Origin of the sequence: Azospirillum sp. 11R-A (assembly GCF_049472615.1) — a bacterium.
Lineage (GTDB): Bacteria > Pseudomonadota > Alphaproteobacteria > Azospirillales > Azospirillaceae > Azospirillum > Azospirillum palustre.
The window spans coordinates 224653-281101 of sequence record NZ_JBCEBL010000002.1 but is presented as its reverse complement, the minus strand read 5'-3'; the positions used below and the strand labels follow the sequence as shown (position 1 = coordinate 281101).

The 56449-nt window shown below is 68.4% G+C and carries 49 protein-coding genes (1 of these 49 cut by a window edge); 21 read left to right on the top strand and 28 right to left on the bottom strand.

From position 1 onward, the window contains the following. Nucleotides 1-77: 77 nt before the first annotated feature. Both ahpF and ahpC read right to left on the bottom strand, forming a co-directional pair. Nucleotides 78-1673 carry an alkyl hydroperoxide reductase subunit F gene (ahpF, locus tag VH569_RS04925; RefSeq protein ID WP_423314384.1) on the bottom strand — a complete coding sequence of 532 codons (1596 nt, stop codon included), beginning with the start codon at nucleotides 1671-1673 and terminating at the stop codon, nucleotides 78-80. 414 nt (nucleotides 1674-2087) lie between these two features. Beyond that, on the bottom strand, nucleotides 2088-2651 hold the full coding sequence (ahpC, locus tag VH569_RS04920) for an alkyl hydroperoxide reductase subunit C (protein ID WP_042697589.1): 564 nt from the start codon (nucleotides 2649-2651) through the stop codon (nucleotides 2088-2090). Between the two features lie 251 nt (nucleotides 2652-2902). On the opposite strand from ahpC, the gene VH569_RS04915 reads away from it, so the two are divergent. Next, nucleotides 2903-3814: a hydrogen peroxide-inducible genes activator gene (locus tag VH569_RS04915; RefSeq protein WP_423314383.1), complete on the top strand. Its 912-nt coding sequence runs from the start codon at nucleotides 2903-2905 to the stop codon at nucleotides 3812-3814. Nucleotides 3815-3914: 100 nt separating this feature from the next. Beyond that, on the top strand, nucleotides 3915-4829 hold the full coding sequence (locus VH569_RS04910; RefSeq protein WP_423314382.1) for a prephenate/arogenate dehydrogenase family protein: 915 nt from the start codon (nucleotides 3915-3917) through the stop codon (nucleotides 4827-4829). A gap of 53 nt (nucleotides 4830-4882) precedes the next feature. Here the strand turns inward: VH569_RS04910 and VH569_RS04905 are convergent, their stop codons facing one another. The 3 genes from VH569_RS04905 to aceA all read right to left on the bottom strand — a co-directional run bounded on the left by VH569_RS04905 (nucleotide 4883) and on the right by aceA (nucleotide 9250). Beyond that, the gene (locus VH569_RS04905) at nucleotides 4883-6553 is read right to left on the bottom strand and encodes a methyl-accepting chemotaxis protein (RefSeq protein WP_423314381.1); all 1671 of its coding nucleotides are present in this window, start codon (nucleotides 6551-6553) and stop codon (nucleotides 4883-4885) included. Nucleotides 6554-6832: 279 nt separating this feature from the next. After that, on the bottom strand, nucleotides 6833-7396 hold the full coding sequence (locus VH569_RS04900; RefSeq protein WP_109048549.1) for a DJ-1/PfpI family protein: 564 nt from the start codon (nucleotides 7394-7396) through the stop codon (nucleotides 6833-6835). 576 nt (nucleotides 7397-7972) lie between these two features. Then, nucleotides 7973-9250: an isocitrate lyase gene (gene aceA, locus VH569_RS04895; protein WP_423314380.1), complete on the bottom strand. Its 1278-nt coding sequence runs from the start codon at nucleotides 9248-9250 to the stop codon at nucleotides 7973-7975. Nucleotides 9251-9566: 316 nt separating this feature from the next. Here aceA and VH569_RS04890 point away from each other — a divergent pair, with 316 nt between their 5' ends. The 3 genes from VH569_RS04890 (at nucleotide 9567) to VH569_RS04880 (ending at nucleotide 14037) form a co-directional block, all read left to right on the top strand. Then, entirely contained in the window at nucleotides 9567-11009 is a 1443-nt protein-coding gene (locus VH569_RS04890; RefSeq protein WP_098736258.1) for a helix-turn-helix domain-containing protein, read from the top strand. A 237-nt stretch (nucleotides 11010-11246) separates the two neighbouring features. Beyond that, nucleotides 11247-12020 carry a ferredoxin--NADP reductase gene (locus tag VH569_RS04885; RefSeq protein WP_423314379.1) on the top strand — a complete coding sequence of 258 codons (774 nt, stop codon included), beginning with the start codon at nucleotides 11247-11249 and terminating at the stop codon, nucleotides 12018-12020. Nucleotides 12021-12255: 235 nt separating this feature from the next. Then, complete coding sequence (locus tag VH569_RS04880) at nucleotides 12256-14037, top strand: glycosyl hydrolase family 17 protein (protein WP_423314378.1); 1782 nt, start codon at nucleotides 12256-12258, stop codon at nucleotides 14035-14037. A 6-nt stretch (nucleotides 14038-14043) separates the two neighbouring features. On the opposite strand, the gene VH569_RS04875 is transcribed toward VH569_RS04880, so the two are convergent. After that, the gene (locus VH569_RS04875; protein WP_423314377.1) at nucleotides 14044-14553 is read right to left on the bottom strand and encodes a hypothetical protein; all 510 of its coding nucleotides are present in this window, start codon (nucleotides 14551-14553) and stop codon (nucleotides 14044-14046) included. 269 nt (nucleotides 14554-14822) lie between these two features. On the opposite strand from VH569_RS04875, the gene VH569_RS04870 reads away from it, so the two are divergent. The 3 genes from VH569_RS04870 (at nucleotide 14823) to VH569_RS04860 (ending at nucleotide 16955) form a co-directional block, all read left to right on the top strand. After that, entirely contained in the window at nucleotides 14823-15467 is a 645-nt protein-coding gene (locus VH569_RS04870) for a DUF47 domain-containing protein (RefSeq protein WP_109048552.1), read from the top strand. 13 nt (nucleotides 15468-15480) lie between these two features. Then, on the top strand, nucleotides 15481-16494 hold the full coding sequence (locus VH569_RS04865) for an inorganic phosphate transporter (RefSeq protein WP_423314376.1): 1014 nt from the start codon (nucleotides 15481-15483) through the stop codon (nucleotides 16492-16494). A gap of 155 nt (nucleotides 16495-16649) precedes the next feature. Next, the gene (locus VH569_RS04860; protein ID WP_423314375.1) at nucleotides 16650-16955 is read left to right on the top strand and encodes a hypothetical protein; all 306 of its coding nucleotides are present in this window, start codon (nucleotides 16650-16652) and stop codon (nucleotides 16953-16955) included. 34 nt (nucleotides 16956-16989) lie between these two features. Here the strand turns inward: VH569_RS04860 and VH569_RS04855 are convergent, their stop codons facing one another. Further along, entirely contained in the window at nucleotides 16990-19782 is a 2793-nt protein-coding gene (locus VH569_RS04855) for a response regulator (RefSeq protein WP_423314374.1), read from the bottom strand. A gap of 223 nt (nucleotides 19783-20005) precedes the next feature. Between VH569_RS04855 and VH569_RS04850 the strand changes: the two genes are divergently transcribed. The 3 genes from VH569_RS04850 (at nucleotide 20006) to VH569_RS04840 (ending at nucleotide 21203) form a co-directional block, all read left to right on the top strand. Then, nucleotides 20006-20431, top strand: a complete 426-nt coding sequence (locus VH569_RS04850; RefSeq protein WP_423314373.1) for a putative toxin-antitoxin system toxin component, PIN family — start codon at nucleotides 20006-20008, stop codon at nucleotides 20429-20431. After that, entirely contained in the window at nucleotides 20428-20673 is a 246-nt protein-coding gene (locus VH569_RS04845; RefSeq protein WP_423314372.1) for a toxin-antitoxin system HicB family antitoxin, read from the top strand. Before VH569_RS04850 ends, VH569_RS04845 begins: the two co-directional genes overlap by 4 nt. A gap of 104 nt (nucleotides 20674-20777) precedes the next feature. Beyond that, a complete protein-coding gene (locus VH569_RS04840) occupies nucleotides 20778-21203 on the top strand; it encodes a TerB family tellurite resistance protein (protein ID WP_423314371.1) in 426 nt (141 codons plus the stop codon). A 61-nt stretch (nucleotides 21204-21264) separates the two neighbouring features. Here VH569_RS04840 and lysA read toward each other — a convergent pair whose 3' ends face one another. From lysA to argH, 3 genes are read right to left on the bottom strand one after another with little or no spacing between them, the layout of a single operon-like run. After that, the gene (lysA, locus tag VH569_RS04835; protein ID WP_423314510.1) at nucleotides 21265-22524 is read right to left on the bottom strand and encodes a diaminopimelate decarboxylase; all 1260 of its coding nucleotides are present in this window, start codon (nucleotides 22522-22524) and stop codon (nucleotides 21265-21267) included. Nucleotides 22525-22556: 32 nt separating this feature from the next. Continuing rightward, entirely contained in the window at nucleotides 22557-22763 is a 207-nt protein-coding gene (locus tag VH569_RS04830) for a hypothetical protein (RefSeq protein WP_423314370.1), read from the bottom strand. Beyond that, nucleotides 22760-24208, bottom strand: a complete 1449-nt coding sequence (gene argH / locus VH569_RS04825) for an argininosuccinate lyase (RefSeq protein WP_423314369.1) — start codon at nucleotides 24206-24208, stop codon at nucleotides 22760-22762. Before argH ends, VH569_RS04830 begins: the two co-directional genes overlap by 4 nt. Nucleotides 24209-24297: 89 nt before the next feature. Between argH and VH569_RS04820 the strand changes: the two genes are divergently transcribed. After that, complete coding sequence (locus VH569_RS04820) at nucleotides 24298-24939, top strand: TlpA family protein disulfide reductase (RefSeq protein WP_423314368.1); 642 nt, start codon at nucleotides 24298-24300, stop codon at nucleotides 24937-24939. 60 nt (nucleotides 24940-24999) lie between these two features. Next, entirely contained in the window at nucleotides 25000-25770 is a 771-nt protein-coding gene (locus tag VH569_RS04815; RefSeq protein WP_423314367.1) for a cyclic nucleotide-binding domain-containing protein, read from the top strand. Nucleotides 25771-25787: 17 nt separating this feature from the next. On the opposite strand, the gene VH569_RS04810 is transcribed toward VH569_RS04815, so the two are convergent. The 3 genes from VH569_RS04810 to hyi form a co-directional block, all read right to left on the bottom strand. After that, on the bottom strand, nucleotides 25788-27077 hold the full coding sequence (locus VH569_RS04810; protein ID WP_423314366.1) for a glycerate kinase type-2 family protein: 1290 nt from the start codon (nucleotides 27075-27077) through the stop codon (nucleotides 25788-25790). Between the two features lie 118 nt (nucleotides 27078-27195). Beyond that, nucleotides 27196-28080: a 2-hydroxy-3-oxopropionate reductase gene (gene glxR, locus VH569_RS04805; RefSeq protein WP_423314365.1), complete on the bottom strand. Its 885-nt coding sequence runs from the start codon at nucleotides 28078-28080 to the stop codon at nucleotides 27196-27198. Between the two features lie 36 nt (nucleotides 28081-28116). After that, complete coding sequence (gene hyi / locus VH569_RS04800) at nucleotides 28117-28911, bottom strand: hydroxypyruvate isomerase (protein ID WP_423314364.1); 795 nt, start codon at nucleotides 28909-28911, stop codon at nucleotides 28117-28119. 296 nt (nucleotides 28912-29207) lie between these two features. On the opposite strand from hyi, the gene VH569_RS04795 reads away from it, so the two are divergent. Continuing rightward, nucleotides 29208-31253: an FAD-dependent oxidoreductase gene (locus VH569_RS04795; protein ID WP_423314509.1), complete on the top strand. Its 2046-nt coding sequence runs from the start codon at nucleotides 29208-29210 to the stop codon at nucleotides 31251-31253. Between the two features lie 27 nt (nucleotides 31254-31280). Here VH569_RS04795 and ogt read toward each other — a convergent pair whose 3' ends face one another. Continuing rightward, nucleotides 31281-31817 carry a methylated-DNA--[protein]-cysteine S-methyltransferase gene (gene ogt / locus VH569_RS04790; RefSeq protein ID WP_423314363.1) on the bottom strand — a complete coding sequence of 179 codons (537 nt, stop codon included), beginning with the start codon at nucleotides 31815-31817 and terminating at the stop codon, nucleotides 31281-31283. A 344-nt stretch (nucleotides 31818-32161) separates the two neighbouring features. On the opposite strand from ogt, the gene VH569_RS04785 reads away from it, so the two are divergent. The 5 genes from VH569_RS04785 to hydA all read left to right on the top strand — a co-directional run bounded on the left by VH569_RS04785 (nucleotide 32162) and on the right by hydA (nucleotide 38454). Further along, nucleotides 32162-33472, top strand: a complete 1311-nt coding sequence (locus VH569_RS04785) for an NAD(P)-dependent oxidoreductase (protein WP_423314362.1) — start codon at nucleotides 32162-32164, stop codon at nucleotides 33470-33472. Between the two features lie 17 nt (nucleotides 33473-33489). Beyond that, nucleotides 33490-34773, top strand: coding sequence for an NAD-dependent dihydropyrimidine dehydrogenase subunit PreA (preA, locus tag VH569_RS04780; protein ID WP_423314361.1), 1284 nt, complete (start codon nucleotides 33490-33492; stop codon nucleotides 34771-34773). Between the two features lie 41 nt (nucleotides 34774-34814). After that, complete coding sequence (locus tag VH569_RS04775) at nucleotides 34815-36083, top strand: Zn-dependent hydrolase (RefSeq protein WP_423314360.1); 1269 nt, start codon at nucleotides 34815-34817, stop codon at nucleotides 36081-36083. 182 nt (nucleotides 36084-36265) lie between these two features. Beyond that, nucleotides 36266-36997: a TetR/AcrR family transcriptional regulator gene (locus tag VH569_RS04770; RefSeq protein WP_423314359.1), complete on the top strand. Its 732-nt coding sequence runs from the start codon at nucleotides 36266-36268 to the stop codon at nucleotides 36995-36997. A 14-nt stretch (nucleotides 36998-37011) separates the two neighbouring features. Beyond that, complete coding sequence (gene hydA, locus VH569_RS04765; protein WP_423314358.1) at nucleotides 37012-38454, top strand: dihydropyrimidinase; 1443 nt, start codon at nucleotides 37012-37014, stop codon at nucleotides 38452-38454. 170 nt (nucleotides 38455-38624) lie between these two features. Here hydA and VH569_RS04760 read toward each other — a convergent pair whose 3' ends face one another. The 8 genes from VH569_RS04760 to bdcA all read right to left on the bottom strand — a co-directional run bounded on the left by VH569_RS04760 (nucleotide 38625) and on the right by bdcA (nucleotide 48910). Next, entirely contained in the window at nucleotides 38625-41198 is a 2574-nt protein-coding gene (locus VH569_RS04760; RefSeq protein ID WP_423314357.1) for a DUF4347 domain-containing protein, read from the bottom strand. Nucleotides 41199-41587: 389 nt separating this feature from the next. Then, nucleotides 41588-42871 (bottom strand): TRAP transporter large permease, encoded by a 1284-nt coding sequence (locus tag VH569_RS04755; RefSeq protein WP_098735921.1) that lies wholly within the window; start codon nucleotides 42869-42871, stop codon nucleotides 41588-41590. Beyond that, nucleotides 42862-43401, bottom strand: coding sequence for a TRAP transporter small permease (locus VH569_RS04750; protein ID WP_098735922.1), 540 nt, complete (start codon nucleotides 43399-43401; stop codon nucleotides 42862-42864). The genes VH569_RS04755 and VH569_RS04750 overlap by 10 nt, the downstream gene beginning before the upstream one ends. Nucleotides 43402-43499: 98 nt before the next feature. Next, the gene (locus tag VH569_RS04745) at nucleotides 43500-44504 is read right to left on the bottom strand and encodes a TRAP transporter substrate-binding protein (protein ID WP_098735923.1); all 1005 of its coding nucleotides are present in this window, start codon (nucleotides 44502-44504) and stop codon (nucleotides 43500-43502) included. Between the two features lie 632 nt (nucleotides 44505-45136). Further along, a complete protein-coding gene (locus VH569_RS04740; protein WP_376966156.1) occupies nucleotides 45137-45775 on the bottom strand; it encodes a TerC family protein in 639 nt (212 codons plus the stop codon). Nucleotides 45776-46042: 267 nt separating this feature from the next. Beyond that, nucleotides 46043-47098, bottom strand: a complete 1056-nt coding sequence (locus tag VH569_RS04735; RefSeq protein ID WP_423314356.1) for a Gfo/Idh/MocA family protein — start codon at nucleotides 47096-47098, stop codon at nucleotides 46043-46045. Continuing rightward, entirely contained in the window at nucleotides 47095-47946 is an 852-nt protein-coding gene (locus VH569_RS04730; protein WP_423314355.1) for a GntR family transcriptional regulator, read from the bottom strand. The genes VH569_RS04735 and VH569_RS04730 overlap by 4 nt, the downstream gene beginning before the upstream one ends. Nucleotides 47947-48196: 250 nt before the next feature. Further along, nucleotides 48197-48910, bottom strand: a complete 714-nt coding sequence (bdcA, locus tag VH569_RS04725) for an SDR family oxidoreductase (protein WP_423314354.1) — start codon at nucleotides 48908-48910, stop codon at nucleotides 48197-48199. A 73-nt stretch (nucleotides 48911-48983) separates the two neighbouring features. On the opposite strand from bdcA, the gene VH569_RS04720 reads away from it, so the two are divergent. Continuing rightward, nucleotides 48984-49586, top strand: coding sequence for a TetR/AcrR family transcriptional regulator (locus VH569_RS04720; protein ID WP_423314353.1), 603 nt, complete (start codon nucleotides 48984-48986; stop codon nucleotides 49584-49586). 34 nt (nucleotides 49587-49620) lie between these two features. Here VH569_RS04720 and VH569_RS04715 read toward each other — a convergent pair whose 3' ends face one another. From VH569_RS04715 to uxaC, 4 genes are all read right to left on the bottom strand, one after another. After that, entirely contained in the window at nucleotides 49621-50541 is a 921-nt protein-coding gene (locus VH569_RS04715) for a sugar kinase (RefSeq protein WP_423314352.1), read from the bottom strand. A 52-nt stretch (nucleotides 50542-50593) separates the two neighbouring features. Continuing rightward, on the bottom strand, nucleotides 50594-51586 hold the full coding sequence (locus tag VH569_RS04710) for a DMT family transporter (RefSeq protein WP_423314351.1): 993 nt from the start codon (nucleotides 51584-51586) through the stop codon (nucleotides 50594-50596). A gap of 42 nt (nucleotides 51587-51628) precedes the next feature. Continuing rightward, a complete protein-coding gene (locus tag VH569_RS04705; RefSeq protein ID WP_423314350.1) occupies nucleotides 51629-53152 on the bottom strand; it encodes a UxaA family hydrolase in 1524 nt (507 codons plus the stop codon). An 80-nt stretch (nucleotides 53153-53232) separates the two neighbouring features. After that, complete coding sequence (uxaC, locus tag VH569_RS04700; protein WP_423314349.1) at nucleotides 53233-54633, bottom strand: glucuronate isomerase; 1401 nt, start codon at nucleotides 54631-54633, stop codon at nucleotides 53233-53235. A gap of 304 nt (nucleotides 54634-54937) precedes the next feature. Here uxaC and VH569_RS04695 point away from each other — a divergent pair, with 304 nt between their 5' ends. Next, nucleotides 54938-55720 (top strand): GntR family transcriptional regulator, encoded by a 783-nt coding sequence (locus tag VH569_RS04695; RefSeq protein ID WP_376967159.1) that lies wholly within the window; start codon nucleotides 54938-54940, stop codon nucleotides 55718-55720. An 83-nt stretch (nucleotides 55721-55803) separates the two neighbouring features. On the opposite strand, the gene VH569_RS04690 is transcribed toward VH569_RS04695, so the two are convergent. Together VH569_RS04690 and kduD are read right to left on the bottom strand one after the other, a co-directional pair. Beyond that, nucleotides 55804-56187, bottom strand: a complete 384-nt coding sequence (locus VH569_RS04690; RefSeq protein WP_423314348.1) for a cupin domain-containing protein — start codon at nucleotides 56185-56187, stop codon at nucleotides 55804-55806. A gap of 69 nt (nucleotides 56188-56256) precedes the next feature. Continuing rightward, nucleotides 56257-56449 carry the 3' end of a 2-dehydro-3-deoxy-D-gluconate 5-dehydrogenase KduD gene (gene kduD / locus VH569_RS04685; RefSeq protein WP_423314347.1) on the bottom strand. It continues 566 nt past the right edge of the window, so 193 of the gene's 759 nt are visible here — the last part of the coding sequence; its start codon lies beyond the right edge, outside the window; it ends in the stop codon at nucleotides 56257-56259.

Sequence of the window (56449 nt, the reverse complement as noted above, 5' to 3'; positions counted from 1 at the left end):
CAGGGTCTTCCCCTATCGAACGGCAAAAAAGCCGGCGGCCCCTTGCGGGACCGCCGGCTTTTGTCATCCCGGACCGGTCACTCCGCCGCGATGGTTTCGCGGGCGGGTTCCTCGGCCGGCACGGTGCGGATCAGGTGGTCGAAGGCGGCCAGCCCAGCCTTGGCACCCTCGCCCATGGCGATGACGATCTGCTTGAACGGCACCGTCGTCGCGTCGCCGGCGGCGAAGACGCCGGGCAGCGAGGTCTGGCCGCGGTTGTCCACCTCGATCTCGCCGCGCGGGGTCAGGGCCAGCGTGCCCTTCAGCCACTCGGTGTTCGGCACCAGACCGATCTGCACGAAGATGCCTTCCAGATCGACCCGCTTCAGCTCGCCGCCGGTGCGCTCCTTGTAAGACAGGCCGACCACCCTGTTGCCGTCGCCATGCACCTCGGTGGTCTGGGCCGACAGCAGGACGGTGACGTTGGGCAGGCTGTGCAGCTTGCGCTGCAACACCGCGTCGGCGCGCAGCTGGCTGTCGAACTCGATCAGCGTGACGTGCGAAACGATGCCGGCGAGGTCGATGGCCGCCTCGACACCGGAGTTGCCGCCGCCGATCACCGCCACGCGCTTGCCCTTGAACAGCGGACCGTCGCAGTGCGGGCAGTAGGCGACGCCCTTGTTGCGGTATTCCGCCTCGCCCGGGACATTCATCGAGCGCCAGCGGGCGCCGGTCGACAGCACCACGGTGCGGGACTTCAGCGAGGCGCCGCTCGCCAGCTTCACCTCGATCAGGCCGCCTTCCTGGGTGGCCGGGACCAGGGCGGTGGCGGTCTGCAGGTTCATCACGTCGACCTCATAGTCCTTGACGTGCTGTTCCAGCGCCGCGGCCAGCTTCGGCCCCTCGGTGTGGGAGACCGAGATGAAGTTCTCGATCGCCATGGTGTCGAGCACCTGACCGCCGAACCGCTCGGCTGCCACGCCGGTGCGGATGCCCTTGCGGGCGGCGTAGATGGCGGCAGCGGCGCCGGCGGGGCCGCCGCCGATCACCAGCACCTCGAACGGGGCCTTGGCCTTGATCTTCTCGGCGGCGCGGGCGACGGCGCCGGTGTCGAGCTTGGCGACGATCTGCGCCACGTCCATCCGGCCCTGGGCGAAGGGCTCGCCGTTCAGGAAGACGGTGGGGACGGCCATCACCTGACGCTGCTCGACCTCCTGCTGGAACAGGGCGCCGTCGATGGCGACATGCTTGATCCGCGGGTTCAGCGCGCTCATCAGGTTCAGGGCCTGGACCACGTCCGGGCAGTTCTGGCAGGACAGCGAGAAATAGGTCTCGAAGCGGAAATCGCCGTCGAGGGTGCGGATCTGCTCCAGCAGTTCCTCGGATTCCTTCGACGGGTGGCCGCCGACCTGGAGCAGGGCCAGCACCAGCGAGTTGAATTCGTGCCCCATCGGCAGGCCGGCGAAGGCGACGCCGATGTCGCTGCCGTCGCGCTTGATGGCGAAGGAGGGCCGGCGGGCGTCGGCGCCGCTGCGGTCCAGCGTGATCTTGCCGGACAGCGAGGCGATGTCCTCCAGCAGGCCCAGCATCTCCTGCGACTTCGCACCGTCGTCCAGCGACGCCACCAGGGTGATCGGGTGGGTGATGCGCTCCAGATAGGCCTTCAACTGCGTCTTCAGATTGGCGTCCAGCATGGCTTTCGTTCCCAACGTCTCATGTCCGGGGCGGATCGCCTGCGCATAGTCGCGGCGGTCCGGGCGGAGGAAATTGTGGCCCGAGCAGGAAGAGCCGGTCGGGCGGGCGGTCTGGTTTTGAAACAGTGAAGAGTTTGAAACGTCATCGTCCTCCCCGCGCAGGCGGGGATCCAGATTTTGAAAGGTCTGCGACAAAACGCGCCTGGATGCCCGCCTTCGCGGGGATGGGGAAACCGATGACGGAACCCGAACCGGGAGGCTTTTGAAAGCCGACCCGTAAAAACCTGCCTTGTGGCCGGCTGCGGCGGCAAGGGTACTGATGTTCGAACCCGCTGCCCAATTCTGGCCGGGAGCGGGGGTGGGGACCGGCCGGAGCCGGCCCCCGATCCGTGGTTTCCCTTTTAAGGGGAAGCCTTAGATCTTGCCGACGAGGTCGAGCGACGGGGCGAGGGTCTTCTCGCCTTCCTGCCACTTGGCCGGGCAGACTTCGCCCGGGTGGGCGGCGACGTACTGCACGGCCTTGATCTTGCGCAGCAGTTCCTTGGCGTCGCGGCCGACGCCGCCGGCGGTGATCTCGACGATCTGGATCTTGCCGTCCGGATCGACGACGAAGGTGCCGCGGTCGGCCAGACCGACTTCCTCGATCAGGACCTCGAAGTTGCGGCTGATCGCCAGCGTCGGGTCGCCGATCATGGTGTAGCCGATCTTGCCGATGGCCGGCGAGGTGTCGTGCCAGGCCTTGTGGCAGAAGTGGGTGTCGGTCGAGACGCTATAGACCTCGACGCCCAGCTTCTGGAATTCGGCGTAGTTGTCAGCCAGATCTTCGAGCTCCGTCGGGCAGACGAAGGTGAAGTCGGCCGGGTAGAAGAACACGACCGACCACTTGCCCTTCAGGTCGGCGTCGGTAACGTCGATGAACTTGCCGTTCTTGTACGCGGTCGCCTTGAAGGGCTTAATCTCGCTGTTGATCAAGGACATTTGTGTTCTCCGATGAATGCGATGATTGGTTGTCGCCCCAATCCCTGGCCGCTATCCCCGGCCGGTGGCCGTGACATGCCCGACTTAGTGCGGCGCACCGGGTCGAACAAGGGGGCCTGCCGTGTGGCCAGGAGAGCGGGGCGATGTTCCCTGTGTCCCGTTGACCCGTGGAGGAATACGGGAAATCTGTGATCAAGAGAAGTAGAAAATACCAATTGAATTGATCGATAAATCCGATTACATAACCGGGCATGAAACCGCTCCCCACCCTGCGCCAGCTCCGCTACCTCGTCGCCGTCGTCGACCGCTGCCATTTCGGGCAGGCGGCCGAGGCCTGCCTCGTCAGCCAGTCGACGTTGAGCGCCGGCTTGCAGGAGCTGGAGGATCTGCTGGGCGCCACGCTGGTGGAGCGCACGCGCCGCTCCGTGCTGCCGACGCCGCTCGGCCGCGAGATCGCCGAGCGGGCGCGCCAGCTTCTGAAGGGGGCGGAGGAACTGGTGGACATCACCCGCTCCGCCGCCGACCCGATGTCGGGGGCGCTCCATCTGGGGGTGATCCCGACCATCGGCCCCTTCCTGATCCCCCGCGTGATGCCGGCCCTGCGCGAGAGCTTCCCGCGGCTGCGGCTCTATCTGCGCGAGGACCAGACGGCGCGGCTGCTGGAACAGCTGAACGCCGGCAAGCTGGACGCGGCGCTGCTGGCCTTGCCCTACCCGATGGGCGATCTGGAGACGGAGGACATCGCCGAGGACCGCTTCTCCTTCGTCTGCCCCACCGGCCACCGGCTGGGCGGCGGGGATCCGGCGCAGCCGGTGACGGTCCCGTCGGAGGATCTGCTGCTGCTGGAGGATGGGCATTGCCTGCGCGACCATGCCATGGCGGCCTGCGCGCTGGACGCCACGCCGCACAACACCGCCTTCCAGGGAACCAGCCTGCACACGCTGGTGCAGATGGTGGCGAACGGGCTGGGGGTGACGCTGCTGCCGCAGATGGCGGTCGATTCGGGCATCCTGCGCGGGCTGGATCTGGCGGTGCGCCCGCTGGCCGGCGACCGGCCGGGGCGGCGGATCGCACTGGCCTGGCGCCGCACGTCGGGACGGAAGGAAACCTTCCAGCGGCTGGCCGAAGCGCTCAGGGCGGAGATGACGGCGAAGGACGGCTGACGGAGAGGCGGCGAAAGATTCGCTTGGTCCCGCGGGTGCGAGGTGGTTTAAACGGGACGGTTTTTCGCCCGTTCACTCCGCTTTCGGGACACCCAGCGTCATGTCCACCGCCACCACCGCTTCCGCTTCCGCCCCTGGCCCCCTGTTCGACCGCGTCGCCATCGTCGGCATCGGTCTGATCGGCTCCTCCCTGGCGCGGGCGCTGGCGGAGTATGGGATCGCGCGGCAGGTGGTCTGCACCGACCGCAGCGATGCGGCGTGCGCCAAGGCGCTGGAGCTGGGCATCGTGGCGGAGGCCTCCACCGATCCGGCGGCGGCACTGGCCGGCGCCGATCTGGTGGTGCTGTCGACCCCGGTCGGCAGCTATGCCGCGGTGGCCGAGGCCATCGGGCCGCTTTTGCAGCGCGGGACCATCGTCACCGACGTCGGTTCGGTCAAGCAGGCGACCCTGCGCGACGTCGGGCCGCATCTGCCCGACGGCGTCCATCTGATCCCCGGCCATCCGGTGGCGGGCACCGAGCATTCGGGGCCGGAGGCCGGTTTCGCCACGCTGTTCCAGGGCCGCTGGTGCATCCTGACCCCGCCGTCCGGCGCCGACCGCCATGCGCTGGAGCAGGTGACGGAGCTGTGGCGCCGCGTCGGCTCCACCGTCGAGATCATGGAGGCCAGCCACCACGACCGCGTGCTGGCCATCACCTCGCACCTGCCGCACCTGATCGCCTACACCATCGTCGGCACCGCGTCGGACCTGGAGGAGGACACCAAGTCCGAGGTCATCAAATTCTCGGCCGGCGGTTTCCGCGATTTCACCCGCATCGCCGCCAGCGATCCCGTCATGTGGCGCGACGTGTTCCTGAACAACCGCGAGGCGGTGCTGGAAATCCTCCAGCGCTTCACCGAGGACCTGACGGCCTTGCAGCGCGCCATCCGCTGGGGCGAGGGGGAGCAGTTGCAGGACCACTTCACCAAGACCCGCGCCGTGCGCCGGGGCATCATCGACGCCAAGCAGGCATAAACGCCCTCTCCCCGGAGGGGAGAGGGAAATCCCCGCAGTTTTCAGTCTTCCGATTAAGACGCCCGCAACGCTCCCAGGAAGCCGTCGACCTCCTGGCGCATCCGCCCGGCGTCGTCCTGCACCGTGTCCACCGAGCGCACCATCACGCCGCTGGCCCGTTCGGCGGACGCGGCGGCGGAGGTGACGGCGGCGATGTTGTCGGAGACGGTGCGGGTGCCGTCGGCGGCGTCCTGGATGTTGGCGGCGATCTCGCCCACCGCGGCGGTCTGCTGTTCGACCGCGGCCGCGACCTCGCTGGAGATCTCGTTCAACCGGGCGATGGTGCGGGTCACGGCACCGATGGTGTCGACCGCGGTGCCCGACGCGCTCTGGATTTCAGCGATGCGCGCCTGGATCTCGGCGGTCGCCTTGGCCGTCTGGCCGGCGAGCTGCTTCACCTCGCTCGCCACGACGGCGAAGCCCTTGCCGGCCTCACCGGCGCGGGCGGCCTCGATGGTGGCGTTCAGTGCCAAAAGGTTGGTCTGGCCGGCGATGCCGGAAATCATGTCCACCACCTTGCCGATCTCCTCCGCCGCCTCGGCGAGGCTGCCCATCACCGTGGTGCTGCGCTCGGCGTCGCGGGTGGCGTCGGCGGCGATGCCGGCGGAATCGGCAACCAGACGGGCGATGCCGGCGAAGCTGGCCGACAGTTCGGCGGTGGCGGCGGCGACGCTGTCGACATTGGCCGAGGCGCGGCCGGCGGCCGACGACACCGCGTCGGAATGGCGCGCCGTCTCGGCGGCGCCCTCGGCCATCGCGGAGGACGCGGTGGCCATCTCGGCGGTGGAGGCCGACAGCGCCTCGACCAGCCGCTTCACCGTCGCCTCGAAGCCGTCGGCGAGCGTGCGCAGCTCGCGCCGGCGCTCCTCGGCGGCGGCGGTCTTCAGCCGCTCCTGCTCCTGCTGGAGGCGTTCGGTGTCGAGCATGGTGTCACGGAAGACGCGCGCGGCGGTCGCCATGCGGCCGATCTCGTCGCGGCGGCCTTCTTCGAAGGTGGCGGTGAAGTCGCGGGCGGCCAGCCGCTCCAGCGAACCGGCGACATCGAGGATCGGGCGGGAAATGCCGCGCACCAGCACGGCGCCGAAGCCCAGCGCCAGCAGGGTGCAGAGAGTGACGCCGCCCAGCACCATGCCGTGGGCGCTGCTGTAGACCGCCGCCCCCTGGTCGGCGACGGCGCCGGCATCGGCCATCGTGCTGTCCACCAGCGCGTCGAGCGCCTCCTGCACGCGGGCGAAGGCGACGGCGCTGGGACGCTTGAAGACGCTGACGGCGGACTGGGCGTTGCCGTCGCGGGCCTGGGCGCGCACGCGGTCGGCTGCGGCGGCATAGGCGGTCCAGGCCTCGTCGAAGGCGGCCAGCCTTGCGGCGCCGTCGCCGCCGGTGAAGCGGGTACCGGCTGCCTGACGGCGCGCCGCAACCTCGGTCACCGCGTCGGTCCAGCCCTTTTCCGCCTGGTTCACCTGCATCTCGTTGGTGGCGAGCGCATAGGCGGCTTCGGCGATGCGGTGGCTCTGGGCGGCGGAGGTCAGTTGACCGGCCAGCTGGGTCGCCGGCAGCGAACGGCTGCGCATGGTTTCGGCAGCATTGTTTAGGATTTCAAGCCGGCTGAGCGTGAAAATCCCAAAGGCACCGGCCATCACCACAGTGCCCAGCACCGCGACGATGATCTTGGCACGAATGGTCAACTGTCCGAATGCTCGAATTTTAGCCATTTTGCCCGCATCCCCGCCAAACCCTCGGCAAGAACCCTGTCCACCCGAAGGTATTATTCGACCCTCAACCTTACTAATCCGAATGTTTAAAATTATCAACGCGGAAGGTGAGTGAATTCGTCGGAAATCCGGGGTGTCGGGCAATGGTCACAGGGCGTGACTTGAATGGGGAGTTAAAGGGAGCCTGAAAACGAAACGGCCGCCGCACCCCGATGGTGCGGCGGCCGTTTCGGGACCGTCTGAGGATGGAGATCAGGCGGCCTTGCGAACGGAACCCAGCTCGGTGAACAGCTTCACCACGGCTTCGACGAACTCGTTCAGCTGGTCCTGGCCCAGCGCCGAGACCGTGATGTCGTCGACGACCAGAGCCTCGTCGCTGATCTTGCCGCCGGCGGCGGTCAGGTCGGCGCGGTAGGCTTCCGGGGCGGCCAGCAGGCGGCCGCGCAGCTTGCCAGGGATCGCCAGCAGCTGGATGCCCTGGTCGATGGCGGCGATCGGCTTGCCGGCATCCAGGAAGTGGCCGACGATGCGGCGGGTGTGGGCCGACTGCTGCAGCTTCGCCACGCTGCGCTCACCGCCCGGCAGCAGCAGCATGTCGAAGTCGGCGCCGAGCGCCTCGCTCAGATGCTTGTCCACCGGGAAGTAATGGCCCCAGGACTTGCCGTGCCAGCCGTTGACCAGACCCGTCTCGGTCGAGATGGTGCGCAGCGTGGCGCCGGTCTTGATAAGAGCGCGTTGCGGCTCGGTCATCTCCGCTTCTTCGAAGCCGTTGGAGACGAGGATGGCGATGGACTTTCCTGCGAGCGATTGATCCATACTGTCTTGTCCTTTCATCGTTTCACCAATAGAACGCCGGAGCATCTCCGATGGCATGTCGGCCAGGGGAGAACCCGCCGGGGGCAGAAGGCGGTCGGGAAACGGTCATCGCCGCGCATGGGGATGCGCGGCGGCCAGTTCCGCCCGCCGGGACCCCGAGGTCGGGTGCCGGCGTGTGGGACCTTTACGTCCCGGATCGGTTTGTTTTCAGCATGCGGACTTAATTGGTCCCGATGAGGCCCCAAGTCAACAAGGGATTCCGCGGCGCACCCAAGGATGCGGCGTGCCGGATTCCGTCGGAACCGGTGGATTCGGCTGGATTTACCAGCCCAGTTCAAGACTTTCGGGCCAACCGGGCCATACCACCGGTTGATGCGGTGCAGGGCTGCCATACCATGGGGGCGTGGCTTCGCCGAAGGATTATTCCGAATGAACCGCGTATCGGCGGAGACGAGGCCAAAAAAAAGCGGCCGGGGGGAAGGCCCCCGGCCGTCGGCAAGTCAAAGCATCAGCCGTTCGAAAAGATCCAGCTCGCACACTGGATCACGGACCATTCCCAATGATCGGAACCTGCGATCAATGGAACTGGTCAGCCTCGGTGGAGTCCTTGTACGCGGTGGTCGAGGAGGTGCCGCCGGAGATTGCCGTGGCGACCGCGTCGAAGTAGCCGGTGCCGACTTCGCGCTGGTGCTTGGTGGCGGTGTAGCCGTCCTTCTCGGCCGCGAACTCGGCCTGCTGCAGTTCGGAGTAGGCGGCCATGCCGCGCTCGGCATAGCCCTTGGCCAGGGTGAAGGCCGAGTAGTTCAGGCTGTGGAAGCCGGCCAGCGTGACGAACTGGAACTTGTAGCCCATGGCGCCCAGCTCGCGCTGGTACTTGGCGATGGTGGCGTCGTCCAGGTTGGCCTTCCAGTTGAAGGAGGGCGAGCAGTTGTAGGCGAGCATCTTGCCCGGGAACTGCTTGTGCACGGCCTCGGCGAAGCGGCGGGCTTCGTCCAGGTTCGGCTTGGAGGTCTCCCACCACATCAGGTCCGAGTACGGCGCGTAGGACAGGCCGCGGGCGATGCAGTGATCGACGCCCATGCCCTTCTTCAGGCGGAAGAAGCCCTCGCTGGTGCGGCCGCTGTCGAAGTCGATGAAGGGATGGTCACGCTCGTCGATGTCCGAGGTGATGAGCTGCGCCGACTCGGCGTCGGTGCGGCAGATCACCAGGGTCGAGGTGCCGCAGGTGTCGGCGGCCAGACGGGCGGCGTTCAGCGTGCGGATGTGCTGCTGCGTCGGGATCAGAACCTTGCCGCCGAGGTGGCCGCACTTCTTTTCCGACGCCAGCTGGTCTTCCCAGTGCACGCCGGCGGCGCCGGCCTTGATCATCGCCTTCATCAGTTCGAAGGCGTTCAGCGGGCCGCCGAAGCCGGCCTCGGCGTCGGCGATGATCGGCGCGAACCAGTAGGTGTCGCCCTTGCCCTCGGAGGTCTGGATCTCGTCGGCGCGCTTGAAGGTGTTGTTGATGCGCTCGACGACCGCCGGGACCGAGTTCACCGGATACAGGCTCTGGTCCGGGTACATCTGGCCGGCCGTGTTGGCGTCACCGGCGACCTGCCAGCCCGACAGGTAGATGGCCTTCAGGCCGGCCTTGACCGCCTGCATCGCCTGGTTGCCGGTCAGGGCGCCCAGGGTGTTGATGTAGGGCTCGGTGTTCAGCAGTTCCCACAGGCGGCGCGCACCCAGCTCGGCCAGCGTGTACTCGATCTTGACCGAGCCGCTCAGACGCTTGACGTCGTCCATGGTGTAGTCGCGGCGGATGCCCTCGTAACGGGCGGCGTGGATGGCGGTCTTGGTCTTTTCATCGAGCGACATGGGTCAGGTTCCTTTTGTCCGGTGCGCCCGGTCGATCGGGGCGGAACTGGGGTCTCGGGGCGGGCCTTTTGTCGGTCCCGGCATCCGGTTGCGGACAGTGGCGTTTCCTCCCGCCCTTGCTCTGCCGTCCGGTGTCTTCGGGGCCGCTTGCGCTTTACAGCGCGGCCGTGAACCAAGACTTAAACCCCGCCCGAGTGCGTTGCAATAAGCCCTTGTTTGTAAAAAGGTCCGTTTGTAAACTGCCATATTCACAATCCTGTAAATCCGTAAATCTTGTAAAGTTTGCGGTCCGTCGAGGGGGCTGGTTTTGGCGACCATGGAAAAGAAGGCGATGCTGGGTCCGAAGGTGCGCCGCCTGCGCCGCGACCAGGGCCTGACCCAGGCGCAGATGGCCGACCAGCTCGGCATCTCGCCCAGCTATCTGAACCTGATCGAGCACAACCAGCGCCCCGTCACGGTGCCGCTGCTGCTGAAGCTGGGCCAGCAGTTCGGCGTTGATCTCCAGGCCTTCGCCGAGGACGAGGAGAGCCGGCTGGTGGCCGGCCTGCGCGAGGTGTTCTCCGACCAGCTGTTCGACGGCTCCGACATCAAGAACCAGGATTTCCGCGAGCTGGCGGCGGTGGCGCCGACGCTGGGGCAGGCGGTGGTGGCGCTCTATCGCGGCTTCCGTGGCGCGCGCGACGATCTCCAGGCATTGGCGGAGCGGGTGGCCGACCGCGAGAAGCTGCATCTGGTGCAGGCCACCGGCTTCCCGCAGGACGAGGTGCGCGACCTGTTCCAGACCCACTCCAACCATTTCCCGGAGCTGGAGGCGGCGGCGGAAAGCCTGTGGCAGGACGGCAAGCTGGAACGCGGCGACCTCTATCGCGGGCTGGTCGACTGGCTGAACACCCAGCACAGCGTCCGCGTCCGCCTGCTGCCGTCGGAGGTGATGGGCTATGCGGTGCGCCGCTTCGACCGCCACAGCCGGCGCATCCTGCTGTCGGAGATGCTGGCGCCGTCGGGCCGCACCTTCCAGCTCGCCTGCCAGATCGCGCTGCTGCGCCACCGCGACCTGCTGAACGGCATCGTCGATGCCGCCAACCTGTCGGACGACGAGGCACGGCGGCTGACCCGGATCGGGCTGGCGAACTATTTCGCCGCGGCGGTGCTGATGCCCTACGCCCGCTTCCACGAGGCGGCGACCCAGCTGCGCTACGACATCGAAATCCTGCGGCGGCGTTTCGACGCGTCGTTCGAGCAGGTCTGCCACCGGCTGACCACCCTGCACCGGTCAGGGGCCAAGGGCGTGCCCTTCTTCTTCATGCGGGTGGACAGCGCCGGCAACGTGTCGAAACGCTTCTCCGGCGCCGGATTCCATTTCGCCCGCTTCGGCGGCGGCTGCCCGCGCTGGATCGTCTACGAGGCCTTCCGCACGCCGGGCAAGATCCACAGCCAGATGGCGGAGATGCCGGACGGCACCGCCTATTTCTCAATCGCCCGCACGGTGGTGAAGGCCGGCGGCGGCCACCGCAGCCCGCCGCAGCAATTCGCCGTGGCGCTGGGCTGCGACGTCCAGCATGCGGCTCAGGTCACCTATGCGGACGGGTTCGACCTGTCCAACACCGATGCGGCGACGCCGATCGGGGTGAATTGCCGGCTCTGCCCGCGGCTGGACTGTTCGCAGCGGGCGTTTCCGCCGCTGAATCATCGGCTTATCGTCGATGAAAATCTGCGCGGCCTGTCGCCCTACCTGTTCGCGCCGCCCAGCGCGGAATAAGGATTCGATTGACCGGGATCAATGTTGTACGGCGCAGACTGTGTTGTTTGCCGGAAAGCCCGTCATTTGACTGGTATAAATCCGTGGCCTTCGACCGGGTTTGTTGATAGGTTTCGGCCGTTGCGTCGCGGCAGCTCCGCTCGTGTCATCGCGCCGGCCACCTGAACGCAGCGTCCCGGACTTTGGTATTGAACATTGCCAACAGAGCTTGGCGCCGACAGGTTTTGGAACGCCCAAATGAGCAATCTGATCAAAGAGCGCGTGCTGACCGTTCACCACTGGACCGACACGCTGTTCAGCTTCACCACCACGCGCGATCCGTCCTTCCGCTTCCTGCCGGGGCAGTTCACCATGATCGGGCTGGAGGTCGAAGGCCGGCCCCTGCTGCGTGCCTACAGCCTCGTCAGCGCGCATTACGAGGAGACGCTGGAGTTCTTCAGCATCAAGGTGCAGGACGGCCCGCTGACCTCGCGGCTCCAGCATCTGAAGGAAGGCGACACGCTGCTGGTGAACCGCAAGGCGACCGGCACGCTGATCGCCGACAACCTGCTTCCCGGGCGGAACCTGTATCTGCTGAGCACCGGCACCGGACTGGCGCCGTTCCTCAGCATCATCAAGGACCCGGAGATGTACGAGAAGTTCGACCGGGTGATCCTGACCCACGGCACCCGCACCGTGGCGGAGCTGGCCTATGACGACCTGATCCACCACAGCCTGCCGGAGAACGAGTTCTTCGGCGAGCAGGTGAAGGAAAAGCTGCTCTATTACCCGACCGTGACGCGCGAGCCCTTCCGCAACCAGGGCCGCCTGACCACGCTGATGGAAACCGGCAAGATTTACGAGGACCTCGGCCTGCCGGAACTGGATGCCGAGAAGGACCGCGTGATGATCTGCGGCAGCCCGGCCATGCTGGCCGAGACCACCGCGATGATGGAAAAGCGCGGCTTCGTCATGGGCACCAACGGCGAGCCGGGCGGCTTCGTCATCGAAAAGGCGTTCGTCGAACGCTGAAGCGAGCGGTGAAATTGGGGGCGGGGATGCAATTTCCCACGGAATAAACGCCCCCGTCCGCCGGTTTACCAATCCGTGACGAAGGCACGTCACTCAATCCTTGACCGACTGGGCGCGCCTCCTTTGGGGGGCGCGCCCATTTTCTGTCCGTGTCCGTGAATAAAATCGCCGTCCGGCCTGTTGGTGCGACGGTCACCGTTCAAACCGTCAAGCCTTTGGTGTAGACATCCCGCCCATGCGCCTGATCCTCATCCTTGCCGCGATGATCGTCGCCGGCCTCGCGAATCTCGCCGTCTGGTCCCTGCCGAACCTGCCGGTGCCGCTCGACCCGCCACCCGGCGGCAAGCTGCGCAGCGTGTCCTTCGCGCCCTTCCGCGACGGGCAGAGCCCGCTGACCGGTGTGCTGCCCTCCACCGCCCAGATCGAGGAAGACCTGGTCGCGCTGGCGCCGCAGGTGGCCGGCATCCGCACCTACACCTCGCTGGAAGGCTTGCAGGTGGTGCCGGAACTGGCGCGCAAGCATGGCATGCAGGTCACCATGGGGGCATGGCTGTCCTCGCGGACCGACAAGAACGAGGCGGAGATCGCCTCGCTGATCGACCTCGCCAACCGCTATCCCGACATCATCACCCGCGTCATCGTCGGCAACGAGGTGCTGCTGCGCCGCGAACTGACGCCGGAGCAGGTCGCCGGCTACATCGACCGCGTCAAGGCGGCGGTGAAGCAGCCGGTGTCCTATGCCGACGTGTGGGAATGGTGGCTGAAATACCCGCAGATCGCGGACCATGTCGATTACCTGACCATCCACCTGCTGCCCTATTGGGAGGACGTGCCGGCCGGCGTCGAGGCGGCGACCGAGCGTATCCGCCAGAGCTACCGCACCATCGCCCACCGCTTTCCGGGCAAGCCGATCCTGGTCGGCGAGACCGGCTGGCCGACGCAAGGCCGCTCGCGCGGCGCCGCCGTGCCGGGGCTGGTCAACAAGGCGAAGTTCGTCAACGCCTTCGTCCGCATGGCCGAGCAGGAGGGCTTCGACTACAACGTGATCGAGGCCTTCGACCAGGAATGGAAGGCCAAGCTGGAGGGCACCGTCGGCGGCCATTGGGGCCTGTACAACGCCGACCGCACGCCGAAATTCTCGCTGGCCGGGCCGGTCGTCGGCAATGTCGCGTGGCCCTGGCTGTTCGCGGCGTCGAGCGGGCTGGCGCTGGTGCTGCTGGGCGGGTTGGCGCTGCTGCGCCGCCATGTGCCGGGCTCCGGCTGGGCGGTGCTGATCCTGCTGGCGCAGGCGCTGTCCACCCTCTATGTCCGCGCCGCCTTCCTGGCCGAGCATGGCAAGCATTACTGGCAGGACACCACGCTGGCCGTGGCGATGCTGGCGCTGACCGCGGCGCTGGTGCTGGCGGTGCTGCTGACCGCCCACCGCACGCTGGCGAGCGGCGGTCTGGCGAGCGAGCCGCTGGTCGGCCTGCGCCACGCCCGCCCGGCCCTGACCCGCACCGAGCGGGTCGGACGGTGGAGCGCCGTGGCGCTGGGCGTCGCGGCGCTGGTCTGGTCGCTGCTGATCGTCTATGACGGCCGCTACCGCGACTTCCCCAACCCCTATCTGCTGATCCCGGCTGTGGCGCTGCCGGCGCTGGGCCTGATCCGTGCCGCCCGCCGGCCGGTGGGGACGGAGACACGCGGCGCTCTCGGCATCGCCAGCCTGTTCCGTCCGGCAATTCCCGTCGCCGACGGCGCGCCGCGTGGCCTGTGCGGCGCCGTCCGCCGCCTGCCGATCGAGTCGGTGCTGGGCTTCGGGCTTCTGCTGGCGGCGCTGCTGACCGTGGTGGCCGAGGGCTTCGTGCCGCTCGAATCGCTGATCTACGGCCAGCTGCCCTTCATGGAGGCGCTGCACGAGGTCGACTGGACCAAGCCGAACTGGGAAGCGCTGGGTTGGGCAGCCCTGCAGGTCCTGCTGGCGCTGCCCTTCCTGGCCGGGGTGTGGAGCGCCCGGCGTCCGCTGCGGCGGATCTGATCCAGATCAGGTCTTGATCAGCCCGTCCTGCTTCGGCGTCTCCGGGGCGGGGGCCGGAGCGGCGGGCGGCGTCAGCTGCCAGTTGTCCAGGGCCCGTTTCAGCGCGTCGAGCCCGGCGCCGGCCGAGTTTTTCGCCTCGTCCGCCGCGCGGGTGATGGCGGCGCAGAGGTCGGCGCGGCGCTTGGGATCGTTGCGGCTTTCCTCCAGCGCGCGGCCGACATCGTCGGTCGTGCCGCCGCCCTTGGCGTCGGGCGGCACCGCCTTCGGGTCGATCCCCAGCAGCGGCAGCAGATATTCACGCCCCTTCTCGCGCGCCACCGCCGCGGCCTTGTCGCCGAAACGCTCCGCCGCCGCGACCCCGGTGTCCCAGGTGCTGAGCGCGGCCGAGACGGTCGGGCTGCACCGGCCGGCCGGGTCTGCGGGCGGAACCGTCTGGGCATGCAGCGGGGCGGCGCTCAGCAGCAGCACGGCGAGTGCCGGCACGGCAAGGCGGAAGGCGGGGGGTGGGCACGTCATGGGCGGAACCCTGCGGTCGGGGAAGGGGCTTCGGGTGAGATTTGGGAAGGCGGCCGGCGGCTTTCCATGGGGTCTGCTCAAGGGGGCCGGCCCAACTGGTTTGCCGGATTGGTTGGAGGGGTGAAAAGCGGCGATGTGCCGCAACCTGTGGCGATTTTGCTACCAAATGACTGTTTCATGACCTTTACATGACATGCCGCCGCTGCACCGCACCGCGAAGCGTGCTAAGAGCAGCGCCAAACCATTCAGTCTACGCGAGTCACCGTCCCATGCTGCTGCGCGCATTCCGTTCGCTGATGCCGAAGGAGGAACGCTTCGTCGACCAGTTCGTCGAGCAGGCCCGCCACATCGTGGCAGCATCCATCGCACTGGAAGCGGTGATGGATTCCGGACCGGACGACCGCGTGCAGAAGGTCGCCGCGCTGAAGCGGGTGGAGAAGGACGCCGACCGCATCGCCAAGGATGCCGGGCGCGACCTGCATCGCGCCTTCATCACCCCCTTCGACCGCTCGGACATCCTGTCGCTGATCAACGCGCTGGACGACGCCATCGACCTGATGGACGAGGTGCCGCGCCATGCCGGCCTCTATGGCATCGAGGCGTTCGACGAGCCGATGCGCCGCTTCGTCGCCCTGATCCGCCAGCAGGCTGACGTGCTGGTCGAGCTGATGCCGCTGCTGGGCTCCATCGCCCGCAACGCCGAGCGGATCGACCATCTCTGCGGCCGGCTGTCCGACATCGAGGACGAGGCCGACGACATCCTGCGCAGCGCCTTGCAGTCGCTGATCGCGGAGAAGCCGGACATGATCGCCTTCCTCGGCCGGCGCGAGCTGTACGAGATGCTGGAGGCGGTGACCGACCGGTGCGACGACGTCGGCGACCTGGTCGCGGGCATCACGCTCGATCAGGTCTGAGGCGGCCCCGATCATGGAGGCCCTGCAACTCGGCCTGCCGGCGATCGCCGTCATCGTTCTGGTGGCGCTCGCCTTCGACTTCATCAACGGCCTGCACGACGCGGCGAACTCCATCGCCACCGTGGTGTCGACCCGCGTGCTGTCGCCCAAGCTGGCCGTCCTTTGGGCGGCCTTCTTCAATTTCATCGCCTTCCTGTTCTTCGGCCTGCATGTCGCCACCACCATCGGCACCGGGCTGGTCGATCCGCTGGTGATGGACCCGGCGGTGATCCTGGCGGCGCTGGTCGGCGCCATCGGCTGGAACCTGATCACCTGGTATCTCGGGCTGCCGTCCTCCTCCTCGCATGCGCTGGTCGGCGGCATCGCCGGGGCGGGCATCGCCAAGGCCGGCTTCGGCGCCATCATCGGCAGCGGCTTCACCAAGACGGCGGTCGCCATCGTGCTGTCGCCCGGCATCGGCCTCTTGCTGGCGCTGTTCCTGATGCTGGTGCTGTCCTGGGCGCTGCGCCGGGCCGCCCCCTTCGCGGTCGACCGCCAGTTCCGGCACTGGCAGCTCGTCTCGGCGGCGCTGTACAGCCTGGGCCATGGCGGCAACGACGCGCAGAAGACGATGGGCATCATCGCCGTCCTGCTGTTCAGCCAGGGCATGCTGGGCGATACCTTCCACGTTCCCTTCTGGGTCATCATCGCCTGCCAACTGGCGATGGGGCTGGGCACCATGATGGGCGGCTGGCGCATCGTCCGCACCATGGGGTCGCGCATCACCGACCTGAAGCCCTACCAGGGCTTCTGCGCCGAGACGGCGGGCGCCATCACGCTGTTCGGCGCGACGTGGCTGGGCATCCCGGTTTCGACCACCCACACCATCACCGGCGCCATCGTCGGCGTCGGCTCCGCCCGCCGGACCTCGGCGGTGCGCTGGGGGCTGGCGGGCCGAATCGTCTGGGCCTGGGTGCTGACGATTCCCGCCTCCGGCATCGTCGCCTGGCTGTCCTACCTGCTGGTGGCCAGCGTCCTGCACCCGTAAGGGCCTCGATCCGGGGGGAGAACACCCTGTGAACGAGGGGGCGGACGAGGGGGCGGATACCGGTACGATCGGATAAGCCCTTCGTGACGCAGCCCGCCCTTGACCCGCAAGGGCGGGAACGGCAGGATCGGTCCGGTGGAGACAGGATACCGGTCATGCCGCATATCGAACGCACCGACCAAGGTGAGCAGTATGTGCTTCCCGGCACCGAACGCCGGACGGTCCCGGGCTTGCCCTATGCGGCGGAAGCCGACGGCCAGCTGACCCTGCATTTCTACGCCCCACCCGAGAAGACGGAACGCCGCCCCCGCCCGACCTCGGCGCGCGCGCTGTCCTCCACGCCCCTGCCGATGGCGCCGCTGCCTGCCAATCAGGCGGAGCCGGTCGTGACCGACGCCACGCCGCAAAGCCTGTTCGGCCGGCGTCTCGCCCATTTCCCAAGGGTGTTCGAGCAGCCCTGACCGGAGCAGCCCTGACCGGCTAGAGAGCGGGCCTTCAGGCGGCGCCGGTGCGGCTGCGCCCGGCAGCCAGCGTGCGGGCGATCTGACGCAACAGCAGGTCGCGCTCATAGGGCTTGCCGATGTGCCCGTTCATGCCGGCGTCACGGCAGTCGCGCCGCTCCTCGTCCGACGAACCGGCGGTCAGCGCCAGGATCGGCAGGTCGCCGCGCGGCGGCGGCATGGCGCGGATGATCCGGCTCGCCTCCAGCCCGTCCATCTCCGGCATCTGCACGTCCATCAGCACGAGGTCGTAGTCGCCGGCCTTCACCGCCTCCACCGCCGCGGCGCCGTCGGCCACCAGATCGATGCGGTAACCGCTGTCCTTGAACAGCGCCGCCAGCAGTTCGCGGTTGATCGACAGATCCTCGGCGATCAGCAGGCGCGGCGGTCCGGCGGGGCGGGGAGTGGGCGGGGCAGGGGGCTGAGCAGGGGGCGGGGCAGCGATTGCCTGGGCCGCCATCGCCTGGGCCTGGGGTGCCGCTCCCACCCGCCGGCCGGCGATGCGGGCAAGCTGCCGGCGCAGATCCTCGATGGAGAAGGGCTTGGCGATCATCGCCACGTTGGGGCCGAAGCCGGCAGGCGTACCGACGGCATGGGCGGCGAAGCCGGAGGCCAGCAGAACCGGCAGGCCCGGGCGCATGCGGGCGGTGTGCCGGGCCAGTTCCGTCCCGTCCATGCCCGGCGGCATGACGACGTCGCTGAGCAGCAGATCGAGCTTTTCCGGCCCGTCCAGCACCACCAGCGCTTCGTTGGCGTTGGTCGCCGCGATCACCCGATGGCCCCAGCCGCGCAGCAGACCGGCCACCATGTCGCGCACGGTCGGATCATCGTCCACCAGCAGGATCGACAACGGTCCGGACGGCGGCGGGGACAGCGCAGGCGCCAAGGGCTGGGCCAGGGGCTGTGCGGGGACGGTGAGGGATGGGGCGATGGACGGGCTGGCGGCAGAGCTGGCGGCAGAGTTGGTGGCGGGGGCCGGCCGGGCCGGCGGTGTCGCCGGCATGCCCAGCGCCTCCGCCGGCAACAGGCGGTTCGCCGGCAGCCGCACCGTCACCGTGGTGCCGACGCCCAGCGTGCTGCGCAGCGCCAGCGTGCCGCCATGCAGTTCGACCAGCCGCTTGGTCAGCGGCAGGCCCAGCCCGGCGCCCTCGACCCCGCGGTGGTCGGCACTCTCGACACGGGCGAAGGGCTCCAGCACGCGATCCAGATCCTCGGCCGGGATGCCCAGCCCGGTGTCGGTGATGCGGATCACCGGCGTGCCGTCCTCCAGCAGGGCGGACAGCGTCACCGATCCGCCCGACGGCGTGTATTTCACCCCGTTGGCGATCAGGTTCAGCAGGATCTGGCGGATGCGGCGGTCGTCTCCGCGTAAGGCGCCCACCGCCGGCGCCACCACCGCCGACAGCAGCACGCCGGCGCGCTCCGCCCGCGGGGTCAGCATGCGGACGGCGAAATCCGCCGCGGCCTCCAGGTCGCAGTGCCCCTCCTCGATGGTCAGCGCCCCGGCTTCCGCCCGCGCATGGTCGAGGATCTCGTTGATCAGCTCCAGCACATGCTGGCCGCTGTCGCGGACATTGGCGGCATATTGCCGGTAGGACGGCGTGCCGACCGGCCCCTCCGCCTCGCGGGCGATCAGGTCGGCGAAGCCGATGACGGCGTTCAGCGGTGTGCGCAGCTCGTGGCTCAGCCCGGCCAGGAACTCGCCCTTGGCCCGGTTGGCGGCCTCGGCGGCCTGCCGCGCGCTTTCCGCCATGTCGCGGGCATGGTTCAGCGCGGTGGCGAGCCGGGCGCTCTCGTCGCGTTCGGCGCTGGTCCGCTCCACCGCGTTCCGCGCCTCGGCTAGGGCCACCTGCGCCTTGCGCTCGCGGTCGAGATAGCGCATCCCCCAGGCCAGCATCCCGAGGACCGCCAGCAGGCCGACGAGGGTCTCCACCACTGTGTGCAGAGTGCGGGTGCGCCATACGGCCATCGCCTCTTCCCGGTCGATGCCGGCCAGCACCACCAGACCATAGTCGCGGACGGTCCGGTAGGCGGCGATGCGCAGCACCCCGTCCAGCGGCGACGCCGACAGCAACTGCCCCTCCGGCGCCTCGCGCAGCCGGGACTGGAACAGCGGCGCGGCGGCGGCCGTGCGGCCGGCCGAGGCTTCGGGTTCCGGGCGGCGGGCGACCACCTCGCCGTTCGGCCGGTAGACGGCGATCAGCGGATCGAATTCGAAGCCCGGAATGCTGTAGAAGTCGGTCAGGTGGTTGACCCGGATCGACACGGATGCCACCCCGACGAAGCGCCCCTCGTCGTCATGCAGCGGGCGGGAAACCGGAAAGACGAGCGGATAGGACCCGGTCCGGACCGGCTGCGCCGCGCCGATGTGCAGGCGCATCCCGCCGCGCAGGGCCTCCAGACCGCTCTGGTCGGCGAAATCGGCGATGCGGTTGGGAAAGCTGGCCGACTCGAGCACGGCCCGGCCGTCGGCGTCGTAAATCCAGATGGCGTCGGCGCCCTCGACCTGGGCGGCATATTCGCGCAGACGGGCCCAATGCTTCAGGTCGCGCAGCTTCTGCAGGCCGCGGGCCTCCGCCACCATGGCCGCCGTCTGGTCGAGCGCTACGTCGGCCGTGTGCACCGTGCGGCGGACATGGTCGTCGACCAGCCGGGCCATGTCCTGCACCAGGGCGAAGCGGCGCTGCTGGGTGTCCTGGTAATCGTAATAGACCCTGTGGGCCGCGTTGCCCGCCAATGCGGCCAGCACGACGACCACCACCAGCGCGCCCCGTAGGAAGCGTCCCACAAATCCCCCTTTTGTGTGCCGATGCGCGATGCGGCCCGCCCGAAACTTCACATCCAAACTATCACGAATCCGATGGGACGGCTGCGCTATTCGACCGGGAGAGGCTTGGGGTTTGCCCCGATGGCCGGACAGTTTCAGGGGGCTTGCGGGGCTGGGTTGGGAAGGGAATGGCGCTGAGGGAGAAAACTGGACATTGGGCTCTGATATCATATATGATATCACGATGCTGAGACTGGTCCTTGATACCGATGTGCTGTTTGCGGCCTTCCACAGTCCGGAAGGAGCGTCCCGTCATCTGCTGCTGGAGATTTTGGATGGTAAGGCCCATCTTCTCCTCTCGACCACGCTTATGATCGAGTATGAAGCTGTCCTGACCAGACCGGGCAATCTTGCAAAGTTCGGTATCGCTGTGCCTGACGTTCTTGGCGTGTTGGACGAGATCGCGGCGCTCTGCATTCCGGTCGCTTTCGATTATCGCTGGCGCCCTGGCGCGTCCGATCCGGACGATGACCTTGTGCTCGAAACGGCGATCAACGGTTCGGCAGACGCCATCGCCAGCTTCAATCTTGCCGACTTGGCGGCTGGAGCGTCATCCTTCGGTATCCCAGTCGAACGACCGAAGGATATTCTCAGGAGACTTCGAGCATGACCACCTTTCCGCTGCGGATCCCTGACGATCTGAAGAAGGAAGCCACTGCCCAAGCGGAGGCCGCAGGCGTCAGTCTGAACCAGTACATTGCCACTGCGCTCGCATCACGGGTCGGTGCCCAGGCGGAGGCGGAGCGCTACTTCGCTGCACGTGGCAACCGGGCGGCCCGTGGTCAGGCCAAGTCCATCCTGGCGCGTTCCGGCGTCGGGAACCAGCCGCGTGAGGATGACAGGCTGGACTGAAGTCCAGCCGCAGTCTTTGAAAAAATCGCGCCGCCACCCATCTTGCGCGGCTTGCCCCATGGGCCCAGATGGGCAGGCGTCTGAACCATTGGGGAGGTCGAGCGATGGGTCTGTTCGATATGTTCAAGGGCAACGCGCCGCTGGAGATGAACCCGCGCCGCGCGCTGGTGGTGTCGCTGGTCTACTGCATGAGGTCGGATGGCGAAATCGACCCGGAGGAGGTCGGCCATCTGGTCTCCGTCCTCGGCCGCCGCGCCTCGCGGGAGGAGCTGGACGGCTGCCTTAAATATGCCCGCAGCACCCCGCCGGACAGCTTCCTGGCCGAGGTCGTGCCGAAGCTGAACCAGCAGCAGCGGCTGTGCATCCTGCTGAACATGATCGACAGCGCCATGGCCGACGGCGAGGCGGAACAGGGCGAGCGCGACCTGATCATCCGCTTCCAGCAGGCCTTCGGCTTCGACGACGCGACCCTGCGCCCCTATTTCGAGGCGCTGACGGCGAAGAACGCCCGGTTCGTGCTGGACGCGTGACGGGGACCGCCCCCTCCTTAGCTTTTCCGGGAAGGGGGCGACGTCCTTTACAGCCAGCCCTTTACAGCCAGTCCGGCACCCGCTCGGCCGCCAGCATCTCCTCCACCGTCGGGCGGGGGCGGATGACGGAGAAGCGGTCGCCGTTGACCAGAACCTCCGGCACCAGCGGCCGGGTGTTGTAGGTCGAGGCCATCACCGCGCCATAGGCGCCGGCCGACAGGAAGGCGACGAGGTCGTCGTCGGCCAGCGGCGGCAGCGGGCGCTGCACGGCGAAGGTGTCGCCGCTCTCGCACACCGGGCCGACCACGTCGTAGGGCTCCGCAACGGCGCCGTCGGCCGGCTCCGCGACGGGCACGATGCCATGCCAGGCGTCGTACAGCGACGGGCGGATCAGGTCGTTCATCGCCGCGTCGACGATGGCGAAGCGGCGGTGCAGCCCCTGCTTCACATAGATGACGCGGCTGACCAGGATGCCGGCATTGCCGACCAGCGAGCGGCCGGGCTCCAGCGTGATCCGGCAGCCGAGATTGCCGGTGATCGAGCGCACCATCGCGGCATAGTCGGCCAGATCGGGCGGCGCCTCGTTCTTGTAGGTGATGCCGAGCCCGCCGCCGAGATCCAGGCGCTGGATGTCGTGGCCGTCCTCGCGCAGCTGGTGCAGCAGCGCCGCAACCCGCTCGTAGGCCGCCCGGAAGGGGGCGAGGTCGGTCAGCTGCGAGCCGATATGGACGGCGATGGCGACCGGCTTGATGCCCGGCAGGGCCGCCGCGCGGCGGTAGATCTCGCGCGCGTGGTCGTAGTCGATGCCGAACTTGTTCTCTTTCTTGCCGGTGGCGATCTTGGCGTGGGTCTTGGCGTCGACGTCCGGGTTGACGCGGAAGGCGATGGGAGCCTCCACGCCCATGGACGAGGCGATCTGGCTCAGCGCCTCCAGCTCCGGCACCGATTCGACGTTGATCTGGTGGATGCCGGCCTCAAGGGCGGCGCGCAGGTCGTCGCGGGTCTTGCCGACGCCGGAGAAGACGATGCGCTCGGGCGGGATGCCGCCGGCCAGCGCGCGCTTCATCTCGCCCACCGACACCACGTCGCCGCCGGCCCCCAGCTTCGCCAGGGTGCGGATGACGGCAAGGTTGGAGTTGGCCTTCAGCGCATAGCAGACGCCGGCATCCTGTCCGGCGAAGGCGCCGGCATAGGCGTTGTAGTGCGACTCCAGCGCTGCGGTGGAATAGAGGTAGAAGGGGGTGCCCACCTCCCGCGCCACATCCTCCAGCGAGACGGATTCGGCATGCAGCACGCCGTTGCGGTAGGCGAAGACGCTCATCGGAGAACCGTTGGGAGACGCGGTGCGGGCGGTCATGGGAACTGGACTCCGGAACCGGCCGGCTTACCGGGCTTCGGGTCCAGCGAAGGGTTGGGATAGGTGCGGGGGAAGGGATCGACCTGCCCTTCGGGAACCGGGCTGTCGACGGCCTTCGGCTTCTTGCCGCAGCCGGCCAGCGCCAGGGCGCCGGCCAAGACGAGAACGGTCAGGGTGACGGAGCGGGGAAGACGGCTGATCACAGGAAACGCTCCCGGGCGGCCTTCACCGCCTCCTGCACGCGGACGGGGGCCGGGCCGCCGAAGCTGGTGCGGCTGTTCAGCGACGCCTCGATGCTCAGCGCCGGATAGACGGCTTCGGTGATGCGCGGCTCGATGGTCTGGAGCTCTTCCAGCGTCAGGTCGGTCAGGCCGACGCGCCGGTCCTCCGCCGCCTTCACGGCGCGGCCGGTGACGTGGTGCGCCTCGCGGAACGGCATGTCCAGCTCCCGCACCAGCCAGTCGGCGAGGTCGGTGGCGTTCAGGAAGCCGCGGTCGGCCGCCTCGCGCATCGCCGGGACGTTGGGCTGCATGTCGCGCACCATGCCTTCCATGGCGGCGATGCAGAGCGCCAGCGTGTCGTCGGCCTCGAACACCGGCTCCTTGTCTTCCTGCATGTCCTTGGAATAGGCCAGCGGCAGGCCCTTCATGGAGATCAGCAGGCTGTTCAGCGAACCGATCACCCGGCCGGCCTTGGCGCGCACCAGCTCCGCCGCGTCGGGGTTCTTCTTCTGCGGCATGATCGACGAGCCGGTGGTGAAGGCGTCCGACAGCTTGATGAAGCGGAACTGGGCCGAGCACCAGATCACGATCTCTTCGGCGAAGCGCGACAGGTGCATGCCGCAGATCGACGCCGCCGACAGATATTCCAGCGCGAAGTCGCGGTCGGACACCGCATCCAGCGAGTTGGCGGTCGGCCGGTTGAAGCCCAGCGCCTCCGCCGTCATGAAGCGGTCGATGGGGTAGGGCGTGCCGGCCAGCGCCGCCGAGCCCAGCGGGCATTCGTTCAGCCGGCAGCGGGCGTCGCGGAAGCGGCTGCGGTCGCGCCCGAACATCTCGACATAGGCCAGCAGGTGATGGGCGAAGCTGATCGGCTGCGCCGCCTGCAAATGGGTGAAGCCGGGCATCACCGTGCCGGTGTGCTGCTCCGCCAGGTCGATCAGCGCGGTCTGCAGCGCGGTCAGGCCGGCGATGGTCCGGTCGATGGCGTCGCGCACCCACAGCTTGAAATCGGTCGCCACCTGGTCGTTGCGCGAGCGGCCGGTGTGCAGGCGCTTGGCCGGTTCGCCGATCAGGTCTGCCAGCCGGGCCTCCACATTCATGTGGATGTCCTCCAGCTCCACCTTGAAGGTGAAGCTGCCGGCGTCAATCTCTGCCTTTACGCGGTCGAGCCCGTCGATGATGGCGTCGGCGTCGGCCTGGGTTATGATGCCCTGCTTGGCCAGCATCGCGGCATGGGCCTTCGACCCGGCGATGTCCTGGTCGGCGAGCCGCTTATCGAAGCCGATGGAGGCGTTGATCTTCTCCATGATGGCGGCGGGACCGCGGGCGAATCGCCCGCCCCACATCTGGCTGGCGGCGGGTGCGGCAGAGCCCGTGGGGGCACCGGTCGGGGCGGCGGAAGTCGGCGTGGTCTGATCGGCGCTCATGGGGACGGATACCGGGGCATTCGGGTGAAGGGGAGCGAGGAAGCGTGAGTATGCGGACTTTGACGGCGGTCGCAACGGTTTGTGTGTGCATGGCCGGGGCCGGCCTGTGGTGGAGCGCCGGTGCGGCGCCCAACCCCGGTGCCGCAGCGCCGGAGGTGGTGCGGCTGGGCGCGCCCGATGCCGGGCTGACGGCCACGCCCGTCGCCTCCACCGGTGCCGACAAGCTGGAGAAGTTCAAGGGGGCAGAGCCCAAGCCGATGCCGCCCTTGTCCTTCGTCGATGCCGAGGGGCGGCGGGTCGATCTGGCCGATTTCAAGGACCGGGTGATCCTGCTGAACCTGTGGGCGACTTGGTGCGGGCCGTGCGTGAAGGAGATGCCGTCGCTCGACCGGCTCCAGGCCCAACTGGGCGGCGATGCCTTCCAGGTGGTGGCGCTGTCGCTGGACCGCGGCGGGCGGACGGCGGTGGAGCCCTTCTATAAGAAGACGGGGGTGGAGCATCTGACGGTGTTCCTCGATCCGGGTTCGGAGTCGATGAAGGCGCTGTCCTTGCGCGGCCTGCCCACCACCATCCTGGTCGATCCCGAGGGCCGTGAGCTTGGCCGCGTCGAGGGGGCGGTGGAGTGGGATTCGCCGGAGGTCGTCGCCTTCCTGCGCCAGTTCCTCGGCCGTGCAGGAGGCAACGGCAGCGGGCCGGCCCGCGACCGCGGCGTGATGAAGACCCGAGGCTGACGATGCGGCGGCCATGGGGTAGAGTGGGGAGATAACTTTCCGTCTGTTTTGAGCCATGCAATGACGCAGTCCGCCTCTTCCGGCCCCAAGCGCACCACCATCGAGCCCGGCATCGTGATGATGCGGCAGGGCGAGCGCGGCGACCGGGCATGGCTGATCGAATCCGGGGAACTGGAGGTGCTGCTGACCGCCGCGGACGGCGGCATCCGGCGGCTGGGGGTGGTCGGCAAAGGGGCGGTGGTCGGTGAGATGGCGCTGATCGACGATGGCGAGCGCAGCGCCACCGTGCGGGCGCTGACCGAGGTGGCTTGCGTCGAGGTGACGCGGGACGCCTTCCGCAGCCTGCTGAAGCGCAGCCCGCCGCTGGCATCCTACCTGTTGCAGAGCCTGATCGCCGCCATCCGCCGCGACTATGGCCTGCCGCCGACCGAGCGGGTCGGCAATGCGGTGGATTTCCGCTCAACCAACTCGTTCCAGAAGGTGGTCGACCGCCGGATGATCCGCGAAGGGCATGTCTTCTTCAGCCCCAACGACCCGGTGAACGCCGCCTACCTGATCCAGTCCGGCCGCGTGGCGCTCCGCCCCGGCCGCGGCACGCTGGGCGAGGAGATCGCCAGCTTCGGGCCGGGCAGCCTGTTCGGCGAGATCTACCTGCTGACCGGCCGCCCGCCCGACGTCACCGCCGTGGCGGTGAGCGGCGGCATCTGCGAGGTGATCGACAAGCGCAGCTTCGAGGAGGCGGTGATGGCGATGCCGCCGATCCTGAAATCGCTGGCGCGGATCTACATCGCGCAGCTGACCAAGGCGAAGGCTGGGCGATCCGAAGGCTGATTCGAGTCGTCCGTCCCTCAGGCCGGATCGATCACGATCACCCGGAAGTCGTTGACGTTGGTCCGCGTCGGGCCGGTGACGACCAGATCGCCCAGCGCCTTGAAGAAGCTGTAGCCGTCGTTGTTGGCGAGGAAGGCCTTGGCGTCCAGCCCCATCGCCTCGGCCCGTTTCAGCGTGTCAGGGCGCAGGACGGCGCCGGCATTGTCCTCCGTCCCGTCGATGCCGTCGGTGTCGAAGGCCGCCGCCCGGATGCCGGGATGGCCGTCGAGCGCCACCGCCAGCGCCAGCAGGAATTCGACGTTGCGGCCGCCGCGGCCCTGGCCGCGCACCGTCACGGTGGTCTCGCCGCCGGACAGGATCACGGCGGGAACCGGGGCCGGCTGGCCGTGGCGGGCGGCCTGCCGGGCGATGCCGGCATGGACCTTGGCGACCTCGCGCGATTCGCCCTCGATGGCGTCGCCCAGGATGACGGGGGTGTAGCCACGGTCGCGGGCCAGTGCCGCCGCCGCCTCCAGCGCGTCCTGCGGGGTGGCGATGATGGTGGTCTCGGCGCCGGCCAGACGCGGGTCGCCGGGCTTCGGCGTCTCGTCCTCGGCGGCCTCCAGGAAGGCGGCGACGGCCGGCGGCGGGGTGATGCCGTATTTCGCCAGGATGGCGCGGGCATCGGCGAAGCTGGTCGGGTCGGGCACGGTCGGGCCGCTGGCGATCACCGACGGATCGTCGCCCGGCACGTCGGAGACCAGCAGCGACACGACGCGCGCCGGGTGGGCCATGGCGGCGAGCCGGCCGCCCTTCACCGCCGACAGGTGCTTGCGCACGCAGTTCATCTCGCCGATGTCGGCGCCGCTCTTCAGCAGCGCCTTGGCGACGGCGCGCTTGTCCTCCAGCGTGATGCCGGGGGCCGGCAGCGCCAGCAGGGCGGAGCCGCCGCCGGAGATCAGGCAGAGCACGAGGTCGTCGGCGGTCAGCCCCTGCACCATGTCGACGATGCGCCGTGCCGCCTCCTGCCCGGCGTCGTCGGGCACCGGGTGGCTGGCCTGCACCACCTCGATCCGCTCGGTCGGCAGATCGTGGTCGTAGCGGGTGACGACGAGGCCGGTCAGCGGTCCCGGCCAGTGGTTCTCCACCGTCTTCGCCATCGCCGCCGCCGCCTTGCCGGCGCCGATGACCACCGTGCGGCCCTTCGGCGGCTGCGGCAGGGCCGCCGGCAGCCGGGTCTCGGCGGTCACCGCGGTGAGCGCCGCCTGGAACAGGTCGTGGAGCAGAGCGTCGGCAGTGGGGGCGGCAGTGGGGACGGTGGCGGTCATGGTCGCTCGGGCGTCGTGGAGGGCGGGGCGCTTAGAATGCACGCGAATGGTTGACAGGCCAATGGTTTGGGTGGGGCATCGTCCGCCGGACATGTCGGCAGACGATGCCCCCAACCCCTTACTTCGACCCGACTTCGTGCCCGGCCAGCAGTTCCAGCGCGCGGAGCATGCCGGAATGGTCCCAGGCCGCCCCGCCCTGCGCGGCGCAGGCGTTGAACAGCTGCTGGCAGCTGGCGGTGTGCGGCAGCGACAGGTTCAGCGCCTTGGCGCCGTTCAGCGCCAGGTTCAGATCCTTCTGGTGCAGTTCGATGCGGAAGCCGGGGGTGAAGTTGCGGTTGATCATCCGCTCGCCATGGACCTCCAGGATGCGCGAGGAGGCGAAGCCGCCCATCAGCGCCTGACGGACCTTTGCCGGATCGGCGCCGGCCTTGGAGGCGAACAGCAGGGCCTCGGCCACCGCCTCGATGGTCAGCGCGACGATGATCTGGTTGGCGACCTTGGTGGTCTGGCCGTCGCCGTTGCCGCCGACCAGCGTGATGTTCTTGCCCATCTTCTCGAACAGCGGCTTGACCGTGTCGAAGGCCTCCGGCGGGCCGCCGACCATGATGGTCAGCGAGGCGGCCTTGGCCCCGACCTCGCCACCCGACACCGGAGCGTCGAGGTAGGAGCAGCCGAGATCGTTGATGCGCTTGGCGTATTCCTTGGTCTCGATGGGGGAGATCGAGGACATGTCGACCACGATCTTGCCCGCCGACAGGCCGGCGGCGACGCCCTTGTCGCCGAACAGCGCGGCGCCGACATGGGGGGTGTCCGGCACCATGGTGATGATGACCTCGGCCGCCGCCGCGACCTCCGCGCCGCTGGGGCAGGGGATGGCGCCCTTATCGGTCAGCTCGGCCGGGACCGGCTTGATGTCGTGGACGTAGAGCGTGTGACCGGCGTCCAGCAGATGCCCCGCCATCGGGGTGCCCATGATGCCGAGACCGATGAAACCGACCTTCATAGCGGTAGTCCTTCTCTTTGATTGGATGGGGGCGTCTCAGGCGTGCGCCGGTTCGGTCTTGTAGGGGGCGAACCAGCCGAGCCCCTCGTCCGTCGTCGTCTTCGGCTTGTATTCGCAGCCGACCCAGCCGCTGTAGCCGATGGCGTCCAGATGCTTGAACAGGAAGGGATAATTGATCTCGCCGGTGCCCGGTTCGAAGCGGCCGGGGTTGTCGGCCAGCTGGACATGGGCGATGCGGGCGAGGTTGGCCTCGATGGTGCGGGCCAGATCGCCTTCCATGATCTGCATGTGGTAGATGTCGTACTGCACGAAGAGATTGTCGGAACCGACCTTGGCGATCAGGTCCAGCGCCTGTTTCGTACGGGTCAGATAGAAGCCGGGGATGTCGCGGGTGTTGATCGGCTCGACCAGCAGCCGGATCCCGGCGCCGGCCAGCGCGTCGGCGGCATAGGCGAGGTTGGCGGTCAGCGTGCTTTCCGCCGTGGCGGCGTCGGCGCCTTGGGGCAGGATGCCGACGAGGCAGTTGACCTGTTTGCAGCCCAGTGTGCCGGCATAGTCGATGGCGCGGGCGACGCCGTCGCGGAATTCCTGCACGCGGTCGGGCAGGATGGCGATGCCGCGCTCGCCGCTGCCCCAGTTGCCGGCCGGCAGATTGTGCAGGACCTGGGTCAACCCATGCCGGCGCAGCTTTTCGGCCAGCGCGTCGGCGGCGAAATCATAGGGAAACAGGTATTCGACCCCACGGAAGCCGGCATCGGCCGCCGCGGCGAATCGGTCGAGGAAGGGATGCTCGTTGTAGAGCATCGTCAGGTTGGCGGCGAACTGCACCATGACCGAACTCCCGGTTACGCAAATCGGCCGCCGGGGATGGAGGGGCGGCCCTTGGGTTGGGAGCTTGACCGCCGCGCAGGCCCTTGAGCCAGTTCGCCGAACGGCTTTTTCACACAGCGGAAAGCGGGGTGCGCGAACGATCGGGGCTCGATCGGCCTTCCAGGGGCGCTGGCGGATGCCGCGGAACCTGATTGACGCATACGTCACCCTGAATTAGGATTCGCGCCACCAATCATCAGCCTGCCCAGCGCCGCCAGAAGCGCGGGTTCGATAACCGGAGGACGCGTTCCGTGACCATGCCCGGCTCCCAGCCCTACCCGCATCTGCTGGCCCCGCTCGACCTCGGCTTCACGGTGCTGAAGAACCGGGTGCTGATGGGGTCGATGCACACCGGGCTGGAGGACCGGCGCCGCCATTTCCCGCGGCTGGCCGCCTATTTCGCCGAGCGGGCGCGCGGCGGGGTCGGGCTGATGGTGACCGGCGGCTTCTCGCCGAATGTGGAGGGCTGGCTGTCGCCCTTCGGCTCCACCCTGGCGCGGCATGGTGCTGCGCGGGCGCACCGGGTCATCACCGACGCGGTCCATGCCGAAGACGGCAAGATCGCGCTGCAGATCCTGCATGCCGGGCGCTATGCCTACAGCCCGCTGTCGGTGGCGCCGTCGCGCATCAAGTCGCCGATCACCCCATTCACCCCGCGCGCCCTGACGGTGCGGGGGGTGGAGCGCCAGATCCGCGCCTATGTCCGCTGCGCCGAGCTGGCGCGCGAGGCCGGCTATGACGGGGTGGAGGTGATGGGGTCGGAAGGCTACCTGATCAACCAGTTCCTGGTGACCCACACCAACCGGCGCACCGACAAATGGGGCGGGCCTTACGAGAACCGCATGCGCTTCCCGGTCGAGATCGTGTCGCGCATGCGCGAGGCGGTCGGGCGCGACTTCATCATCATCTACCGCCTGTCGATGCTGGACCTGATCCCCGACGGCAGCAGCTGGGAAGAGGTGGTGCAGCTTGCCCAGGCCATCGAGCGGGCGGGGGCGACCATCATCAACACCGGCATCGGCTGGCACGAGGCGCGGGTGCCGACCATCGCCACCAGCGTGCCGCGCGCCAACTTCGCCTGGGTGACGGGGAAGCTGAAGCAGGCGGTGTCGATCCCGCTCTGCACCACCAACCGCATCAACACGCCGGAGGTCGGCGACGCGGTGATCGGCGATGGACTGGCCGACATGGTGTCGATGGCGCGGCCCTTCCTGGCCGACCCGGACTTCGTCGCCAAGGCGGCGGCGGGCAGGGCGGCGGCGATCAACACCTGCATCGCCTGCAACCAGGCCTGCCTGGACCACATCTTTTCCGGCAAGACGGCGAGCTGTCTGGTCAACCCGCGCGCCTGCCACGAGACGGAGCTGGTGATCGCGCCGGCCATCAAGCGCAAGCGCGTTGCCGTGGTCGGCGCCGGGCCGGCCGGGCTGGCCTGCGCCACCACGGCGGCGGAGCGCGGGCACGAGGTGCACCTGTTCGATGCGGCGGACGAGGTCGGCGGCCAGTTCAACATGGCCAAGCTGATCCCCGGCAAGGAGGAGTTCCATGAGACGCTGCGCTATTTCCGCCACCGGCTGGCAGAGACCGGGGTGGCGCTGCATCTGGGGCGGCGGGTGGGGGCCGACGAGTTGACCGGGGCCGGCTTCGACGCCGTTGTGCTGGCGACCGGGGTGGTGCCGCGCGACCCGAAGATCCCGGGCCAGGACCATCCCAAGGTGCTGACCTACATCGACGTGCTGCGCGACGCCAAGCCGGTCGGCCGGCGCGTCGCCGTGGTGGGCGCCGGCGGCATCGGCTTCGACGTCAGCGAATTTCTGGTCCAGGAAGCGCCGTCACCCAGCCTGGACCCGGCGCTGTGGCGGGCCGAATGGGGGGTCGCCGACCCGGCCGAGGCGCGCGGCGGCGTCGCCGGCATCCGCCCGCACCTGACGCCGCCAGCCCGCGAGGTCGTGCTGCTCCAGCGCAAGGCGAGCAAGCCCGGTGCGGGGCTGGGCAAGACCACCGGCTGGATCCACCGGGCGCAGTTGAAGATGAAGAACATCCAGGCGCTGTCCGGCGTGAATTACGAGCGCATCGACGACGAGGGGCTGACCGTCAGCTTCGGCGAGAAGCGCGAGCGGGTGCAGACGCTGGCGGTGGACAGCATCGTCCTGTGCACCGGGCAGGAGCCGCTGCGCGAGCTGCACGCCCCGCTGGAGGCCGCCGGCATCGCCGTCCACCTGATCGGCGGCGCCGACGTCGCGGCCGAACTGGACGCCAAGCGCGCCATCGCCCAGGGGACGAAGCTGGCGGCGGAGCTGTAAGGGGGGCGGCTCGAACCTATTCGACCGTCATCCCCGCGAGAGGGGATTTGCCGCCGCCCTCTCATGCGCCAGCAGCCAGCGCTTGCGCTCCACCCCGCCGCCATAGCCGGTCAGCGTGCCGTCCGATCCGATCACCCGGTGGCAGGGCACCACGATGCCGACCGGGTTGGCGCCGTTGGCATGTCCCGCCGCCCGCACCGCCGCCGGACGCCCGGCCAGCGCCGCCAGCTCGCGGTAGCTGACGGTGCCGCCGCAGGGAATCCCGCGCAGTGCCGCCCACACCGCGCGCTGGAACGGCGTCCCGCCGGTGCGCACCGGCAGCCGGTCGATGACGGCAAGCTCGCCCGCGAAATAGGCATCCATCGCCCGCGTCAGTCCGCCCGGATCGCCGGCCGGCCGCAGCTCGTAGCCGCCGGGATGGTGCAGGCGCAGCAGCCGGTGCAGCCGGTCCTCATGGTCGGTCCAGTCGATGGCGCGCAGGGCGCCGTCCTCGTCCGCCACCACGATCAACTCGCCGATGGGCGTCGCGGTGCGGTCGATCAGCAGGCTTGAGAAAGCGGGCATGGCGGCACCTCCTATCCCGGTTGCACAGGTGCGCTGCCGAAATTGAAGGCAGCGCCCTGGCGATGCAACCCTTTGATACAACGCAATTTCCTGTTTCCCACTTCGCGAATTCCCATGCGTTTCTTGCGTATCGCCGCCAAAAGAGGCGCCAAAAGGCTGAGTTGCGTGCAATCCGCATGGCTGGCATGATGAAGCCATGCCTGTCCATACCGTCAGTTTTTGACCGAACAGTCAGCTTTTCCGCCGCCCGTCTCCGTTGGCAGTGCTGGTTGGTTCTCTTGGCACGCGGGTTGCTGATGCTTCGGTAGACACGCCGCTCTGCGACCGAAGGGAAGCCATCCGCCATGACCCTGATCGCTACGCTTGCCACCACCGAAGACCAGCTGGCTTCGCCCTACGCCGACCTGACCCCGGCGATGACGCCGGTGCAGGCGCTGGCCGAGTCGAACCGCTGCCTGTTCTGCTACGACGCCCCCTGCATCAAGGCCTGTCCGACCGGGATCGACATTCCGGCCTTCATCCGCTCCATCGCCACCGGCAACCTGAAGGGTGCCGCGACGACGATCCTGTCGGAGAACATCATGGGCGGCACCTGCGGCCGTGTCTGCCCGACCGAGACGTTGTGCGAACAATCCTGCGTCCGCAACCGGGCGGAGGACCGCCCCGTCGCCATCGGCCGGCTGCAACGCCACGCCACCGACCGTCTCATCGACGGCGAGCCGGCCCACCCCTTCCCGCGCGCTGCCGCGACCGGCAAGCGCGTCGCCGTGGTCGGTGCCGGTCCGGCGGGCCTGTCCTGCGCCCACCGCCTCGCCACGCTCGGCCATGAGGTGACGGTGTTCGAGGCGAAGGCGAAGTCCGGCGGCCTCAACGAATACGGCCTCGCACCCTACAAGATGGCCGACGATTTCGCCCAGCGCGAGGTCGCCTTCATCCTCGGCGTCGGCGGCATCGCGGTGGAGCATGGCCGCAGGCTGGGTGCCGACCTGTCGCTCGACAGCCTGCGCGCCGACTTCGACGCCGTCTTCCTGGGTGTCGGCCTTGGCTCCAACAACCGCCTCGGCATCCCCGGCGAGGAGCGCACGGGCGTCGAGGACGCCACCGCCTTCATCGAGCGTGTCCGTCAGGCCCTTCCGGGCCAGCCGCCCGCGGTGGGGCGCAGCGTCGTGGTGATCGGCGGCGGCAACACCGCCGTCGACGCCGCCATCCAGGCCAAGCGCCTGGGTGCGGAGGACGTCACCCTGGTCTACCGCCGCGGTCGTGCCCAGATGGGCGCCACCGCCTGGGAGCAGGAGCTGGCCCAGACCGAAGGCGTCGTCCTCAAGACCTTCGCCGCACCCAAAGAGATCGGCGAGACCGGCATCACCTTCGAGCGCACCCGCCTCAGCGACGGCAAGCTGTCCGGCACCGGCGAGACCTTCACCCTTCAGGCCGACATGGTGCTGAAGGCGGTGGGGCAGAAGCTGTCGGCCGACGCGCTGGGCGGCCTCCAGGTCGCCGGTGGCAAGATCGCCATCGACGAGGCCTATCGCACGACGCTTGCCAAGGTCTGGGCCGGGGGTGACTGCGTCGCCACGGGCGAGGACCTGACGGTCCAGTCCGTGCAGGACGGCAAGCTCGCCGCCCTCGCCATCCACAGCCACCTGACCGCCTGAGGAAAGGGAGCCACATCATGGCCGATCTTCGCAGCACCATCGCCGGCATCCGCTCCCCCAACCCCTTCTGGCTGGCGTCGGCCCCGCCGACCGACAAGGCCTACAACGTCGTCCGCGCCTTCAAGGCGGGCTGGGGCGGTGTGGTGTGGAAGACGCTGGGCGAGGACCCGCCGGTGGTCAACGTCTCCAGCCGCTACGGCGCGCATCTCGACACCGACCGCCGGATGATCGGCTTCAACAACATCGAGCTGATCTCCGACCGGCCGCTCGAGGTGAATTTGCAGGAGATCATCGAGGTCAAGCGCGACTGGCCCGACCGCGCCATGGTCGTCTCGCTGATGGCCCGCATCGAGGAGGAGGCCTGGGCCAACCTCGCCCGCCGCATCGCCGAGACCGGGGCAGCCGACGGGCTGGAACTCAACCTCGGCTGCCCGCACGGCATGTGCGAGCGCGGCATGGGCTCCGCCATCGGGCAGGTGCCGGAGATGGTCGAGCAGGTCACCCGCTGGGTGAAGAATGCCGTCAATTTGCCGGTGATCGTCAAGCTGACCCCCAACATCACCAACATCCTGTGGTCGGCCGAAGCGGCCAGGCGCGGCGGCGCCGACGCGGTGTCGCTGATCAACACGGTGAACTCCATCGTCGCGGTCGATCTCGACGCCATGGCGCCGACCCCGGTGGTCGACGGCAAGGGCAGCCATGGCGGCTATTGCGGCCCGGCGGTGAAGCCCATCGCGCTGAACATGGTGGCGGAAATCGCCCGCAACCCTGACACAAGGCACCTGCCGGTCAGCGGCATCGGCGGCATCACCACATGGCGCGACGCGGCGGAGTTCCTGGCGCTGGGCGCCACCAACGTCCAGGTCTGCACCGCGGCGATGACCTACGGCTTCAAGATCGTCGAGGACATGATCGGCGGCCTGTCCAACTGGATGGACGAGAAGGGATACCGGACGCTGGACGAGTTGAGCGGCCGCGCGGTGCGCAACGTCGTCAACTGGAACGACCTGAACATGAACTTCTCGACCAAGGCGGTGATCGACCCCGCCTTGTGCATCGATTGCGGCCGCTGCCACATCGTCTGCGAGGACACCTCGCACCAGGCGATCCGCATCGACCAAGGAGAAGGCCGCCGCGTCTTCACCGTGGTCAACGAGGAGTGCGTCGGCTGCAACCTGTGCAGCCATGTCTGCCCGGTGCCGGACTGCATCACCATGGTGCCGGAGCAGACCGACCTGCCCTACGTCACCTGGCCCAACGACGCCCGCAACCCGATGCGCGTCCCGGAAGCCGCCGAATAAATCAGCCGCCGAATAAAGAACGACGTTCAGGAGAGAGCAACATGTCCACCCCGCAGAATGTCGCCGTGAACGGCTCGCGCCTGTGGCAGAGCCTGATGGACATGGCGCAGATCGGCGGCACGCCCAAGGGCGGCGTGTGCCGGCTGGCGCTGACCGACCTCGACAAACAGGGCCGCGACCTGTTCGTGCGCTGGTGCGAGGAGGCCGGCTGCACGATTTCGGTCGACAGGATGGGCAACATCTTCGCCCGCCGTCCCGGCCGCGACGACAGCCTGCCCCCGGTCATCATGGGCAGCCATCTCGACAGCCAGCCGACCGGCGGCAAGTATGACGGCGTCTATGGCGTGCTGGCCGGGCTGGAGGTGGTGCGCAGCCTGAACGACATGAACTACGTCACCGAGGCTCCCGTCGAGGTCGCGGTCTGGACCAACGAGGAGGGGTCACGCTTCGCTCCCGCCATGGTGTCGTCCGGCGTCTTCGCCGGGGTGTTCGATCTGGACTACGGCCTGTCGCGCGCCGACCTCGACGGCAAGACGATGGGCGAGGAACTGGCCCGCATCGGCTATGCCGGCGACCAGGAGGTTGGCGGCCGCAAGGTCGGCGCTTATTTCGAGGCCCACATCGAGCAGGGTCCGATCCTGGAGATCGAAGGCAAGACCATCGGCGTCGTCACCGACTGCCAGGGCCAGCGCTGGTACGAGATCACCTTCACCGGCCAGGAAGCCCATGCCGGCCCGACCCCGATGGTGCGCCGCAAGGACGCGCTGCTGGGCGCCGCCCGCGTGGTGGATGCGGTGAACCGGATCGGCATGAAGTACGGCCCGCTCGCCTGCGCCACGGTCGGGCTGATGCAGATCCACCCCAACAGCCGCAACGTCATCCCCGGCCGGGTCTTCTTCACCGTCGATTTCCGCCACCCGGACGACGGCATCCTCAAAGCCATGGACGGTGAACTGCGCGCCGAGGTGGAGCGCATCGCCGGCGAAATCGGGCTGGAGACCGACTTCCAGCAGATCTGGTACTACGCCCCGATCAGGTTCGACGAGACCTGCGTCGCCGCCGTCCGCAAAGGGGTGGAGCGCACCGGCCACAGCTTCCGCGACATCGTCTCGGGCGCCGGCCACGACGCCTGCTACCTGTCGAAGGTCGCGCCGACGGCCATGGTCTTCATCCCCTGCATCGACGGCATCAGCCACAACGAGGTCGAGGAGACGACCCCGGAATGGTCGACCGCCGGCTGCGAGGTGCTGCTGCACGCCGTGCTGGACCGCGCGAATGCGATGGCGGAGCAGGTGAAAGCCCCTGCGTGACACTCTCCCTCTCCCGTCCCGGGAGAGGGAAGGGGCCCATGCGGAGCATGGGAAGGGTGAGGGGGATTGCAAGAATCCCGAACCGCATGGCTTCGTGCCTACCCCCTCACCCTCCCCACTTCGTGGGTCCCCTCCCTCTCCCGGGGCGGGAGAGGGCACCAGCAACAGCGATGGCGAAAGCGATGGCGCGAACGGCTGCCGAAACCACGGACACCACTCAGTCCCAAGGACGCATCCGGCGTGAGAATGTCGAGCGCATCCTGAAGGCGGCCGAGCGCGTCTTCGCCGAGGCCGGCTTCGCCGGCGCCACCATGGCCGACATCGCCGAGCGGGCCGGCCTGCCCAAGGCCAACCTGCATTACTATTTCGGCACCAAGGACGACCTCTACCGCGCGGTGCTCGACAACATCCTGCAGATGTGGCTGGCCCCCATCGGCTCCTTCACCGCCGACGCCGACCCGGCGGCGACGCTGACCGCCTATGTCACCGCCAAGATGGAGGCATCACGCACGCGGCCCCATGCTTCCAAGGTCTTCGCCAACGAGATCCTGCATGGCGGCACCCAGGTCGAACGCTTCCTGGCCGAAGACCTCAAAGCGCTGGTCGACGCCAAGGCTGCGGTGATCGACGGCTGGGTCGCCGCCGGCCGCATGGCCCCGGTCGATGCCCGCCAGTTCCTGTTCATGATCTGGGCGGTGACCCAGCATTACGCCGACTTCGACGTGCAGATCCGCAAGGTGCTGGGCCGCCGGACCCTGACCCGCCAGGACTTCGCCGCCATGACGGCGGAGGTGCTGCGGCTGGTCCTGCGCGCCGCCGGCCTGCCAGAAGCACAGATGCCAGAAGCACAGATGGCCGAGCCGCAAATCGCCGAAACCGAAACGCCCACCGACTCCGTCCCATCCATTTCCTGAGGGAGCGCCCGAGCATGTCCACCATCCTGATCCGCGGCGGCACCGTCGTCACCGCCGAGCAAACCCGCCGCGCCGACGTCCTCTGCCAGGACGGCATCATCACCGCGGTGGGCGACACGCTCGACGTGCCGGCGGGGGCCGAAACGGTGGATGCCGGCGGCTGCTACGTCATGCCCGGCGGCATCGACCCGCACACCCACATGGAACTGCCCTTCATGGGCACGGTGACGACGGAGGATTTCTTCAGCGGCACCGCCGCCGGCTTCGCCGGGGGGACGACGACGATCATCGACTTCGTCATCCCCAACCCGAAGCAGAGCCTGATGGAGGCCTATCACACCTGGCGCGGCTGGGCGGAGAAGGCGGCCGGCGACTACAGCTTCCACGTCGCCGTGACCTGGTGGGACGAGAGCGTGCATAGGGACATGGGCACGCTGGTCGCCGACCATGGCGTGAACAGCTTCAAGCACTTCATGGCCTACAAGAACGCCATCATGGCCGACGACGAGACGCTGGTGAACAGCTTCCAGCGCTGCCTGGAACTGGGCGCCATCCCCACCGTCCATGCCGAGAACGGCGAGCTGGTCTTCCAGCTCCAGAAGAAGCTGCTGGCCCAGGGCCTGACCGGACCGGAGGCCCATCCCCTGTCCCGCCCGCCGGAGGTGGAGGGCGAGGCCGCCAACCGCGCCATCCAGGTGGCGAAGGTGTTCGGCGTGCCGGTCTACATCGTCCATGTCTCGGCCAAGGAGGCGCTCGCCGCCATCGAACGCGGCCAGAATGACGGCCAGCGCGTGTTCGGCGAGGTTCTTGCCGGTCATCTGCTGATCGACGACGGGGTCTACCGCAGCCCCGACTGGGATTTCGCCGCCGGCCATGTCATGAGCCCGCCCTTCCGCCCGAAGGAGCATCAGGACGCGCTGTGGCGGGGCCTCCAGGCCGGACACCTGCACACCACCGCCACCGACCATTGCTGCTTCTGCGCGGAACAGAAGGCGATGGGCCGCAACGACTTCACCAAGATCCCGAACGGCACGGCCGGCATCGAGGACCGCATGACGGCGCTGTGGACGCACGGCGTCAACACCGGCCGGCTGACGATGAACGAGTTCGTTGCGGTGACCTCCGCCAACGCGGCGAAGATCTTCAACCTCTATCCGCGCAAGGGCTCGGTCAGCGTCGGCGCCGACGCCGATCTGGTGGTGTGGGACCCGAAGGCGACCAAGACCATCTCGGCCAAGACCCAGATGCAGAAGGTCGGCCTGAACATCTTCGAGGGCATGACCGTCACCGGCACCCCAGCCTACACGCTGAGCCAGGGCCGCATCGTCCACGCCCTGGGCGAGAGCCGCGCGGTGCGCGGCGCCGGCCGCTACATCAACCGCCCCGCCTTCCCGCCGGTCTACGAGGCGGTGTCGAAGCGCAACGCCCTGAACGTCCCGGTGGCGGTTGAGCGGTAGGAAATCGAATACCCTCTCCCGCCCCGGGAGAGGGAGGGGCCCCACGAAGTGGGGAGGGTGAGGGGGTTTCAAGGATCAAGGATCCATGTTCGGATCGCCCCTCACCCTTCCCACCGCTTTGCGGCGGGCCCCTTCCCTCTCCCGGGACGGGAGAGGGAGCTTTACCCAAATCACCCCACCGGGCTGGCGAACAGGAAGTTCTCCGCGGTCAGGCTGTTGCGGTCGACGCCCATCAGCTTGATCGAGTTGAACGCACCCAGGTCGATGGACAGGTCGGCGCCGTCCTGCGTCGAGTGGGTCAGCACGCTGTTCAGGCTGGTGAAGCCGCTGATGCTGCGGATGTCGATCACATCGCCGCCGGTGCCGGCCTGGAAGTCGCCGATGACGTCCCAGCCGTCGCTGGCATGCTGGACGAAGGTGTCGCGCCCGGCACCGCCGATCATGTAGTCGTTGCCGGCATTGCCGGTGATCGTGTCGTTGCCGCTGCCGCCGGCCAGATACTCGCCGGCCGAGGTGCCGGTGATGGTTTGGCCCGGCGTGCCGCCGGTGGAGCCGCCGCCCGTCGAACCGCCCGTGCTGCCGCCGGTCGCCGTGAAGGAGAAGTTGGCGGCGGTCAGGCTGCCGCGGGTGACGTTGGCGAGGATGGCGCTGTTGTTGCCGTCGAAATTCACGACGGTGTTGGCGCCGTCCTGCACGGTGACGGCCATCACCGACGCGAAGTCCTTGAAGCCGCCCCACCCCGCGACGTTCAGCACGTCGCCACCGCTGCCGGCCTGGAAGTCGCCGACATAGTCCCAGCCGTCGCCCGGCTTGAAGACGAAGGTGTCGCTGCCGGCGCCGCCGGTCATGTAGTCGTTGCCGGCGTTGCTGATGATGGTGTCGTTGCCGCTGCCGCCGGTGAGGTAGTCGCGGCCGTCGGTGCCGGTCAGCGTCTGGCCGCCCGTGCCGCCCGTCCCACCGCCGGTGCTGCCGCCACCCGTGTTGCCGCCACCCGTATCGCCGCCGCCGGTCGAGCCGCTGCCCTGGCCCAGCGTGATGGTGTTGCCGGACAGGCTGATGCTGGACGCGGCGAAGCTGCCGGCGATGCGGAGCGTCAGGTCGGAGCCGGCGGTGCCGTCGAGCCCGACATGGACCAGCGTGACGCCGTTCACCGTCTCCGCCTGGACCTTGCCGGCGGTCAGCGTGCTGCCGTTGCCGCTGCCGACCGTCCCCGACAGCGCGGCGCCGACGATGGCGAAGGCGTCGCCGGTGACGGCGCCGGTGATGCTGCCGAAGCCGTTGCCCTGGGCCGCGGTCATCGTCACGGTGTGGCGCTGGCTGCCGGTCAGGGCCAGCGTCTCGACGCTGGTCAGCGTCATGCCGCTGATGTCGATCTTCGGCGAGGCGACGTCGTTGTAATATTCGAGATTGTAGCCGTTGTAGCTGGTCAGGTTGTCCGACCGCAGCTCCAGCGTGTCGGTGCCGGCGCCGCCGTCGAAGCTGACCGTCCCGGCATCGTACTGGCTGACCACGATGTAGCGGTCGTTGCCGGCATCGCCATAGATCAGGTCGTTCTGGGTCTGGGCGTAGCTGCCGGAACTGACGATGCCGGCCAGGATGGTGTCGTCGCCGTCGCCGCCATAGACGGTGTCGCGCTCCCAGTCGCCCTTCAGCAGGTCGTTGCCGGCATCGCCGTAGATCAGGTCGGCACCGCCGCCGCCGGCCACCGTGTCGTTGCCGAGTTCGCCATGCAGCTGGTCGTTGTCGGCGCGGCCGTACATAAGGTCGTTGCCGCCGCCGCCGAAGACGCTGTCGTTGCCGTCGCCGGCTTCCAGCGTGTCGTCGCCGGCACCGCCATGCTCGACGTCGTTGCCGCCATGGCCCCAGAACCAGACGGCGGTGTCGCCGGCGGTCAGGCTGTCGGCATATTCGGAACCGATCCAGCGCTGGATGTTGACGAAGGTGTCGCCCGCCGCCTCGCCGGTGTTGTTGGCGCCGTTGGTCAGGTCCAGCGTCAGGCCGCTGGTCGCGTTCTCGTAGGTGACGATGTTGAAGCCGCTGCCGCCGACATAATGGTCGGCGCCCAGCCCGCCATTCATGGTGTCGCCGGCCGACTGGCCCGTGTTGCCGCCGCCGACCAGCGTGTCGTTGCCGATGCCGCCGATCAGGCTGTCGTTGCCGGTGCCGCCGACGATGCTGTCGTTGCCGGCCAGCCCGTTGATGGTGTTGCCGCCGTTGTCGCCGATCAGCGTGTCGTTGCCGCTGGTGGCGGTGCCGCTGTAGGCCAGACGATGCGGCCAGGCCTCCGCGCCTGCGAACGGGCGGGCCGCCAGGATCGGGCCGGTCACCACGTCGAGATCCCAGGACGCGCCCTGGTCGGCATGACCCACCGGATGGCTGGCGGCGGCGACGCGGGCACCGGTGACTGCGGCCAGACGCTCCACGAAGCGGCGGCCGTTGCGTCCGGCGCCGACGTCGCAGGCATGGATCAGGATCTCGCAGCCGGTCGCATCGGGCCAGCGGCGGTCGAACAGGGCGCTGGTGTCGAGCGGCGTCGCCCCCAGCTTCACCACACCGGGCGCGCCATGGGCGATCAGGTGGACCGCCGCCGGGCCTGCCTCGCGGGCGGCCTCCAGGGCGTCGGCCAGCAGGCCCAGGGCGTCCTCGTCCGCGGCGACCCGGACCACCGTCACGTCCGGCGCGTGTCGGCCGATCAGCGCATCGATGTCGGCCAGAGCGGCGTCGGCAAGAATGATCCCGTGCATGAAAACCCCTTTCTGGGGAATTGTTGGAAGTCGTTTGCGCGTTCTGTGATGTACGGGATCATGTCCACCAAACAACATCCAATAAGCCCATCATTCCTTGGGAAGCATCCACTCCGGCCGGGCGACCTGTTTTCTCCGTCATAGCGAAAGCGGTGCGGTCTCTTTCGATTTCGACGCCATCCGGCCGGTCGGGCTTGTTGCGGCGGCTTGCCACTCTTTTTCCAGATTGGGGGGCATCGCTCGGTAACTACCACCAATTCGGGGGACAGACCGGCGCGGCTGGGCGGAGCGCGCACAAAAAAACAGGGCCATCGGGAAGATCCCGATGGCCCAGTCCAGGAGAGAAGTCGTTCAGGGGTGCGGGAGCGCCGCCTGTTTCCCGGTCCGCCTCAGTGCATCAGCATGCGCGGCAGCCACAGCGAGAAGGCCGGGACATAGGTGACCAGCAGAAGCGCCACGAACAGCGCCCCGTAGAAGGGCGTGATGGAGCGCATCACCTCGCCCACCGACACGCCGCCGATGGCGCAGCCGATGAACTGGGTGGTGCCGACCGGCGGAGTGTTCAGGCCGAGCGCGCAGTTGATCAGCATGACGATGCCGAACTGCACCGGGTCCATGCCGTACTGCATGGCGATCGGCAGGAAGATCGGCGTGCAGATCAGGATCGTGCTGGCCATGTCCATGAAGGTGCCCAGCAGGAACAGGATGATGTTGATCAGCAGGAAGATCATCAGCGGGTTGGTCGACACGCCGGCCAGCAGCTCGCCGGTCATGTCCGCCACCTCATAGAGACCCATGAGGTACTGGAACATGGTCGACACGCCGATCAGCAGCAGCACCACGCCGGTGGTCTTCACCGTCTTGGCGGCGGCAGCCAGGAACTTCTCCCAGCTCAGCGTGCGGTAGACGAAGGTGGTCAGCAGCAGCGCGTAGATCACGGCCACCGAGGCCGACTCGGTCGCGGTGAACACGCCGGTGGTGATGCCGGCCAGGATGATGACGACGATCAGCAGGCCGGGGGCCGCGGCGGCGAAGGAATGCCCCAGGATGTCCCAGCCGGGGAAGGTCCCCTTGGGATAGCCGCGCTTCACCGCGACGTAATAGGCGGCACCCAGGTTGCAGACCATCAGCAGCAGCGCCGGCATCAGGCCCGCGGCGATCAGCGCGCCGATGGACGCCTTTCCGCCGGCGGCCAGCGCGTAGATGATCATGTTGTGGCTGGTCGGCATCAGCGCGCCGACGAGTGCGGCGTGGGTGGTGACGTTGACCGCGTAATCGGCGTGGTAGCCTTCCCGCTTCATCATCGGGATCATCACGGCGCCCATGGCCGACACGTCGGCGACCGGCGATCCGGCGACGCCGCCGAACAGCGTGCAGGCCACGACGTTGGACATGCCCAGCCCGCCGCGGATGTGGCCGACCATGCTCTTGGCCGCGGTGACGATCTTGTCGGCGACGCCGCCATGCAGCATCAGCTCGCCGGAGAAGACGAAGAAGGGAATGGCGAGGAACGAGAAGACGTTCATGCCCGACATCATCTGCTGGAAGACCACCGCGACCGGCAGGCCTTCATAGAGGATGGTGCAGAGCGCCGACAGGCCGATGGCGAAGGCGACCGGAATGCCGAGGATGAGGAAGCCGAAGAAGGTGATCGAAAGGATGGTCAGTTCCATGACGGCTTGACCTCCTCGCCGCGCACGATGGCGACGATATGCTCGATGGAGAACGAAACGATCAGCACGCCCGACAGCACCAGCGGCACGTAGCGCACGGCTTCGGAGACATGCAGGTTCGGGATGGTGTAGGAGGCGACCGAGCTGCCCAGGATCCAGCCATTGTAGGCCATGCAGGCGCCGAAGATGCCGACCAGGGCGTAGATCAGCACGTCCATCTTGCGGCGTGCGCTGTCCGACAGCATCACCAGCAGCGACTCCAGACCGATGTGGCCAGCATCGCGGACGCCGACGGCGGCGCCGATCAGCGTGACGTAAAGCACCAGCACGATGGCCAGGCTTTCCGCCCAGGTCGGCGAGCTGTTCAGCACATAGCGGCCGAACACCTGATAAAAGACGACGCACACGATCATCATCAGGCCGATGATGGCGGCATACATGCCGGTTTTGGCCAGCGCCGCGTTCATGCGGGTCAACCAGCCGGCCGCATGCGGCGGGCTGACGTCCATTGCTTGCAGCTCGATATCCATGCTGCGGCTCCCCACTCCTGAGACCCCGGCGGTGCGCGGTCCGTCCCGGACGGGACGAAGCCGCGCGCCGCCTTGTTCTTGGCGTTACAGAAAGGTCGTTACTTGGTTTCCTGGACGCGCTGGACGAGGCTCTGCAGCTTCGGCGTGTTCGCGAACTGGGTGTAGACCGGCTTCATGGCGTCGATGAATTCCTGCTTGTTCGGAACCTCGACGATCTGGGCGCCGGCCTGGGTCACGATCTCCTTGGACTTCAGCTCGCGCTCGTCCCACAGCTTGCGCATGTAGGGCACGGAGTCCTTGGCGGCCTTGCGGACCGTGGCCTGATCGTCCTTCGACAGGCGGTCCCAGGCGACCTTGGAGAAGACCAGCACCTCCGGGGCCATCGCGTGTTCGGTCAGGGTGAAGTACTTGGCCGCCTCGAAGTGGCGGGAGGATTCGTAGGACGGGTAGTTGTTCTCGGCGGCGTCGACGATGCCGGTCTTCAGCGCGGTGTAGACCTCGCCGAAGGGCATCGGCGTGGCGTTGGCGCCCAGCGCCTGGATCATGGCGACGAACAGGTCGGACTGCTGGACGCGGATCTTGGCGCCCTTCATGTCGGCCAGCGTCTTGTAGGGCTTGGCGGCCGAATACATGCTGCGCGAGCCGCTGTCGTAGAAGGCCAGGCCGATCATGCCCTGGCTTTCCATCGCCGCCAGGATTTCGTCGCCGATCGGGCCGTCCAGGACGCGGCGCATGTGGCCGGTGTCGCGGAAGATGAAGGGCAGCGCGGTGACCATCGTCTCCGGCACCACGTTGTTCAGCGGCGCCACGTTGATGCGCATCATCTCCAGCGCACCGATCTTCAGCTGCTCGATGGTGTCCTTTTCGGTGCCGAGCGCGCCGTTCGGGAACACCTTGATGCCGAGCTTGCCGTTGCTGCGCTCTGCCACCAGCTTGCCGACATAGCGGACCGCTTCGACGGTCGGGTAGTCGGTCGGGTGGATGTCGGCGGACCGGAAGTCGCGCGCGTCGGCCGGCGCAGACAGCATCGGGGTGGCCAGGATGCCGCAGACGGCACAGGCGGCCAGCAGCGCGGTGCGGACCGAAGTCAGCGAAAACTTCATAGGTTCTCCTCCTGATGGTGGGGACGAAGCCTGTTGCGGCCCGTCCTTTCTTGTTCTGGCGTTGCCCGTTGGCCTGAAGGCGACGGGCCGCCCTGCACACTCGACTGCACGTACCGTGGACCGGTGACAGACGAAGCGTGGAAGGTGGGACTTGCGGCGGCCGGATTTCGCAGCGCTGCGACAGCGCGGCGCGCAAACCGGGCACCATGCATGGCCGACACCGGCCCTGCCCCCATCCTCCTTCAGCCCCCCGGCTACCCTTGCGCCGCCCCCTGTTCACTGTACTTAGGATATTAGTATATCAATCTGCGCGCAACCCTGAAAGTTCAAAGCGGCAACAACCGTTCGGACTTTATCGCGATCAGGATTGCGGGGAGAGGAACAAAGTGACTGCCGGGGCGGGTTTCGGCCAGACCACGGATCGCCGCAGGGGGGCGGGTGCGACATTCGGCCCCAGCGTCCGCCGCAGCCGCTCCCCCCAGTCACCCGGATGCGGCGACGGACGCCGTCGGTCCTTTAGAGTGTGATCGGTTCAAGCGGAATCGCTTGAAGCGTGAATCACACGGAAAATCAAAGGTTAGAGTCTGTCTGGTGCTTCAATAGGCACCAGACAGACTCTAAAGGCGGGCCGGTCAGGCGTGCCCGTTCACGAGAGGCCACACCTCCAGGGCGCCGCGATAGATCATGTGCAGGGCGACATAGAGGATGATGGCGAGGCCGACATAGGCCAGCCAGCGGTGCTTGTGCAGGATGCGGGCGATGAAGCTGGCGGCGAGGCCCATCAGGGCGATCGACAGGGTCAGGCCGATGACCAGCACCCCCAGATGCTCGCGCGCCGCCCCGGCGACGGCCAGCACATTGTCGAGCGACATCGACACGTCGGCGACGACGATCTGCCAGACCGCCTGACCCAGCGTCTTGCGCGGGCCGGACGCCGCGGCGTCATCGTTCTCCAGCGACTCGACCGCCTCGTCCTCGTCCTGGGACTGGCGCAGCTCGCGCCACATCTTCCAGCACACCCACAGCAGCAGCACGCCGCCGGCCAGCAGCAGCCCGATGATCTGGAGAAGCTGGGTGGTGACGGCGGCGAAGCCGATGCGCAGCACGGTGGCGGCCAGGATGCCGATCAGGATCGCCTTGCCGCGCTGGTCCTTCGGCAGGCCGGCGGCGGCCAGACCGATGACGATGGCGTTGTCGCCGGCCAGCACCAGATCGATCATGATGACCTGGAGCAGCGCGAACAGCGCGTCGGTGGTGAAGAGTTCCGTCATTTGGGCACGAGTCCTCGCATCACGATCAGTGTGGGAGGAGAGGCCGCACGGGGTCTTCCGATGACCGGCCGGGCCGCGCCGAGGGCGTCGGACGGGAAGCGCCGGTCAAGGGCAAAAGGCGCGGGCCGCTCCTGATGTTCCCAGTCCGACATCGCAACCGGTGAAGGTTGCCAGAGGGGCCCGGCCTGGTTCTGGCGCTTTACGCCAAAGCTGTGGATTGCGCAAGGCCGCGCTTGCGGCCGGTGGGAGTTCCGGTGGGGCTGCCGATCAGGGCGTGCCGACCTCCACGGTTTCGCCGCTTTCCGACGCTTCAAGCATGGCCTCGATCAGCCGGTGGACCTTCAGCGCCTCGCGCCCGTCCACCCGCGGCCGGCGTCTTTCGTCCAGCGCGTCGAGGAAGTCGGACAGCACCGCGCGGTGATGCTGGTGGGAGAAGGCCATCGGGTCGGCGCCGCCGCCCAGCGTGGCGCCGTCCGCCCCGGCGGCGATGCGCTCGCCAGTGACCAGCTGCACCTCCAGCCGGTCGCCGGCCAGCACGGCGGATCCCCCGGTCCCGGCGATCTCGATCCGCTCCGGATAGCCCGGATAGACGGCGGTGGTGGCGTTCACGGTCGCCAGCATGCCGTTGCCGTAGCGCAGGGCCGTGGCGACCGCATCCTCCGTGTCCATGCCCACAGCCGGGTCGGATCTGCGCAGGACGCTGGTGGCGGCGAATCCGGCGACCCGGTCCGGCAGGCCGACGAGGCCGACGAAGGCGTCCAGCGTGTGGATCGCCTGGGTCAGCAGCACGCCGCCGCCGTCGCGCGCCTTCATGCCGCGGCCGGGCTGGGCGTAATAGGCATTGTCGCGCCACCAGCGCACCGACACCGCCGCGGTCAGCGGCTGGCCCAGCGCGCCGTCGCGCATCAGCGCCGCCAGCCGCTCGACCGAGGCGCGGAAACGGTGCTGCAACACCACGCCCAGCGTCAGCCCGGCATCCTCCATCGCGGAGACCACCGCCCGCGCGCCCTCCGGCGTCGCGTCCAGCGGCTTTTCCAGCAGCACATGCTTGCCGGCGGCGGCACAGCGCGCCACCAGCGCGGCATGGCTGTCGGGCGGGGTCAGCAGCAGGACGGCCGACAGGGTCGGGTCGTCCAGCAGGCTCTCCAGCCGGTCGACCACCGGCAGGCCGTGGCGGGCGGCGAAGGCGGCGCGGCGGTCGACCGACGGGCTGAAGCAGCCCGCCACCTCCACCCGGTCGGCAAGATCGATCAGGCTCTGCGCGTGCGGCGCCGACGCCATGCCGAGGCCGATGACACCGATGCGGCGACGGGAACCGGTCATCGAAGCGCTCCGTCCAGGGCGGTCGTCCCGGCAGCGATGTCGGCGGTCAGGCTGCCGGAGAAATAGAGCGGGGCGGCGTTGCGCACGTCGTCCACCGTGATCTGCAGATTGTCCAGATGACGCACCAGGCTCTGTTCGGCCCGGTCGGGGTCGTGGCCGGCGATGGCCTCGACGATGGCCTCATGCTCGGCGATGACCGTGCGCATGCGGCCGGGGACCGGCAGGGTCAGGCGGCGGCAGCGGTCGAGCTGGACCTTGGCCTGCTGGATGATGCCCCAGAAGCCGGGATATCCCGCCATCTCGGTGATCTGGGCGTGGAAGGCCTCGTCGGCCTGATGGAAGCCGTCGGCATCGCCCACCGCATCGACCTCGCGCTGGTGCTCCAGGCAGGCGCGCAAGGCGGCGATCTGGCTGCGGCTGGCGCGTTCGGCGGCGAAGCGCACGGTCGCCCGTTCCAGCACCTTGCGGATCACACCGGCTTCCGGCAGGGCGCCCAGCGGGATGCGGGCGACGAAGGTGCCGGATTGCGGGAAGATCTCGATCAGCCCCTCGTCGGCCAGCCGCAGCACCGCCTCGCGCACCGGCGTGCGGCTGACGCCATAGGCCTCGGCGATCTGCTTTTCGGCGATGGGCTCGCCCGGCTTGCGTTTCAGCGACACGATCTCCGCCCGCAGGTCGCGGTGGATGGCGTCGGCGGCGGTCGGGCCGCGCCGCATGTCCCGGCGCGCCGGCGGGCGGACCAGAAGCGCGGCGGCCTTGGCCGGCATGACCGGCGTGGCCGATGGCATGGTCGATGACGGTGTCGCCGCGATGGAACCGGTTTTGGCCGGCGGGTTGCCCGATGGCATGGCGTCCAGCCTCCTCAGAAGCACATGCCTCAGAATACTAATATATCAGCTAGCGCGGCAAGCAATTTCGCTCGTCCCCCGTTCGGATCCGGGTGTGACAAAGGCGCCCCCATTCCCGTCATGGCTGTAGGACGGTGGGGAGCGGAGCATGAGCGCCGAAAGGAACGTCCCGGCCGCCATCTCCCGCGATGGCGGGGAACGACGGCCGGGCCGGGGCTGGTACAGCTTCGACGGCAATCGACCCCGCCGGTCAGGCGCCGAAGCCGCCGTCGATGGTCTGGAACGAGCCGGTGATCATCCCGGCATGCGGGCCGGCGACATAGGCGGTCAGTTCTGCGACCTCGTCGGCGTCGATGTGGCGCTTGATCGCCATGAAGCTGTGCATGGCGGGCGCCATCGGACCGTCGGCCGGGTTCATGTCGCTGTGGGTCGGACCCGGCTGGATGGCGTTCACGGTGATGCCGCGGTCACCGAAATCGCGGGCGAGGCCGCGCACCATGCCCTGGACCGCCGCCTTGGTCAGGGCGTAGGCGGCCCCGCCGGCAAATGGCATGCGGTCGCCGTTGACCGACCCGATGACGATGATGCGCCCGCCGTCGTTCATGCGCCGGGCCGCTTCGACCGCCGCGTGGTAGGGCGCCCGGACGTTGATGTCGATCATCCGGTCGACCGCGTCGGGATCGAAGGTCAGCGGATCGCCGAGGATCGCCGTGCCGGCATTGACGACCAGCACGTCCAGCGCGCCGCGGTCGGCCACCGTGGCGATCAGGGCGTCGCGGTCGGCGCTGTCGGTGCGGATGGCTTCCGAACCGGTTTCGGCGGCCAGCGCCTCGGCGGCGTCCTTCGACCCGGCATAGGTGAAGGCGACCGTGCCGCCGGCCTTGGCGAAGCGGCGGACGATGGCCTTGCCGATGCCGCGGCTGCCGCCGAGGACCAGGATCTTGCGGCCGGTGAACTCACCCATGATGTGCTCCTTGATGAAATGTAGTGATCGCTATATAAATGTAGGCAAGGGATTTGCGCAAGGAGAAAATATAGTGACCGCTACAGAAAATTCCGGGGCTCGCGGACGGCGGCGGTCCTTCGATGTGGACGAGGCCGTCGAAACCGCGATGAGGCTGTTCCATGCGCGCGGCTACGACGCCGTGGGCGTCGCCGAGCTGGGGGCGGAGCTGGGGATCAAGCCGCCGAGCTTCTATGCCGCCTTCGGCAGCAAGGCCGGGCTGTTCGAGCGGGTGCTGCGGCGCTATGCGGCGGGGGAGGCCAACATCTTCGCCCGGGCGCAGGCCGAGGGCGGCGGCATGGCCGAGGTGATCGAGCGCACGCTGCTGCTGGCGGCGCGGCTCTATCCGGAGCGCAATGGGGTGGCGGGCTGTCTGGTGCTCGACGGCGCGCGCAACAGCGCCGACCCGGAGGCGTGCGCACTGGCCCGGACGATGGGAAAGGCCGGCGTGTCGGCGATCCGCGACTTCATCGCCACGGAGCAGCCGGAACGGGCTGACGCGCTGGCGGACTTCGTCGCAATCACGATGAAGGGAATGTCGGCGGCGGCGCGCGACGGCATGGGCGAGGAGGCGCTTACCGTCGTCGCCCGGATGGCGGGCCGCGCCTTCCGCCGCGAACTGGCGGCGGAAGGGTGATTTCAGGCGTTCGAACCGAAGGAAAAGCGTCGATTCAGGCCGGCATGGCGTCGCGCGGGATGATGGCGCCGCGGTGCTGGATGACGGCGGCGGCCAGCTTGTGGGCAGCGCGGGCGGCGTCGGCCGGACCCTCGCCGCGCAGGCGGGCGGCGAGATAGCCTGCGCTGAAGCTGTCGCCGGCCGCCGTGGTGTCGACCACCGTGGCGACCTTCTGCGCCGGCACCTCGACCGCCTCGCCATTCTCGATCACCACGCAGCCGGGCTGTTCCAGCTTCAGGACGATCTCGGTGACGCCGGCCTTGCGGACGCGGGCCAGCACGGCGTCGGCATCGGCGTCGCCATAGAGGTCGCGCAGGTCGGTGACGCCGGGCAGCGCGATGTCGGTCAGCGCCAGCATGCGGTCGAAGGCGGCCCGCGCGGTGTCGAGGTCCGGCCACAGGCGCGGACGCCAGTTGGTGTCGAAGGCGACCTTGCCGCCGCGCGCCCGCACCCGCTCCAGCACCTCGAAGAGGCGCTCGCGGCCCTGCTCGCCCAGGATGGCGATGCTGATGCCGGACAGATAGACGATGCCGTAGCCCTCCAGCGCCTTGGACAGCTCCGGCGTCTGGGGCAGGGCGAACAGCTCGCGCGCAGGCGCCCGGTCGCGCCAGTAGAGGAAGCGGCGCTCGCCGCTGGCATCGGTTTCGATCAGGTAGAGGCCGGGCAGGCGGTTCGGCACGCGCAGCACATGCCCGGTGCCGACGCCTTCCGCCGCCCAGGCCGCCACCATGTCGTCGCTGATGCTGTCGTCGCCGAGCGCGGTGACATAGTCGACCGGCGTGCCCAGACGCGCCAGATAGACCGCGGTGTTCAGCGTGTCGCCGCCGAAGCCCATGGTCAGCGACCCGTCCGGCCGCCGGAACATCTCGATCATGCATTCGCCGAGGGCGGCGACGCGGTTGGGCGTGTCGGTCATGCTTCTTCTCCGCAAGCCGGGGAACGCCCCGGCAAATCCCATTTCAACCAACTTAATGGCCAATTGAACGGCGTTCCCGCGCCCGCATCCGCTCGCGGTGCGCGGTGTAGAGTCCGCTGGCGATGATCACGCCGGTGCCGACGAAGGTCCAATGGTCGGGCACCGCGCCGAAGACGAGGAACCCCAACGCCGTGGACCAGATCAGCTGGACGTAGGTGAAGGGCGCCAGCACCGAGGCCTCGCCCTGGCGGTAGGCCAGGATCAGCAGCCATTGCGCCAGGGTGTAGACCAGCCCGATGAAGGCCCCCAGCAGCATCTCCCACGGGGTCGGCCACGCCGCATGCAGGGGCAGCAGAGCCGTGAGGGCGATCAGGCCGGTGAGCGCGCTCCACACCATGGTGGTCAGCGGGTTCTCCTGCACCGTCATCCTGCGCGTCGCCACCAGCCCCAGAGCCCAGCTGAAGGCGGTCAGGATCGGCAGCAGCGAGGCCGGCTGGAACCCGTCGGCCCCCGGCCGGATGACGATGATGACGCCGGCCAGCCCGACCAGCAGCGCCGCCCAGCGGCGGACGCCGACCTTCTCGGCCAGCAGCAGGATCGACAGCACGGTGACGAAGACGGGAGAGACGAAGCTGATCGCCGCGGCCTCGGCCAGCGGCAGATGCTGCATCGCCATGATGAAGAACAGCGCCGAGCCCAGCATGCCCAGGCCGCGCACCACCTGAAGCCCCGGCCGCGTCGTCTTCAGCACGCTCAGCGAACCGCCGCGCAGAGCCAGCGGCATCACCAATGCTGTGAAGACGACATAGCGCATCCAGGCGATTTCGGCCGGCGGCAGGGTCCGGCCGAGATATTTCGCCGTGGCGTCGGAGCAGGACAGGCAGGCCACCCCCAGCACCACCAGCAGGATCGCCCGCATCGGCTCCGTGCCCTTGGACCCGGATCCGGCCTGCGGATTGACCGTCGGCTGGATCGGTGTCTGGGGCGCGTTCACCGGTTCGGGACCGGTTTCGGCATTGGTGCGGGAGGTGGAACTGTCGGGCATGGCGCCGGCTCTTCAACGGTCATGGTTAAGGGGGCGGACCCCTTACATAACCGCTCCCATCTGCCAAGGAGCAAATTCGTCGGCGCCGACGCCAAGTTCCTCGCTCTTGGTCTTGCGGCCAGACGCGGTGTCGAGCACCAGCTGGAAGATCGCACGGCCGACCTCCTCGATGGTGGCGTCGCCGGTGGCGATGGCGCCGCAATCGATGTCCATGTCGTCCGGCATCCGGCGGAACAAGGTGCTGTTGGTCGCCAGCTTCAGGCTGGGCGTCGGCTTGCAGCCGAAGACCGAGCCGCGGCCGGTGGTGAAGCACAGCACGTTGGCGCCGCCCGCCACCTGTCCGGTTGCCGAGACGGGATCGTAGCCGGGGGTGTCCATGAAGACGAAGCCCTTGTCGGTGATCGGCTCGGCATAGCGGTAGACGGCGGTCATCGGGGTGGTGCCGCCCTTGGCGACCGCGCCCAGCGACTTCTCCAGGATGGTGGTCAGGCCGCCCTTCTTGTTGCCGGGCGACGGGTTGTTGTTCATCTCGCCGCCGGTGCGGCTGGTGTACTCCTCCCACCAGCCGATGCGCTCGACCAGCGCCTCGCCCACCTCGCGGCGGACGGCGCGGCGGGTCAGCAGATGCTCGGCGCCATAGACCTCCGGCGTCTCGCTCAGCACGGCGGTGCCGCCGTTGCGGACCAGCAGGTCGACGGCATAGCCCAGCGCCGGGTTGGCGGTGATGCCCGAATAGCCGTCGGAGCCGCCGCATTGCAGCGCCAGCGTCAGGTGGCTGGCCGGCAGGGTCTGGCGGGTGACGTCGTTGATCTCCGGCAGCAGCGCCTCGATCCGGCGGATGCCCTCGCGGGCCGCGGCGGCGGTGCCGCCCATGTCCTGGATGCCGATGGGGATGACGCGGGCGCCCTCCTCAAGGCCGGTGGCCTCCATCAGCTTGTCGATCTGGTTCACCTCGCAGCCGAGACCCAGCAGGATCACCGCGGCGAAGTTCGGGTGGCGGGCATAGCCGGCGATGGTCCGGCGCAGCGTGTCCATCACCTCGCCGCTGCCGGCCATGCCGCAGCCGTAGCCGTGGGTGAGCGCGACGACGCCGTCGATGTTGGGATAGGCGGCGAGCGCGGACCCACGGAAATGGTCGGCGATCATCCGCGCCGCGGTGGCGGAGCAGTTCACCGAGGTCAGCACGCCGATGTAGTTGCGGGTGGCGACGCGGCCGTCCGGGCGAACGATGCCCTGGAAGGTGGCGCGCTCGGCCTCCGGGATCGGCTCGACCGGATGGACGTCGGCGCCGAAGGCGTAGTCGCGCTCGAAATCGCTGCCCATGCCCATGTTGTGGACGTGGACATGGTCGCCCGGCTGGATCGCCGCGGTGGCGAAGCCGATGACCTGATTGTACTTGCGCACCGGTTCGCCCGGCGCGATGGCGCGCACCGCGACCTTGTGCCCGGCCGGCACCGGCCCGGTGGTCGCGACTTCGGTTGCCGGCAGAAGGATGCCGGATTCCAGGTCGGCGCCGGCGACGACGACGTTGTCGGCGGGGTGCAGGCGGATGGTCAGCGATGCCATGGGAAGATGTCCTTGAGGAGACTTGCTGGCCCCTCTCCCGTCGAGGGAGAGGGGCTTTGCTGGTCGTAGCGTTCAGCCAATCACAGCTTGTAGGCGTTCTTGGCGAGGCGGTAGGCGAGGTCGACGGCCAGGTCCGCGGCCTCGTCCTCTTCCATCCGGTGCTCGGAGACCAGACGGGCGAGGAAGCTGCAATCGACGCGGCGCGACACGTCGTGGCGGGCCGGGATCGAGCAGAAGGCGCGGGTGTCGTCGTTGAAGCCGACCGTGTTGTAGAAGCCGGCGGTCTCCGTGATCATCTCGCGGTAGCGGCGCATGCCCTCGGGGCTGTCGTGGAACCACCAGGCCGGGCCGACGCGCAGCGCCGGGTAATGGCCGGCGAGCGGCGCCAGTTCGCGGGAATAGCTGTCCTCATCCAGCGTGAACAGGATGATGGTCAGGTTGCGCTCGTTGCCGAAGCGGTCGAGCAGCGGCTTCAGCGCCCGCACATACTCGGTGCCGCTCGGGATATCGGCGCCCTTGTCGCGGCCGAAGCGCTGGAACACCACGTCGTTATGGTTGCGGAAGGAGCCGGGGTGGATCTGCATGACCAGACCGTCCTCCAGGCTCATCCGCGCCATTTCGGTCAGCATCTGGGCGCGGAACAGCTCGGACTCCTCGGCCGTCGCACCGCCGCGCCGCACGATGTCGAACAGCTTCTCGGCCTCAGGGCGCGCCAGATCGGCGGTCGCCGCCGTCGGGTGGCCGTGGTCGGTCGAGGTGGCGCCATAGCTCTTGAAATAGAGGCGGCGGTCGGCCAGCGCGGCGAGGTAGCCGTCCCAGGTCGCGGTGTCCTTGCCGGTGATGCGGGCCAGCTCGGCGAGGTTGTCGCGGAAGCCCTCGAACTCCGGATCGACGACCGGATCGGGACGGAAGGCGGTGATGACCCGGCCCTTCCAGCCGCTCTCGCGGATCGCCTTGTGGTGCACCAGCGGGTCGAGCGGCGATTCGGTGGTCGCCAGCACTTCGAGGTTGAAGCGCTCGAACAGGGCGCGCGGACGGTATTCCGGCTTGCGCAGGCACTCTTCGATCTGGTCGTAGATGCGGTCGGCGCTGGCGGCACTCAGACGCTCGGTGACGCCGAACACCGTCTCGAAGGCATGGGTCAGCCACATCGAGGTCGGGGTGCCGCGGAACAGGTGCCAGTTGCTGGCCAGCAGGCGCCAGATGGCGCGCGAATCGGTCGAGGTCTCCCCGCCGTCCTTGCGCGGAACGCCCAGCTGCTCCAGCGGAATTCCCTGGCTGTAGAGCATGCGGAATGCATAATGGTCGGGCTTGACGAACAGGCTCGCCGGATCGGGGAACGCCTCATTCTGCGCGAACCAGGACGGATCGGTGTGGCCGTGCGGGCTGACGATCGGCAGGGCGGCGACTTCGCCGTACAGGCGGCGCGCGATGGCACGTTGCGTCGGGTCGCTCGGGAAAAGACGGTCGGGGTGAAGCATCGGAAGCCTCTACGCTGCAAGAGAAGGGCAAAAGCAGGGTGGGGAAAAGGCGGGGTCCGTGCGGGGGACCGTCCCTACCGGCTGGCTGTATAATATTAATATATCAGATCTGATTGCAAGCCCAATCGTTCCGCCGGAGGGGCATTCGGGCCGGTGAAGGCTGCGCCCAGTCGCCGCACCCGATCCGGAAGGGAAACCGGCGATGGATTTGACGTTGACGAAGAGGGGCGGGTAGATTGCTGGGGATGAGGAACATCTCGCGGGTGGCGGACCGCCACCCCACGACATCTGTATGTTTGCCGCAATGGAGCCATCGGTGAAGAAGGTCGCGACGACAGAGGATGAAGGCGGCCTGACCTCCGCAGCCGTGCGCCGCAGCGCGGTCCCGGCCCCGGCGGTGCGCCCGCCGCGCCGTGCCGCCACCGTCGCGTCGCGCATCTACCGCGACCTGCGCGGCGAGATCGTCTCGCTGAAGCGCAAGCCCGGCGACGCCATCGCCGAGAAGCAGATCGCCGAGACCTATGGCGTCAGCCGCACGCCGGTGCGCGAGGCGGTGCTGAAGCTGGCCGACGAGGGGCTGATCGAGATTTTCCCGCAGTCCGGCACCTTCGTGTCGCGCATCCCGCTGGACGCCCTGCCGGAAGCCTTCGCCATCCGCAAGGCGCTGGAGGAGGCGACGGTGCGCTATGCGGCGGCACGCGCCAGCCGCAGCCAGATCGCGGCCTTGCGCGCCAATCTGGAATTGCAGCGCGAGATGCAGGAAACCGCCAACTATGAAGGGTTCCATCAGGCCGACGAGGCGTTCCACGCGCTGATCGCGGAGATCGCCGGCTATCCCGGCTTCTGGACGCTGATCCAGCAGACCAAGGTGCAGATCGACCGCTACCGCCTGCTGACCCTGCCGGTGCGCGGCCGCATCGCCGAGGTGATCGCCGAGCACACGGCCATTCTCGACGCGATGGCGGCGAACGACCCCGCCGCCGCCATCAAGGCGCTGGACGACCATCTGGACGATTTGCAGATCTCGGTCGCCGACATCCGGCGCGACTACCCGCGCTATTTCACGGCGCCGGGCGACCCGATTTAAAAAGGCCGATCTGAGGGGGTCGATCTGAAAAGGCCGGGGCGCCGGGCCGGTCCGAAAACCGGCCTGCGCCGTGACCGGGGGGGTTACGTCGCGTCGGCTTCGGCGGCGTAGGCCACCGGCTCGCCCAGGAAATCCTCGCGGATCGGCGTGAAGATGTCGAGCAGGATGCCCGGCTCCAGCGCCACCACGCCATGCAGGACGTTGGACGGCACCATGTAGCCGTCGCCGGTGTTCAGCCGCTTGGTGCGGCCGTCGATGGTGACGTCGAAGGAACCCTTCTCCACCACGGCGCACTGGACATGGGGATGGCGATGCTGCGCGCCGATGGCGCCGGCCTCGAACTCCACCCGCACCATCATCATCGTGTCGTTGTAGCCGAGGATCTTGCGGCGCACGCCGTCGCCCAGATCCTGCCACGGGATGTCGCCCGCGGTCAGGAACACATCGGTCGCCGTTGCGGTGGTCATTTTCCGGTTTCCTCCCCCAATGAAAAAGCCCTCCTCCGCCCGTGAGGGGCGGAGGAGGGCTGCTTTGCCTCAGCGCGCCAGCCAGCCGCCGTCGACCGGCAGGATGGTGCCGTGGATGTAGTCGGCGGCATCCGACGCCAGGAACACTGCCGGGCCGCCGATGTCGGACGGCAGGCTCCAACGCCCGGCCGGGATGCGGCCGAGGATCTCGGCGCTGCGGTTCTCGTCGGCGCGCAGAGCCGCGGTGTTGTTGGTGGCGACA

Excerpts from the sequence above, each read along its gene's own strand:
- argH (WP_423314369.1), bottom strand. The coding sequence starts at position 24,208 with ATGAGCGCCGATCAGACCACGCCGACTTCCGCCGCCCCGACCGGTGCC.
- VH569_RS04910 (WP_423314382.1), top strand. The coding sequence starts at position 3,915 with ATGTCCACCGCCACCACCGCTTCCGCTTCCGCCCCTGGCCCCCTGTTC.
- VH569_RS04690 (WP_423314348.1), bottom strand. The coding sequence starts at position 56,187 with ATGACCACCGCAACGGCGACCGATGTGTTCCTGACCGCGGGCGACATC.
- VH569_RS04775 (WP_423314360.1), top strand. The coding sequence starts at position 34,815 with ATGTCCACCCCGCAGAATGTCGCCGTGAACGGCTCGCGCCTGTGGCAG.
- VH569_RS04785 (WP_423314362.1), top strand. The coding sequence starts at position 32,162 with ATGACCCTGATCGCTACGCTTGCCACCACCGAAGACCAGCTGGCTTCG.
- VH569_RS04755 (WP_098735921.1), bottom strand. The coding sequence starts at position 42,871 with ATGGAACTGACCATCCTTTCGATCACCTTCTTCGGCTTCCTCATCCTC.
- VH569_RS04845 (WP_423314372.1), top strand. The coding sequence starts at position 20,428 with ATGACCACCTTTCCGCTGCGGATCCCTGACGATCTGAAGAAGGAAGCC.
- VH569_RS04705 (WP_423314350.1), bottom strand. The coding sequence starts at position 53,152 with ATGGCATCGCTGACCATCCGCCTGCACCCCGCCGACAACGTCGTCGTC.
- VH569_RS04710 (WP_423314351.1), bottom strand. The coding sequence starts at position 51,586 with ATGCCCGACAGTTCCACCTCCCGCACCAATGCCGAAACCGGTCCCGAA.
- VH569_RS04820 (WP_423314368.1), top strand. The coding sequence starts at position 24,298 with ATGGCCGGGGCCGGCCTGTGGTGGAGCGCCGGTGCGGCGCCCAACCCC.
- VH569_RS04870 (WP_109048552.1), top strand. The coding sequence starts at position 14,823 with ATGCTGCTGCGCGCATTCCGTTCGCTGATGCCGAAGGAGGAACGCTTC.
- hydA (WP_423314358.1), top strand. The coding sequence starts at position 37,012 with ATGTCCACCATCCTGATCCGCGGCGGCACCGTCGTCACCGCCGAGCAA.
- VH569_RS04795 (WP_423314509.1), top strand. The coding sequence starts at position 29,208 with ATGCCCGGCTCCCAGCCCTACCCGCATCTGCTGGCCCCGCTCGACCTC.
- VH569_RS04770 (WP_423314359.1), top strand. The coding sequence starts at position 36,266 with ATGGCGCGAACGGCTGCCGAAACCACGGACACCACTCAGTCCCAAGGA.
- bdcA (WP_423314354.1), bottom strand. The coding sequence starts at position 48,910 with ATGGGTGAGTTCACCGGCCGCAAGATCCTGGTCCTCGGCGGCAGCCGC.
- glxR (WP_423314365.1), bottom strand. The coding sequence starts at position 28,080 with ATGAAGGTCGGTTTCATCGGTCTCGGCATCATGGGCACCCCGATGGCG.
- VH569_RS04885 (WP_423314379.1), top strand. The coding sequence starts at position 11,247 with ATGAGCAATCTGATCAAAGAGCGCGTGCTGACCGTTCACCACTGGACC.
- hyi (WP_423314364.1), bottom strand. The coding sequence starts at position 28,911 with ATGGTGCAGTTCGCCGCCAACCTGACGATGCTCTACAACGAGCATCCC.
- VH569_RS04715 (WP_423314352.1), bottom strand. The coding sequence starts at position 50,541 with ATGACCGACACGCCCAACCGCGTCGCCGCCCTCGGCGAATGCATGATC.
- ogt (WP_423314363.1), bottom strand. The coding sequence starts at position 31,817 with ATGCCCGCTTTCTCAAGCCTGCTGATCGACCGCACCGCGACGCCCATC.
- VH569_RS04860 (WP_423314375.1), top strand. The coding sequence starts at position 16,650 with ATGCCGCATATCGAACGCACCGACCAAGGTGAGCAGTATGTGCTTCCC.
- lysA (WP_423314510.1), bottom strand. The coding sequence starts at position 22,524 with ATGAGCGTCTTCGCCTACCGCAACGGCGTGCTGCATGCCGAATCCGTC.
- uxaC (WP_423314349.1), bottom strand. The coding sequence starts at position 54,633 with ATGCTTCACCCCGACCGTCTTTTCCCGAGCGACCCGACGCAACGTGCC.
- VH569_RS04890 (WP_098736258.1), top strand. The coding sequence starts at position 9,567 with ATGGAAAAGAAGGCGATGCTGGGTCCGAAGGTGCGCCGCCTGCGCCGC.
- VH569_RS04730 (WP_423314355.1), bottom strand. The coding sequence starts at position 47,946 with ATGCCATCGGGCAACCCGCCGGCCAAAACCGGTTCCATCGCGGCGACA.
- ahpF (WP_423314384.1), bottom strand. The coding sequence starts at position 1,673 with ATGCTGGACGCCAATCTGAAGACGCAGTTGAAGGCCTATCTGGAGCGC.
- VH569_RS04735 (WP_423314356.1), bottom strand. The coding sequence starts at position 47,098 with ATGACCGGTTCCCGTCGCCGCATCGGTGTCATCGGCCTCGGCATGGCG.
- VH569_RS04695 (WP_376967159.1), top strand. The coding sequence starts at position 54,938 with ATGGAGCCATCGGTGAAGAAGGTCGCGACGACAGAGGATGAAGGCGGC.
- VH569_RS04815 (WP_423314367.1), top strand. The coding sequence starts at position 25,000 with ATGACGCAGTCCGCCTCTTCCGGCCCCAAGCGCACCACCATCGAGCCC.
- aceA (WP_423314380.1), bottom strand. The coding sequence starts at position 9,250 with ATGTCGCTCGATGAAAAGACCAAGACCGCCATCCACGCCGCCCGTTAC.
- VH569_RS04810 (WP_423314366.1), bottom strand. The coding sequence starts at position 27,077 with ATGACCGCCACCGTCCCCACTGCCGCCCCCACTGCCGACGCTCTGCTC.
- preA (WP_423314361.1), top strand. The coding sequence starts at position 33,490 with ATGGCCGATCTTCGCAGCACCATCGCCGGCATCCGCTCCCCCAACCCC.
- ahpC (WP_042697589.1), bottom strand. The coding sequence starts at position 2,651 with ATGTCCTTGATCAACAGCGAGATTAAGCCCTTCAAGGCGACCGCGTAC.
- VH569_RS04745 (WP_098735923.1), bottom strand. The coding sequence starts at position 44,504 with ATGAAGTTTTCGCTGACTTCGGTCCGCACCGCGCTGCTGGCCGCCTGT.
- VH569_RS04875 (WP_423314377.1), bottom strand. The coding sequence starts at position 14,553 with ATGACGTGCCCACCCCCCGCCTTCCGCCTTGCCGTGCCGGCACTCGCC.
- VH569_RS04915 (WP_423314383.1), top strand. The coding sequence starts at position 2,903 with ATGAAACCGCTCCCCACCCTGCGCCAGCTCCGCTACCTCGTCGCCGTC.
- VH569_RS04740 (WP_376966156.1), bottom strand. The coding sequence starts at position 45,775 with ATGACGGAACTCTTCACCACCGACGCGCTGTTCGCGCTGCTCCAGGTC.
- VH569_RS04850 (WP_423314373.1), top strand. The coding sequence starts at position 20,006 with ATGCTGAGACTGGTCCTTGATACCGATGTGCTGTTTGCGGCCTTCCAC.
- VH569_RS04865 (WP_423314376.1), top strand. The coding sequence starts at position 15,481 with ATGGAGGCCCTGCAACTCGGCCTGCCGGCGATCGCCGTCATCGTTCTG.
- VH569_RS04750 (WP_098735922.1), bottom strand. The coding sequence starts at position 43,401 with ATGGATATCGAGCTGCAAGCAATGGACGTCAGCCCGCCGCATGCGGCC.
- VH569_RS04900 (WP_109048549.1), bottom strand. The coding sequence starts at position 7,396 with ATGGATCAATCGCTCGCAGGAAAGTCCATCGCCATCCTCGTCTCCAAC.
- VH569_RS04880 (WP_423314378.1), top strand. The coding sequence starts at position 12,256 with ATGCGCCTGATCCTCATCCTTGCCGCGATGATCGTCGCCGGCCTCGCG.
- VH569_RS04760 (WP_423314357.1), bottom strand. The coding sequence starts at position 41,198 with ATGCACGGGATCATTCTTGCCGACGCCGCTCTGGCCGACATCGATGCG.
- VH569_RS04840 (WP_423314371.1), top strand. The coding sequence starts at position 20,778 with ATGGGTCTGTTCGATATGTTCAAGGGCAACGCGCCGCTGGAGATGAAC.